Origin of the sequence: Paenibacillus sp. P32E (assembly GCF_001909085.1) — a bacterium.
In the GTDB taxonomy this organism is placed as follows: domain Bacteria; phylum Bacillota; class Bacilli; order Paenibacillales; family Paenibacillaceae; genus Paenibacillus_AQ; species Paenibacillus_AQ helianthi.
Genome location: NZ_LVYY01000017.1, coordinates 1 through 57671, shown reverse-complemented (window position 1 = coordinate 57671; position 57671 = coordinate 1). Strand labels below are relative to the sequence as shown.

52 protein-coding genes (1 of these 52 running past the window's edge) are annotated in these 57671 nt (G+C 50.7%); 13 read left to right on the top strand and 39 right to left on the bottom strand.

Annotation, left to right across the window (positions count from 1 at the left end):
* From A3848_RS17450 to A3848_RS17375, 16 genes are all read right to left on the bottom strand, one after another.
* Positions 1–127 carry the beginning of a 2-oxoacid:acceptor oxidoreductase family protein gene (locus A3848_RS17450; protein WP_371916096.1) on the bottom strand. Its footprint begins 884 nt before the window's first position, so only the first 127 of its 1011 coding nucleotides appear in the window; it begins with the start codon at positions 125–127; the stop codon falls past the left edge of the window.
* Between the two features lie 568 nt (positions 128–695).
* On the bottom strand, positions 696–2147 hold the full coding sequence (locus tag A3848_RS17445) for an oligosaccharide flippase family protein (RefSeq protein WP_256701817.1): 1452 nt from the start codon (positions 2145–2147) through the stop codon (positions 696–698).
* A 112-nt stretch (positions 2148–2259) separates the two neighbouring features.
* On the bottom strand, positions 2260–3384 hold the full coding sequence (locus tag A3848_RS17440; protein WP_074086191.1) for an amidase domain-containing protein: 1125 nt from the start codon (positions 3382–3384) through the stop codon (positions 2260–2262).
* Positions 3381–4070 carry a class F sortase gene (locus A3848_RS17435; protein WP_143192421.1) on the bottom strand — a complete coding sequence of 230 codons (690 nt, stop codon included), beginning with the start codon at positions 4068–4070 and terminating at the stop codon, positions 3381–3383. The genes A3848_RS17440 and A3848_RS17435 overlap by 4 nt, the downstream gene beginning before the upstream one ends.
* Positions 4054–4383 (bottom strand): hypothetical protein, encoded by a 330-nt coding sequence (locus A3848_RS17430; protein WP_074086189.1) that lies wholly within the window; start codon positions 4381–4383, stop codon positions 4054–4056. Before A3848_RS17430 ends, A3848_RS17435 begins: the two co-directional genes overlap by 17 nt.
* Positions 4384–4550: 167 nt before the next feature.
* Positions 4551–5780 carry a family 8 glycosyl hydrolase gene (locus tag A3848_RS17425; protein WP_074086188.1) on the bottom strand — a complete coding sequence of 410 codons (1230 nt, stop codon included), beginning with the start codon at positions 5778–5780 and terminating at the stop codon, positions 4551–4553.
* A gap of 424 nt (positions 5781–6204) precedes the next feature.
* The gene (locus A3848_RS17420; protein WP_074086187.1) at positions 6205–7677 is read right to left on the bottom strand and encodes a nicotinate phosphoribosyltransferase; all 1473 of its coding nucleotides are present in this window, start codon (positions 7675–7677) and stop codon (positions 6205–6207) included.
* A 45-nt stretch (positions 7678–7722) separates the two neighbouring features.
* The gene (locus A3848_RS17415; RefSeq protein WP_074086186.1) at positions 7723–8265 is read right to left on the bottom strand and encodes a cysteine hydrolase family protein; all 543 of its coding nucleotides are present in this window, start codon (positions 8263–8265) and stop codon (positions 7723–7725) included.
* 13 nt (positions 8266–8278) lie between these two features.
* Positions 8279–9049 carry an NUDIX domain-containing protein gene (locus tag A3848_RS17410; protein WP_371916018.1) on the bottom strand — a complete coding sequence of 257 codons (771 nt, stop codon included), beginning with the start codon at positions 9047–9049 and terminating at the stop codon, positions 8279–8281.
* 50 nt (positions 9050–9099) lie between these two features.
* On the bottom strand, positions 9100–9552 hold the full coding sequence (locus A3848_RS17405) for a YlbF/YmcA family competence regulator (protein WP_074086184.1): 453 nt from the start codon (positions 9550–9552) through the stop codon (positions 9100–9102).
* Positions 9553–9576: 24 nt separating this feature from the next.
* Positions 9577–11184 carry a tRNA (N6-isopentenyl adenosine(37)-C2)-methylthiotransferase MiaB gene (miaB, locus tag A3848_RS17400; RefSeq protein WP_074086238.1) on the bottom strand — a complete coding sequence of 536 codons (1608 nt, stop codon included), beginning with the start codon at positions 11182–11184 and terminating at the stop codon, positions 9577–9579.
* 264 nt (positions 11185–11448) lie between these two features.
* On the bottom strand, positions 11449–12543 hold the full coding sequence (locus tag A3848_RS17395) for an NADH:flavin oxidoreductase (protein WP_074086183.1): 1095 nt from the start codon (positions 12541–12543) through the stop codon (positions 11449–11451).
* 275 nt (positions 12544–12818) lie between these two features.
* The gene (rhaD, locus tag A3848_RS17390) at positions 12819–13664 is read right to left on the bottom strand and encodes a rhamnulose-1-phosphate aldolase (protein WP_074086182.1); all 846 of its coding nucleotides are present in this window, start codon (positions 13662–13664) and stop codon (positions 12819–12821) included.
* Between the two features lie 56 nt (positions 13665–13720).
* Positions 13721–14977, bottom strand: coding sequence for an L-rhamnose isomerase (gene rhaA, locus A3848_RS17385; RefSeq protein WP_074086181.1), 1257 nt, complete (start codon positions 14975–14977; stop codon positions 13721–13723).
* A gap of 102 nt (positions 14978–15079) precedes the next feature.
* Positions 15080–16543, bottom strand: coding sequence for a rhamnulokinase (gene rhaB / locus A3848_RS17380; protein WP_074086180.1), 1464 nt, complete (start codon positions 16541–16543; stop codon positions 15080–15082).
* A 26-nt stretch (positions 16544–16569) separates the two neighbouring features.
* The gene (locus A3848_RS17375) at positions 16570–17721 is read right to left on the bottom strand and encodes an iron-containing alcohol dehydrogenase (protein WP_074086179.1); all 1152 of its coding nucleotides are present in this window, start codon (positions 17719–17721) and stop codon (positions 16570–16572) included.
* Between the two features lie 362 nt (positions 17722–18083).
* On the opposite strand from A3848_RS17375, the gene A3848_RS17370 reads away from it, so the two are divergent.
* Positions 18084–18839 (top strand): DeoR/GlpR family DNA-binding transcription regulator, encoded by a 756-nt coding sequence (locus A3848_RS17370; RefSeq protein ID WP_074086178.1) that lies wholly within the window; start codon positions 18084–18086, stop codon positions 18837–18839.
* Between the two features lie 110 nt (positions 18840–18949).
* On the opposite strand, the gene A3848_RS17365 is transcribed toward A3848_RS17370, so the two are convergent.
* Complete coding sequence (locus A3848_RS17365) at positions 18950–20239, bottom strand: L-cysteine desulfidase family protein (protein WP_074086177.1); 1290 nt, start codon at positions 20237–20239, stop codon at positions 18950–18952.
* 319 nt (positions 20240–20558) lie between these two features.
* Between A3848_RS17365 and fdhD the strand changes: the two genes are divergently transcribed.
* The 3 genes from fdhD (at position 20559) to hydG (ending at position 24011) form a co-directional block, all read left to right on the top strand.
* On the top strand, positions 20559–21377 hold the full coding sequence (fdhD, locus tag A3848_RS17360) for a formate dehydrogenase accessory sulfurtransferase FdhD (RefSeq protein WP_074086176.1): 819 nt from the start codon (positions 20559–20561) through the stop codon (positions 21375–21377).
* A gap of 126 nt (positions 21378–21503) precedes the next feature.
* Positions 21504–22553, top strand: a complete 1050-nt coding sequence (hydE, locus tag A3848_RS17355; protein WP_074086175.1) for a [FeFe] hydrogenase H-cluster radical SAM maturase HydE — start codon at positions 21504–21506, stop codon at positions 22551–22553.
* A gap of 42 nt (positions 22554–22595) precedes the next feature.
* On the top strand, positions 22596–24011 hold the full coding sequence (hydG, locus tag A3848_RS17350; protein WP_074086174.1) for a [FeFe] hydrogenase H-cluster radical SAM maturase HydG: 1416 nt from the start codon (positions 22596–22598) through the stop codon (positions 24009–24011).
* Between the two features lie 139 nt (positions 24012–24150).
* Here hydG and hydF read toward each other — a convergent pair whose 3' ends face one another.
* The 12 genes from hydF to A3848_RS17290 all read right to left on the bottom strand — a co-directional run bounded on the left by hydF (position 24151) and on the right by A3848_RS17290 (position 37879).
* Positions 24151–25455 (bottom strand): [FeFe] hydrogenase H-cluster maturation GTPase HydF, encoded by a 1305-nt coding sequence (gene hydF, locus A3848_RS17345; protein ID WP_074086173.1) that lies wholly within the window; start codon positions 25453–25455, stop codon positions 24151–24153.
* Positions 25442–26905: an aspartate ammonia-lyase gene (locus tag A3848_RS17340; protein WP_074086237.1), complete on the bottom strand. Its 1464-nt coding sequence runs from the start codon at positions 26903–26905 to the stop codon at positions 25442–25444. Before A3848_RS17340 ends, hydF begins: the two co-directional genes overlap by 14 nt.
* 7 nt (positions 26906–26912) lie before the next feature.
* The gene (gene moaA / locus A3848_RS17335; RefSeq protein ID WP_074086172.1) at positions 26913–27980 is read right to left on the bottom strand and encodes a GTP 3',8-cyclase MoaA; all 1068 of its coding nucleotides are present in this window, start codon (positions 27978–27980) and stop codon (positions 26913–26915) included.
* Positions 27981–28000: 20 nt separating this feature from the next.
* On the bottom strand, positions 28001–28585 hold the full coding sequence (locus A3848_RS17330) for a 4Fe-4S dicluster domain-containing protein (RefSeq protein ID WP_074086171.1): 585 nt from the start codon (positions 28583–28585) through the stop codon (positions 28001–28003).
* A gap of 1 nt (position 28586) precedes the next feature.
* Entirely contained in the window at positions 28587–30005 is a 1419-nt protein-coding gene (locus A3848_RS17325; RefSeq protein WP_074086170.1) for a [FeFe] hydrogenase, group A, read from the bottom strand.
* The gene (locus A3848_RS17320) at positions 29992–30648 is read right to left on the bottom strand and encodes a 4Fe-4S dicluster domain-containing protein (RefSeq protein WP_074086169.1); all 657 of its coding nucleotides are present in this window, start codon (positions 30646–30648) and stop codon (positions 29992–29994) included. Before A3848_RS17320 ends, A3848_RS17325 begins: the two co-directional genes overlap by 14 nt.
* On the bottom strand, positions 30645–32789 hold the full coding sequence (gene fdhF, locus A3848_RS17315; protein WP_074086168.1) for a formate dehydrogenase subunit alpha: 2145 nt from the start codon (positions 32787–32789) through the stop codon (positions 30645–30647). Before fdhF ends, A3848_RS17320 begins: the two co-directional genes overlap by 4 nt.
* A gap of 133 nt (positions 32790–32922) precedes the next feature.
* On the bottom strand, positions 32923–33273 hold the full coding sequence (locus A3848_RS17310; protein WP_074086167.1) for a Na-translocating system protein MpsC family protein: 351 nt from the start codon (positions 33271–33273) through the stop codon (positions 32923–32925).
* Between the two features lie 423 nt (positions 33274–33696).
* Positions 33697–34062: a DUF4180 domain-containing protein gene (locus A3848_RS17305; RefSeq protein ID WP_074086166.1), complete on the bottom strand. Its 366-nt coding sequence runs from the start codon at positions 34060–34062 to the stop codon at positions 33697–33699.
* A 77-nt stretch (positions 34063–34139) separates the two neighbouring features.
* Positions 34140–34676 (bottom strand): PadR family transcriptional regulator, encoded by a 537-nt coding sequence (locus A3848_RS17300; protein ID WP_074086165.1) that lies wholly within the window; start codon positions 34674–34676, stop codon positions 34140–34142.
* Positions 34677–34997: 321 nt separating this feature from the next.
* Positions 34998–36758 carry a glycoside hydrolase family 2 protein gene (locus A3848_RS17295; RefSeq protein ID WP_074086164.1) on the bottom strand — a complete coding sequence of 587 codons (1761 nt, stop codon included), beginning with the start codon at positions 36756–36758 and terminating at the stop codon, positions 34998–35000.
* A 173-nt stretch (positions 36759–36931) separates the two neighbouring features.
* The gene (locus A3848_RS17290; RefSeq protein WP_074086163.1) at positions 36932–37879 is read right to left on the bottom strand and encodes an ArsR/SmtB family transcription factor; all 948 of its coding nucleotides are present in this window, start codon (positions 37877–37879) and stop codon (positions 36932–36934) included.
* A gap of 171 nt (positions 37880–38050) precedes the next feature.
* Between A3848_RS17290 and A3848_RS17285 the strand changes: the two genes are divergently transcribed.
* A complete protein-coding gene (locus tag A3848_RS17285; protein ID WP_074086162.1) occupies positions 38051–38797 on the top strand; it encodes a YdcF family protein in 747 nt (248 codons plus the stop codon).
* Positions 38798–38889: 92 nt separating this feature from the next.
* Here A3848_RS17285 and ybaK read toward each other — a convergent pair whose 3' ends face one another.
* The 3 genes from ybaK to A3848_RS17270 form a co-directional block, all read right to left on the bottom strand.
* Positions 38890–39363: a Cys-tRNA(Pro) deacylase gene (ybaK, locus tag A3848_RS17280; protein WP_074086236.1), complete on the bottom strand. Its 474-nt coding sequence runs from the start codon at positions 39361–39363 to the stop codon at positions 38890–38892.
* A gap of 40 nt (positions 39364–39403) precedes the next feature.
* The gene (locus A3848_RS17275) at positions 39404–39655 is read right to left on the bottom strand and encodes a YolD-like family protein (protein WP_074086161.1); all 252 of its coding nucleotides are present in this window, start codon (positions 39653–39655) and stop codon (positions 39404–39406) included.
* 91 nt (positions 39656–39746) lie between these two features.
* Positions 39747–40244 (bottom strand): SRPBCC family protein, encoded by a 498-nt coding sequence (locus A3848_RS17270; protein ID WP_074086160.1) that lies wholly within the window; start codon positions 40242–40244, stop codon positions 39747–39749.
* Positions 40245–40276: 32 nt separating this feature from the next.
* Here A3848_RS17270 and A3848_RS17265 point away from each other — a divergent pair, with 32 nt between their 5' ends.
* Positions 40277–40492 (top strand): hypothetical protein, encoded by a 216-nt coding sequence (locus A3848_RS17265; protein WP_074086159.1) that lies wholly within the window; start codon positions 40277–40279, stop codon positions 40490–40492.
* Positions 40493–40583: 91 nt separating this feature from the next.
* Here A3848_RS17265 and A3848_RS17260 read toward each other — a convergent pair whose 3' ends face one another.
* Positions 40584–42260, bottom strand: a complete 1677-nt coding sequence (locus A3848_RS17260; RefSeq protein WP_074086158.1) for a hypothetical protein — start codon at positions 42258–42260, stop codon at positions 40584–40586.
* A 379-nt stretch (positions 42261–42639) separates the two neighbouring features.
* Here A3848_RS17260 and kduI point away from each other — a divergent pair, with 379 nt between their 5' ends.
* The 3 genes from kduI (at position 42640) to kduD (ending at position 45085) form a co-directional block, all read left to right on the top strand.
* Positions 42640–43473, top strand: coding sequence for a 5-dehydro-4-deoxy-D-glucuronate isomerase (kduI, locus tag A3848_RS17255; RefSeq protein ID WP_074086157.1), 834 nt, complete (start codon positions 42640–42642; stop codon positions 43471–43473).
* Between the two features lie 34 nt (positions 43474–43507).
* The gene (locus A3848_RS17250) at positions 43508–44263 is read left to right on the top strand and encodes a DeoR/GlpR family DNA-binding transcription regulator (RefSeq protein WP_074086156.1); all 756 of its coding nucleotides are present in this window, start codon (positions 43508–43510) and stop codon (positions 44261–44263) included.
* Between the two features lie 66 nt (positions 44264–44329).
* A complete protein-coding gene (kduD, locus tag A3848_RS17245; protein ID WP_074086155.1) occupies positions 44330–45085 on the top strand; it encodes a 2-dehydro-3-deoxy-D-gluconate 5-dehydrogenase KduD in 756 nt (251 codons plus the stop codon).
* 128 nt (positions 45086–45213) lie between these two features.
* Here the strand turns inward: kduD and A3848_RS17240 are convergent, their stop codons facing one another.
* The 3 genes from A3848_RS17240 to A3848_RS17230 form a co-directional block, all read right to left on the bottom strand.
* The gene (locus tag A3848_RS17240; protein WP_074086154.1) at positions 45214–45771 is read right to left on the bottom strand and encodes an NAD(P)H-dependent oxidoreductase; all 558 of its coding nucleotides are present in this window, start codon (positions 45769–45771) and stop codon (positions 45214–45216) included.
* A 142-nt stretch (positions 45772–45913) separates the two neighbouring features.
* The gene (locus tag A3848_RS17235; protein WP_074086235.1) at positions 45914–46216 is read right to left on the bottom strand and encodes an ArsR/SmtB family transcription factor; all 303 of its coding nucleotides are present in this window, start codon (positions 46214–46216) and stop codon (positions 45914–45916) included.
* Between the two features lie 82 nt (positions 46217–46298).
* On the bottom strand, positions 46299–46817 hold the full coding sequence (locus A3848_RS17230) for a hypothetical protein (protein ID WP_074086153.1): 519 nt from the start codon (positions 46815–46817) through the stop codon (positions 46299–46301).
* Between the two features lie 109 nt (positions 46818–46926).
* On the opposite strand from A3848_RS17230, the gene A3848_RS17225 reads away from it, so the two are divergent.
* A complete protein-coding gene (locus A3848_RS17225; RefSeq protein ID WP_074086152.1) occupies positions 46927–47550 on the top strand; it encodes an NUDIX hydrolase in 624 nt (207 codons plus the stop codon).
* A 93-nt stretch (positions 47551–47643) separates the two neighbouring features.
* On the opposite strand, the gene A3848_RS17220 is transcribed toward A3848_RS17225, so the two are convergent.
* Positions 47644–49713, bottom strand: a complete 2070-nt coding sequence (locus tag A3848_RS17220) for a beta-galactosidase (protein WP_074086151.1) — start codon at positions 49711–49713, stop codon at positions 47644–47646.
* A 187-nt stretch (positions 49714–49900) separates the two neighbouring features.
* On the opposite strand from A3848_RS17220, the gene A3848_RS17215 reads away from it, so the two are divergent.
* Entirely contained in the window at positions 49901–50761 is an 861-nt protein-coding gene (locus tag A3848_RS17215) for an AraC family transcriptional regulator (RefSeq protein WP_074086150.1), read from the top strand.
* A gap of 74 nt (positions 50762–50835) precedes the next feature.
* Positions 50836–52824, top strand: a complete 1989-nt coding sequence (locus A3848_RS17210; protein ID WP_074086149.1) for a Na+/H+ antiporter — start codon at positions 50836–50838, stop codon at positions 52822–52824.
* 8 nt (positions 52825–52832) lie between these two features.
* Here the strand turns inward: A3848_RS17210 and A3848_RS17205 are convergent, their stop codons facing one another.
* Both A3848_RS17205 and A3848_RS17200 read right to left on the bottom strand, forming a co-directional pair.
* Positions 52833–54572 (bottom strand): ABC transporter ATP-binding protein, encoded by a 1740-nt coding sequence (locus A3848_RS17205; protein WP_074086148.1) that lies wholly within the window; start codon positions 54570–54572, stop codon positions 52833–52835.
* Entirely contained in the window at positions 54569–56308 is a 1740-nt protein-coding gene (locus A3848_RS17200; protein WP_074086147.1) for an ABC transporter ATP-binding protein, read from the bottom strand. Before A3848_RS17200 ends, A3848_RS17205 begins: the two co-directional genes overlap by 4 nt.
* Before the next feature lie 158 nt (positions 56309–56466).
* On the opposite strand from A3848_RS17200, the gene A3848_RS17195 reads away from it, so the two are divergent.
* On the top strand, positions 56467–57333 hold the full coding sequence (locus A3848_RS17195) for a LysR family transcriptional regulator (protein WP_074086146.1): 867 nt from the start codon (positions 56467–56469) through the stop codon (positions 57331–57333).
* Positions 57334–57671 lie beyond the last annotated feature (338 nt).

Below are 57671 nucleotides of genomic sequence, written 5' to 3'. Positions count from 1 at the left end.
TAAGGCCCGCTCCGACCACCCCTGCTTCTGCGAGCATTTTGCCCGCCAGGTTCGCACCTAAGCCTCCAATGGACTCCAGACGAATCTCAAAAAATCCGAGATCGTTAACGATAGGTAATTGTACCACCGACATAACCCCTTTCTTAGTGTCAAGTAGAATAACATCCTTTTGACTTTTTCAACGATTGTAACTTGATTTTGCAAGTCGCGAAGTGACATATCTTGCATTTTCCACGCCTCAGGAATCACAATAATTTATGGATTTCAATCGATTTCTTTATACGCGACAGTGCTGTGTTACTTTAATAGAAGATAATCTGCCATAAAAACGACAAAATGTGAATATTGTGTGTTAATCCTGACTTCCCAAGTCGAATGTGGAACCTATGTCACCCTTAATTTAGCAATAAAATTAAAAATTAAGATGTTAAAAATGTCACATAAAACATGATCGGATCATAGTATGAGCAACATCGTCAATGATCTTTATTCCTTTTACAGGCGGTTTTTTTTGCGTTCGAATATTGTCACTAATTTTCTTAAAAAACCCGTTATCACGGATGTGTTTCGATTCCTTTTTCCGCCTTTTTAACGCATTCCGTTAGTGTCTCATAACCAAACTATAATGCACAAAAAAGCCCGCCAGCATAAAATCACTGACGGGACAATGTTTGTGTATTCACTTGATTTTAATATCACAGAAATTTCCGTATACAGCGCAAATAAATATACCCCCCTGTAACCGCAAAAAATAAAGCGCCGATACATAAAAATCGCCACAGACTGATAATGTTTTCTGAGGGGGGAGTCGAAAGGGCCATTCCTAGAAGTATGCAAATCCCGAACGTTAAATCACATAGCAAAGGTTTTACTACCCTCTTTAAGTTCACTTTTGAGAAGAATAACACTTTAATATTCCAAATAGAAGCCATTGTTTCAAGCAACAGAATTGCAAGAGCAGCCCCCTTATATTCATAACCAGGGATTGCCACCAAAAAATATTGGACCATGATTGAACATACAATTCCAGTAAGTATCCCCATGAAAGGATTCTTCCGGTTATCCTGCGCCCACAAAATACTGGTGGAAATCTCCCGAAAACCAACGATAAGCGGAATTGGGGATAGATATCTAATCATATTACTTGCGCTATCACTATGAAAGATGTAATAAGATAACTCGTCCGAGTAGAAAAACAAAAACAAACTCGTTAGTCCTCCCCATAACCAACATGTGCATATGGCTGTATTACAGAGACTATTGAATTTTCTCTGGTTACCCTGCTGCCATTCGGCAACAATTTGACTGGTTAAGATATGACTCAATGCTCCAATAAACAACGTAGGCGCATAAACCACAATAACAGCCATTCCATAAATAACTCCGTATATAGCGGTACCTTCAGAAGCAGTGTTTCCCGCTGCAACCAGACGATCGGGAATAATAAGAGCGTCAAGGAATTCTGAAAATGGAATTAACAGGCGGGTAGCTGAGATCGCTAACGAAGTGTTCACAAACCAGGACGTTGTTAATAATTGATCTGGAGCCCTGCTAAGGGGGAACTCTGCTTTTTTAAGAGAAATGCATACAGTCAATATAATGAAGGAGAGGAACGCCCCTAAAAAAGTACCGTATAGTCCATATCCAACTGCCCGTTCTACACCGAGCGACAGTAGCTGTCCAACAATCAACAGCATGAATACAGTTCTGAATGCCTGCTCAGCGATCTCAGACAGGGCGATGATCCCGACTTGTTTCAACCCTTGCAAGTATCCTCTTATTAATCCGAGAAGGGGAACTATCCACAAGGATGGAGCAAGGCTTCGAATTGCATATGCTAATCCAGGGTTTCCAAGCAACTGACCAATAGTGGCTGAATTCTTAAAAATGCTCAGACCAAGAACGCAACCGGAAAGAACGAGACAGAGGAACACTACCTTAAAAATCCTCCAACCCTGCTTAGGTGCTTTAGCTGTTGCAATTGCAAGCGTCGTTGGTAGACCGCTGGTAAGCATCAAAATGAAGCCGTAAAAGGAATAGGCAATTTGGTACAGTCCTATTCCCTCAGCACCAACGATTCTTGTAAGGATCACACGGCCAGCCAGTCCAATCAATTTCACTATGAACATGGCACCGGCTCTGATCATGAATTGATTGAGAAGCCGCGGTATCCCCATGATTCCCTCCAGCATAAATATAGATTCTTATCTCTATATTTATGACTGTGAACCCGCGATATGCTGACAAGCATTAACTTACTCAATCTTTGATATGAAATAACTGATATTTGGTATCCCGATCCCACCCTAAATCAAAAGGGACACGATACCGGTCTGCGGTGTGCGAATTGACCAAAGGGTAGCCATAATCATCAAACCCGACTACAACAGAAAAGTGGTCCGTATCGTTATGCCGCAATATATAGCCTATAAGATCACCAGCCTGCAGCTGAGAAATGGCTCCCCCGGGGTATTTTTGCGAAGGAGTGACGATATGATGGTAATCGCCTTTGGCAATCAGAGTTCCATAACCGGATCTAGTTAAGTAATTACTAAAGGCATCCGTCTGTACCCAGGTTTGCGTTCCTCCTGAATTCTGAAAATAACGCCAACCTCCCGCCATGTTCAACCCCCCTCCTTCCTCTGGGTCACCTATTACTTGTGAAGCAAAATTGGTACAGTCTCCGCCCTTACCCGTGTAATCCAGGTATTTTTTATTATAATGATGCTTATTCCCTGCTCCCCACGCAGCACCAGCGTATTTATTGGCATAATGTACAGCCCGTTTCCGCTTATACTTTTGTCCGTCTGTAGGTTCGGACTTTGCCCGAACTGCTGGGGCTATGCCCTCAGGTCCATCAGCAATTTTGGCAGGGTTCTCATCCAGCGGATCGAGGTACCATTCCCGGGCGATCTTCCAACGGCCTTCACTTTTCTTTAATGTGAGAAAGTGCCTCGTTCCAACACCGAAGACTTGCTCCTGCATGACTTTATTGATATATACATATCCTACTTTATGAGATTGCACCAAGGAGATTCGGGCCTTATCCTCAACAATGCTCTGACGGATAATACGAATACTGGACTCTGAGCTCGTCAACTTCAACGCCCTTTTCTCCGCCCACTTGTTTACATACTCTTCCCGCAAATGCTCATGCTGCAGTGCCATTTGGCTAGCTTTTTCCGGAAGGTAATATTTATTGATGGACTCCGGGCGCGGATGAATTAATGCCTCCGCCCGGGCCTTGAACATTTCGTTCAGCTCCGCTTCAATTTCATGCTTGTCCGATTCAGCCTTTGCACCGGGTAACGGAAAAAACAATGTGGCCGCAAAAATAATGCCTGCGGCAGCACAGATATACATCTTTCTTATGAACTGTTTCATAGTTTCTCACCTATCTTCGCAAAAATGACTAATCTTTGTTCATGTTCCTTTTTCTTTCTGCTATATCTTCCTGTACAGGTGATCAGATTCATGCGGTATTCATCGGTTTTCCCAAATATCCGCTCCACTGGTGCTTCTGCCGGGGTAAAAACCTCTGCTGATTCGACAGTGTAAGTTAACCTGTGTTTCAGCTGGTCAGAGACAATAATCAGATCCCCCTGCTTCAGTTTTTTCAGCTTGTAAAAAACCGCCGGCCCAGTATAGCTATCCACATGTCCATCGATAATAACATTTCCCTTTTCCCCGGGTAAAATTCCGGGATATAGTATTCCCGTCACACCCGTGTTCTTAGGCACGTCCATTTGCCCATTAGCAAGGATGGTAACAGGCTTGATTACTGCCTTAACTGAAATGGAGGGAATTTCTATGATATCCGGCAAAAATTTCTCCGGAGGAACTCCAGACTTCTTGACCTCCAAAATCTTCGGCTTTTCTGAAGGAGCCGGGGAAGCTTCGGGGATTAAGGTTTCCGCTTTCTCATGGTTGCCGGAGTGGTTGTCCAAGCAACCGGCAAGACTAATGCAAATGAATATCACAAAAAATAAAGCAGCCCATTTTCTCATGTTTAGAAAAGAAAGAGGGGGAAGTGATCCGCCCTCTTTCGTCCTCCTATTCCATTTGCTCACTGGCACCGCCAAAACCGGATTTTGGCAGCTTGGTTGCTTTTATTTTTATTCCTTTGGCTTCCATGCTTTTTGCCTTCATGCTTTTCTCCTTCATGCTTTTCTCCTTCATGCTTTTCTCTTTCATGCTTTTCTCTTTCATGCTTTTCTCTTTCATGCTTTTCTCTTTCATGCTTTTTGCTTTGATTCCTTTAGTCTCATGTTGTTGCATATGCATTTTCTTTTCGTGTTGAGTCTCACTAGGTGATGCTTGTACCGCAGAAGCAGTAGATAGCATAAGACATACTGACATAATCGCTATTGAGATCTTTTTCATTTATAACCCTCCTTAAAAATTGTTCCCCGCATATTAATATCTCCATAACGATTTATTTTAGTGGAGTAAATTCATCCCATTCCTTCGGGACCCATCATTTTTCATATATACAAAAAAAGCCCATCCGTTGACGGATAGGCCTATGCTTCATTTGTGACACGTATAGTTTAGTAGGTCCACCAGTTACCGGACATCACAATCATGGAGAACAGCTTGATGCTGTCTTCGTAATAATCTTCCGCTGCGCTGCCAGAGGTATGACTCCAGAGAGAATTGAGCCAGGACTGATTGGCTGAGGAGGTCATTGCGCTTACGCCAAAAGGAGCATAAAAAGCGCCGCTGTTATAGCTTCCGAATGTTGACCCGTTCAGCTTGTAACCGTCCTTGATATTGCCCGGAGTGCTGCTGACCTTCGTTTTGATCCAGCTGTTGAGCTGGTTCAATGGATTCAGGGCGCGGGTATCTCCGGTGAGCAGATAATCCGTTGTAATCCGCCATGGTGTGCGGCAGGAGTTATAATTATAATTCCCGTCATTCGCATCTTCCAGGAAGCCCCCTGCCGCCGGTTTGTAGACGCCCCCGGAATACACGACGAAGTCAGGCAAAAGACCGGTGCTCGGACTGTATCCAGTGTAAAGGCTATTAATAATGGTATAGGTTTTGTCTGTTACGTTCTGCCAACGCGAATCTCCCGTCGCGGCCTGGAAGGCTTTTAAATGATTCAGCATGAAGTCCGAAGGACGTGTGGCCGTATTATACGTACCGCTATTGGCCCAATCCCCAAGCCGGATCGTCCACTGGGTCTGATTAATTTCGTTATCCATAATGGCGCCAATAATCTGATTAGCCGCCTGTAGATAGTTGACCGTGCCACTGCTTCCCCACTGCTTATGGGCGAGCAGAAGTGAAAATGCAATGTCCATGTCACCATCTGTTGCGGAGTCCTCGCCTTCAATATTCTGGAAGCTGCTGTTTTGTTTCCAGGACATTAAATACGGGTTGATGGCACTCGGATGCGCAGTGTAATAGTTATAGAGCCCGTTATAGTATGTCTGGGCGTTGCTGTCGTAGCCAGCCATCAGTACCGTGAACAGCATGCCATAACCATGCGCCTCTGATACTGTTTCCCCGTCCGAGTTATATTTGACATAATATTTACCCGTACCGGCCGGCTTGAGATATGCTGCTTTCCATGCGTCCCATTTGGTCTTCACGGCATTGTCCATCACGGTTTGAGTTACATTATTCGGTTTGATCGTCCCGCTAGTATACGTAGTATGCTGTGGAAACGGTTTGTTGACCGCTGCAAAAGCAGAGCCTGCAGGCAGAATAAATATGGCCAGACATAACAATACAAGCGATTTCCAGTGCAACCTGCGCTTCCCTTGATTTTCCATCAACAATCACTCCTCAAAGTTTGGTAGACATCGGCTTCATCAATAAGCTTTGTGTAAAACACGCCTTGGAAGCATACCCGTGAGTAAGAAACTTTTCGGACCAAATACCATACAGACTGGACCATCACCTCCCTGGCAGCCTAGAAAACATCAGCTTCCGGGACGCAAAAGTTAAAGCGCTTTAACTTTTGCGGCAAAAAATAAAACTCCAACCATCTGATAATTTGAAAATAAGAACATAATTAATATATTATTCCAATCCTCTGATGTAAATAGGCAGATTGTCCTATGGAATAAATTTACCAGGTAAAGTGTGGATAGCTGAACTGTAGGGAAACTGCTTTTCTACATATACAAAAAGGCCGTTCCACAGCAGAAGCTCCACTGCAGGAACGGCCTCGCCGTCATCTCTCACTTTTGGATATTAGCTCAATTCATCATTCGGGTCCGGCATCAAATGCTCCGCAATCAGCTGCTGCTTGCGGGTCCATACCTGCTCACTGAGATTCACGCGGTATACTTCGGGATTCAGCTTGCGGAGATACTCCGGCCAGAATAAATCAATCTGTTCCTGATGATAGCGCCGGATTTCATCCAGATCCGGCAAGGTGTAGGCCTGGAACCCGTTCACAAAGATCGGCTCAAGCATCGGCATGGCCTTATATTTCTCCACATACTTCTGCAGATAGGGATGCAGCGGGTTGAACAGCTTCAGGCGGGCACCGCTCTGCGGCTCTTTCTCCCCGGGGAAGCTGATATAGTCAGCAAGAGCTTTGCCTTTGGGCCCAATGATCCGGAAAACTTCTTTTTTGCCTGGTGTGGATACTTTCTCCGGGTTGGATGAAATCTTGATCGTCGGGACCATTTCACCGGAAGGCGATTCAATTTCGACAAGTTTGTATACACCGCCCAAGGATGGCTGATCCGAAGCCGTGATGAGTTGTGTGCCGACACCCCAAGTATCAATGGCCGCTCCCTGAGATTTCAGGTTCATAATCGTATTTTCATCCAGATCATTGGAGGCTACGATCTTCACGTAGTCCAGTCCGGCTTCATCCAGCATTTTGCGCGCCTGGATGGACAAATAAGCCAAGTCACCGCTGTCCAGCCGGATGCCATTCATCCGCTTGCCTGCCGCTTCCAGCTTCTTAGCCGTATTGATCGCATGCGGCACACCGCTGCGCAGCGTATCGAACGTATCCACCAGCAAAGTAACGCCATCTGGCATCACCTTGGCATAAGCATCGAAGGCTTCCTGCTCGCTGGCAAAGCTCTGTACCCAGGAATGGGCATGGGTTCCCTTTGTGGGAATACCGAACTTCTTGCCGGCCAGCATATTCGAGGTTGCATGGAAGCCCCCGATATAAGCTGCCCGTGCGCCCCATACAGCTGCATCTGCTTCCTGCGCACGCCGTGTGCCGAACTCCAGCAGGGTATCCTTCGGAGCCACCTGCTTAATCCGCGAGGCCTTTGTGGCAATCAGAGTCTGGTAGTTCATAAAGTTCAGAATAGCTGTTTCTACCAGTTGCGCCTCCATGATCGTCCCCTCGACGCGGACAAGAGGCTCATCCGGGAAAACCAGGGCACCCTCCTTCATGGAATGTATGCTGCCCTGGAAATGGAACTGCAGCAGCTCTTCGAGAAAAGCAGGTGCATAATTCTCTTCCTGCTCCGACAGGTAGCGGATATCATCCTCCGTAAAACGCAACTCGGCGATATACTGGGTTATACGCTCCAGCCCGGCGAATACGGCAAAGCCGTTACCGAAAGGAAGCTTGCGGAAATAGGCTTCAAACACCGCCCGGCGCTTATGGCTTCCGTTCACCCAATGGGCGTACATCATATTGATTTGATATTTGTCTGTATGTAGAGCAAGTTCTCTCCTCAAAATCCTCATCTCCTAGCTTTTCGCTGGTGCTTTCTATAGATGGTGAATAAGCGGTTATTCTGCTGCCACTACGTTCGCTCCGAGGCTTCCGCTGAAATGTCCAAGCGCCCAGGCATGCCCTTCCGGATTGAAGCTGGCCACCGCATCCTTGTGAACGACAATACTGAAGCCCTTGTTATAGGCATCCACTGCCGTATGCAGGACACAGATATCTGTACATACTCCGGTCAGGTGCAGTTCGGTAATCCCCCGTTCACGCAGCTTCTGTTCGAGATCCGTACCGCAAAAGGCGCTGTAACGCGTTTTGTCCATCCAGTATATTAATTCCTGATTCTGATCGTATACGTCTTTCAGACTGCCGTATAGCTCACGCCCCCCGGTACCCCGCAGATTATGCGGCGGAAACAGCTTGCTCTCCGGATGATAGGGATCATTCTCCTCATGCAGATCGACAGCCATCACCACGTAATCCCCATTATCCACAAACATCTGTGTAAGCTCACTGATCCGTGGTGCGATATCCATACCGGGCTGCCCCACGGGCAGACTGCCGTCCACAAAATCATTGGTGAAGTCAATTACGATCAAGGCTCTCATTTCCCTATCCCTCCTAGGTATAGATTGATAACAAAGGCTCATGATCCGTGAACATGTAGAGCTGAGCCGGACGCTGCGAATACTGGTTGGAGCTGACCGGATTGCCGGCTTCATCCCGTACTTCTTTTAATATGCCCTGACGGCTGCGGGTTGAAGTGATTTTGCGGATAAAATTGGGCTCTTTGAATTCAGGAACGACAGTCTGGATCACCTGATACAGTTCACTTAGTGTGAAGTGACGCGGCAGAAACTGCCTGGCAATCGTCGTCTGCAGCATTTGCTGCTGAATCCGCAAATAGGCATCCGAAATAATGTCATGATGGTCAAAAGCAAGCTCAAGCTCCTCAAGCGCTTCCTGCAGCGTGAACAGCCCAACCTCATCCGCATCATCGGAAGCTTGTCTATGCTCCAGCATCCATTCTTCCACCAGCGCAAAGAAAGCATGGCTGATGATCCATCCGCGCGGATCGCGTCCGGGCTTGCTGTAGACACCCAGATATTCCAAATGTCCGCCGTCTACACCGGTTTCTTCCTTCAGCTCACGGGTCGCGGCATCATAGATAGACTCATCTTCCTGGCAAAAGCCGCCCGGCAGCGCCCACATCCCGGCACACGGCCATTTTTTGCGTTTCACGAGCATGACCTTTAGTTCACGTAGCGGAAGCGTCTTGGTCACGGTCTTCCGCTCGCGTTTGGTCAGGGTAAACATGACAATATCGGCCGGAACGCCGTCCGGTGTGCGGTATTTTTTGACGTTATAGGTTTGTTCCCCGTTCTCACTCACAATGAATCATCCTTTGCCGCAGCTTATTTAATAAGTGGTCTATTCTTGATTTAGTCACCACAGGTCGAAGGAGGTGCTTCGGTACCCGCTTCTACATTGATTTTCTCTGAAACGGTGTCCCGGATCACAGAAATGACGAGCTGCAGCAGATAGTTAATGTCGCTCTGGCTTTGCTGGAACTCATTCACGACCGGAATTCCGTCGATCTCATCCTGCAGGACTTCAATTTCGCGTTCGATTTTGGCAACCATTTCCTTGTTCTTGAAGCTTTCAAAAGCCACAATCTCTTTCTGCTTCTTCTTGATTGTAGCGATGAGGCTTTGCACCCGTTCATGATTCTGTATCTTCTGCTCAGCCTGCTGGAAATGCTTTACTTCTTCACTGGTGGAAATGAGCGAGGCAAGCTCCTTGGCTTTGCCCATAATATCCTCTCGCACAATCAGGTCACGGGTATTGTAGGTGTTCATTCCGTATTGGTTCACACGCGGTTCTTCCTGGCTCATTACTATCGCCCCATTCCTCTATAATTATAGAATTGCCGCAGCTTCAGCTACACAATCCCCTTTGATGTACCATGTCTTCGTATCGGTAATTCTAACGTGAACAAAGGTTCCGATCCATTCCTTCGGCCCTTCAAAATGCACCAGTTTGTTGGCGCGGCTGCGTCCGGACAGCACATTCGAATTGTTCTTGCTCTCGCCTTCCACCAGCACCTCGACGATCTCGCCAAGCATCCGGTCATTGCTGTCCCGGCTCTGCTCCTTGATCAGATCATTCAACCGCTGCAGGCGTTCACTCTTCACCTCAGGCGTTACATTGTCCTCCATGGAAGCTGCCGGTGTTCCTTCCCGCGGAGAATAAATGAAAGTATATGCCATATCATAGCCCACTTCGCGCACCAGGGACAGTGTATCCCCGAACTGCTCTTCGGTCTCACCAGGGAAGCCGACAATAATATCCGTAGTCAGCACGGCATTCGGCACGCTGGCCTTGATTTTCCGGACAAGCTCCAGATACGTTTCGCGGCTGTATTTCCGGCTCATTTTTTTCAGCACCTCGGTACTTCCCGACTGTACCGGCAGATGGATATGCTCTGTCAGATTCCCGCCTTTGCCGAGCACTTCAATTAATTTATCGTCAAAATCGCGGGGGTGCGATGTCATGAAGCGGATGCGAGGAATATCGATCTTCCGCATATCATCCATCAGGTCCCCGAATGTATAGTCTATATCGGTAAAATCCTTGCCGTAGGCATTAACATTCTGGCCCAGCAATGTTACTTCCTTAAAACCTTGCCGTGCCAGCTCCCGCATCTCACCGATTACATCTTCAGGACGGCGGCTGCGCTCCTTGCCCCGCGTAAACGGTACAATGCAATAGGTACAGAACTTGTCGCAGCCATACATGATGTTCACCCAAGCACGCATGCCCTCCCGCTTCTTGGGAAGGTTCTCAATAATGTCGCCTTCCTTGGACCAGACCTCTACGACAAGTTCTTTACTAAAGTACGCTTCCTTAACAAGCTGCGGCAGGCGGTGGATGTTATGGGTACCGAAAATCATATCCACAAATCCATGCTTGGACATTATCCGGTTGACCACACCTTCCTCCTGCGACATGCAGCCGCAGACACCAAGCAAGAGACCCGGTTTCTCCAGCTTCAGATTCTTCAGGTGTCCAAGCTCGCCGAATACCTTATCTTCCGCATTCTCCCGGATGGCGCAGGTGTTCAGCAGAATGATATCCGCCAGATTACGGTCCTCGGTGCCGAGGTAACCCATCTGCTCCAGGAGCCCCTTCATCGTTTCAGTGTCATGCTCATTCATCTGGCAGCCGTAGGTGGCTATGGAGTAATAATGCTGCTTGTGCCGGTTGATCTCTCTGAATTCTTCCATAATCTGGTTCGTTTCCGTGTTCTCGAAGTCAATGACTTCAATTTCCTGCTTGCCCCGGCGTTTGCCTTCCTTGTAATCCGGGTTGGAATTGATCTGAACAGTACGGCCCTTGATCCGGTAAGTTGTTTTGCCTTCTTCTTCACTGATGACTTTGGCATCAGAAAAATCAAAATATTTCGAGTAATCCTTCGAACCACCCTTGCCGGATTTTAAGTCCGGTGAGTTATTCCCTATTGTCATGGTTTCACGTCCTTTATTCATGAAGCCCTACACCATCTGCAAGGCTGATATGGTAATGCTCAAGTAAAAATTATAGCATAAATCATCCATTCCGGTAATCAGCGGGCCAAGTGGAAACGGCTTCGCCGTCCTTTTTTAAGGACGGCACCGTTTCAGCGAGAAAGAGAAGGATAATTTATAGCGTGAAACATATAAATTCTTATCTTTTAACAGAAAAAACCGCCCTGACCAGGGCGGCTACATATTCAGTATATCCTAATCACTTTAATATAGAGTCTTCGTCGCTTCGGAAGTAAAAGCAATAATCTCGTCTGTTCTGCCGCTCTGTACCTTTGCAGGCCAGGCAGGATCACTGATAAGAGCTCTGCCGACGGCCACTAGATCGAACTCAGCATTTTCCAATTTCTCCAGCAGACGTTCGATATTATCTTCATCATTTTTTTCGGTAACTGCGGTTACAAACTCACTGTTCAAACCTACAGAACCAACAGTAATTGTTGGTTTCCCGGTGATTTTCTTCGTCCAGCCCGCCAGATTCAGCTCGGAGCCCTCAAATTCCGGCAGCCAGAAGCGGCGCGTCGAGCAGTGGAAAATATCCACACCGGCATTGCTGAGCGGAGTGAGAAAACGGGCAAGCTCATCCGGTGTCTGCGCCAGCTTGGCGGAGTAGTCCCCGCTCTTCCACTGCGAAAAACGGAGAATGATTGGGAAATCCGGACCGACCGCACGACGGCAGGCATCGATGATTTCAACGGCAAATGTCGTCCGTGCTTCCAGATCGCCGCCGTACTCATCCGTCCGTTTGTTGGTTTTTTCCCAGAAAAATTGGTCTATCAGGTAGCCGTGTGCACCATGCAGCTCAATTCCGTCAAAGCCTGCTGCTTGGGCATCAGCAGCAGCCCGGGCGAAGGCAGCCACAATCCCGTCAATTTCCTGCTTAGTCATAGGTTCCGTAATCTGCTCACCGGCCAAGTCCAGTCCGGAAGGGCCAACCGGCAGTGCATCTACATTTGGTAATTGGCCAACGGAGCGGGCCATGCCGACATGCCAGAGTTGGGGAACGATCTTGCCGCCAGCGGCATGAACCTCTTCCACCACTTTTGCCCAGCCTTTAAGAGAGGCTTCACCATGAAAGTTCGGGATATTCTGGTGGCTGACCGCTGACGGATGGTTGATCGCCGTCCCTTCGGTAATGATCAGGCCCACTCCGCCTTCAGCACGGCGGCGGTAATAGGCAGCAACATCTTCGCCAGGAACGCCATTAGGCGAATACACGCGGGTCATAGGTGCCATTACGATACGATTGGTGAGGGACAAGCCTCCTGCTTGAAAAGGAGCAAACAATTTATCAGTGTTCATATTCAGCCTCCGTTAATTAATATAATTGCTCATGCGGTAACCCGCCGTCTTGTTAAGGACGAAGAGTTACCGCGAGAAATAGAAGGATGATTATAGCGTGGAACGTATTGATCCTTATATTTTAAGTAAGCATATTATGCCTCTTGTCATGCTTAAAAGCAAACGGAGTGCCTGCAGGATTCCCTGCACACAAAAAAAGCCGGCCACAGGAGTTCACTGCTTGTGACCGGTTCAAGTTTCAGTTAAAATGAAAAGCTCCCTGATTCATAAGAATTCTATAATTCTAATATTCCTGCTTTTGGCGTTACGCGGAAGGCTGCAGCCAAATCAGCCAGCTGCCGGTCCGTAATCTTCTGTTTGATTTCTCTGCCGCCAATCAGGTTATAGACGATTGCCGCTTTTTCGATCGTTTCCACGAGCCCGAAGGTAGCGTCCATAGTGGCACCGGTGACAAAAATGCCGTGCTGTGGCCAGATCACCACGCGATATTCTTTCATTTTGTCGGCGGTAGCCCGGCCGATTTCACTGCTGCCCGGAACGATCCAAGGAATGACACTGACACCATCCGGGAAGACAACCAGACATTCAGTGCACATTTCCCAGAGGGTTTTGGTGAATTTCAGCTCATCCAGATCATGGGTGAAGGTCATGGCGATGACGTTCGTAGCATGAGTATGCAGCACAATGCGGTGCGTAGGATCGACCTTCAGACGTTCAATATGGCTCATGAAATGCGAAGCCAGCTCACTGGTCGGTACTGCGCCGTCACGAAGGCCCCACAGGACTTCAACACTCTCTCCGCTATCACTGACACGAAGGACGCCGAGATTCGCTTCCGGATCCTTGATCACATTGCGGAAGTATTTGCCCGAACCGGTAACGATAAAATATTTTCCAGCCAGCTCCTGTACCGGAAAAGTCAGCTTAATCGTCCGCAAAGACTCACGGATGTTGATATATTTCGCTACCTCTTCCTCATCCAGCAGGTAACTCACGTTACCGCCGTTCAGCTCATCCCAGCCGAGCGACCACATGTGATGGGTAATTTCCGACATCTCCCGGATAAACGGTGCTTCTATACCGGCAATATAGCCTTTGGACTCAATTACGGATGTATTCATATGTTTTCTCTCCTTTGTATGCATTGCTAGCGTAGCCCATAACTTCGGATCAGCCGTTATCTAGCAGACAACACTTCCTGCTCATAGCTCTTCACTTCAGCCAGCCATTGTTCGCGTACAGGTGTATTCTGCGAAGCGCAGTAATAATCCCAGACAGCACCGAATGGATAAGACTTGAATTCTTCGACCAGGGCCAGACGGGAAGTATAGTCTCCTGCCAGCTCGATAGCCTTTAGCTCTGCCACCGGCTCCAGCATGGCGCGCAAGAGCGCCTTGATGGTATTGCGTGTGCCAATAACCCATGCAGCGATATGATTGATGCTGCCGTCAAAGAAATCCAGGCCGATATTCGTGCGGCCCAGCAAATCCCCGCGAACGAGCTCGCGTGCGATTTCAAGCAGCTCATCATCCATAGTGACTACATGGTCGCTGTCCCAGCGGACCGGGCGGCTGACATGCAGCAGAAGTTGTTCGCTGAACATCAGAATGGAGGACAATTTATTGGAGATCACTTCTGTCGGATGGAAATGTCCGGCATCCAGGCAGATCGCCTTGCCGCGGGTCAATCCATAGCCCATATAGAATTCATGAGATCCAACCACATAACTCTCCGAACCAATTCCGAACAGCTTGCTCTCTACCGCATCGATGTTGTACTTAGGATCAATCTCTTCACTGAATACCTCATCGAGGGATTCCTTCAGCCGAATGCGCGGGGACAGACGGTCTACCGGAGTATCCTTGTAACCGTCCGGTACCCAGAAGTTCGTCACACAGGTCTGTCCTAGCTCGCGGCCAAAATATTCGGAAATCTTGCGCGAAGCCTTGCAGTGCTTGATCCAGAAGCTGCGGATTTCCTCATCCGCGTGGCTTAAGGTGAAGCCGTCTGCCGCTTTGGGATGGGAGAAGCAGGTTGGATTGAAATCCAGACCCAGCCCCTGTTCCTTTGCCCAGTCGACCCAAGGTGCAAAATGGCGCGGTTCCAGCTCATCCAGATCCACCTGTTCATCCGTATCAGCGTAGATGGCATGCAGATTCACCTTGTGTTTGCCCGGAATCAGCGACAAGGCCTTTTCCAAATCCTTACGCAGCTCATCCGGTGTACCGGCACGGCCAGGGTAACTGCCGGTTACAGCAATCCCCCCGCTCAGCTCCTTGTCTTTGAATAGAAATCCTTTGACGTCGTCCCCTTGCCAGCAGTGGAGTGAAATTTTGATCTGTGCAAGCTTCTCCAAAACCTCATCCACGTTGATTCCATGGGCTGCATATAATTTTTGGGCTTCGTGATAACTGTTGATGATGCTCTGATCCATGCTGTAACCTCCTAAAAGTTTTGTGAGCATCCGCTCCCTGATTTCACTTCATATAAAATGGCTTCGAAAACAAAAACCGGTCATGTGGTGATCATGCACTGCCTAAAGGACATCGGGTGCACGAAGGGCCTCCCAGCGCTCCAGCAGATGTTGCAGCTCAGGGACCGGTTGAGGGGTATAAGATACAATCGGAAAAGAGTTCCCGATGATCTCTCTGGCTTCAGCTATATGGGCCACACTGCCCTCATGAATCAGCTGAACCGCGAGATTCCCCAGTGCTGTCGACTCTGTCGGACCCGCCAGCACTTCCCTGCCGATAACGTTGGCGGTCAGCTGGCACAGCAGTCCGTTATTCGCACCGCCGCCTACGATTTGCAGCACCTCAACCGCCGTTCCCGTCAGAGCTTCAAGCTCCTGCAGATAACTCCCGTAAGACAAGGCCAGGCTGTCAAATATACAGCGGGCAAGCTGTCCCGGTGTCTGCGGCTCAGGCTGGCCGCTCTCCACACAAGCGGCACGGATTTCCTCAATCATATGATCCGGATTCAGGAACCGCGGATCGTTGCAGGGAATCAGACTGCGGAAGCCTTCGGCTTCCCCGGCAAGCCGGGCCAGCTCGGCGAAGCTGTAGCGTTCGCCGTCCAATCTGCGCACCTCCTGGATCAGCCACAGTCCCATGATGTTTTTAAGGAAACGGTAGGTGCCGAAGGCTCCCCATTCATTGGTGTAATTGGCTGCCATCGCTAGCGGATTGTTAATCGGCTGGTCAAGCTCCACGCCCAGCAGCGACCAGGTACCGCTGCTAATGTAAGCTGATGATCGGCCCTTTTGCACGGGTACACCAAGCACTGCAGATGCAGTATCATGGGTAGCTGCACAAATCAGTTGGCACCGGGGCAGATTATACCGGCTTACAAGCTGCTCCCGGATATAACCAAGGCTCTCACCCGGAGCTGTCAGTACAGCAAACTGCTCTCTACGCAAATGTAAAAGGGACAGCAGTTCCGAGTCAAAATCACCAGTCTGCAAATTTAGCAATTGAGTGGTCGAGGCATTGGTCACCTCATTGATCTTCCGTCCGCCTAATCTATAGTAGAGATAATCCGGCACCAGCAGAATTTGTTCTGCTGCGGCCCGTTCATTTCGGTCATGGGCATACAGTTGGTATAGCGTATTAAAGGTTAATTGCTGAATCCCTGTTTTGGCATAAACCGTCTCCGGCGGAATGAGCGCAGCCACTTCCTCCATCATTCCTTCCGTCCGGCAATCCCGGTACGCATACACCTCCTGGATGCGGCTGCCTTCCGCGTCCAGGAGCACATAATCCACCGCCCAGGTATCGATGCCTAACGTGCACTCTGTAATGCCGTGTGCCGTGGCTTTCTGTAGACCCGTAATAATCTGGTCGAATAAATAATCAATGTCCCAGAAGCAGGAGCCTTCGTGCTCGGTGAATCCATTACTGAACCGGTGGAGTTCTTCCAGAGTCAGGATACCATCCCTGAGGGTCCCAAGCACAAGCCGGCCGCTGGAGGCGCCAATATCGACGGCGATATGTTTGTTCATAGAAGCTCTCCTTACTAAATGTTGTACTAGAGAATTTTGCGGAACAGGGCAATTACTTCTTCTTTGGTAGGTATAAAAGGATTACCAGGTGCGCAGGCATCCTTCATCGAGTTCTCAGCGAGCAGATCCAGATCAACTTCATCTACGCCAAGCTCAGACAATTTGGACGGGATGCCCACTTCCCTGGACAGCGCCTTGATGGATTCAATAACGAATGCCGCACATTCCTGATCGGTTTTGCCTTCAACCTGCAGTCCAATAGCTTTGGCAATACTTCTGAATTTCTCTGGTACATGTTTTGCATTTTCTTCTTCCACATATGGCAGCAGCATTGCATTGCATACACCGTGGGGAAGATCATATACGCCGCCCAGCTGATGCGCCATCGCATGCACGTAGCCGAGACCCGCATTATTGAAGGCCAGACCGCCCAGGAAAATGGCATAGACCATTTGCTCCCTCGCTTCAATATCATGTCCGTTCTTCACGGTCCGCGCCAGATTGGCGAAGATCAGCTCCACCGCAGCCAGTGCGGTAGCATCAGTTACCGGATAGGCTCCAGGCGTAACCAGCGCTTCGATGGCATGGGTGAGCGCATCCATTCCTGTCGCGGCGGTAAGCGCGGCCGGTTTGTCGATCATCAGCTCGGGATCATTCACTGAAATGGTAGCGATGCTGTTTTTGTCGACCATAACCATCTTCACTTTGCGTTCTTCATCGGTAATTACGTAATTAATAGTGACTTCGGCAGAAGTACCGGCGGTTGTATTGACAGCTACGATTGGCAGAGATTTATGTTTGGATATATGCACACCTTCGTATTCCTTGATATGCCCGCCATTGGTGGCAATAATTCCAATCGCTTTGGCAGTATCCTGCGGTGAGCCGCCGCCGATGGAGATCAGATAATCACAGCCCTGAACGTTCAGAAAATCCACACCGTCATGGACATTTTTACACGTTGGATTAGGTTTGACTTCATCATAGAGGGCATATTGAATCCCCGCTTCATCCAGTACAGCCAGCAATTTGCCGGCAATGCCGCTCTTGACCAGAAATTTGTCGGTAACCACAAGCGCCTTCTTCAAATTCAATTCCTGAATGTAAGGACCAATATCCTTCAGACAGCCTTTACCCATAATGTTGGTGGACGGAACATAATAGACATGAGTACTCATTGATTGACCAGCCTCCCAGGCAATTTGTTATAACGGTGTTATTCGGATTAATGTTCTTCTTCGCAAGCCTCAAGCTATATGCCGTCTTTGGCAACTCAAGCTGGTCTCTGAGCATATCAGCCGACCGGTACTGGCGCCACTCCAAAAGGTATCGCTTACAGTCAGAGCATTAACATCCTCATCGTATCTTCACAAATCTTTGTTGTCAACAAATAAAATATATATAATGTTGTTTTTATTTGTTTAATGTCTGTTTTGCGAAGAAACATATATAAAATACCTGTGGTTTTCGTTTATTTTCTTGCAAAACACAGATATTTAAGTCTATAGTTAGACCATATCGTTCCGGAAAGGGGATACATATGCTGGCTGCCGAAAGACGCAAGAAAATCATAGATCTTGTACATCAGGATAAACGGGTCCTCGTCTCCGATCTCAGCCGGATGTTCGAGGTAACCGAGGAAACGATCCGCAGGGACCTGGAAAAGCTGGAGAAAGACGGCATTCTAAGCCGGACTTATGGCGGTGCAATGCTGAACAGGCATACGAATGAGGACCTGCCTTTTGTGACGCGCAATGCGCTCAACACCGATATCAAACGAAATATTGCGCTTAAAGCGCTGGATCTGATTAATGATGGGGATACACTGATGGTAGACCCCAGCTCTACCTCTTTTGAATTTCTGAAGCTGCTGGGCAACAAAAACAATCTGACGATCATCACCAATTCTATTAATATTCTGCATGAGTTCGCAAACTCCGGCCTGAATATCATTTCCTCCGGCGGTTCACTGCGCCATCGTTCGCTGTCGCTGGTCGGGCCGGTCGCTCATGACACCATTCAGCGCTATAATGTGGATACTGCGGTTATTAGCTGCAAAGGCATTGATATGGAGCGGGGAATTACCGATTCCAATGAACCCGAGTGTGAGTTGAAGAAGCACATGCTCCGTCAGGCAGAAAGGGTTGTGCTGCTTGCCGACCATACCAAGTTTGACAAAACCGCCTTTACAAGGCTGGTTGCACTTGGCAGTATAGATGTGCTGATTACGGACCGCAGACCTGCAGATCCTTGGCTGAAGCGGCTTGCCGAAGAGAATATCGAGGTATTGTATTAAAAAGACCGCCCGGTCCCCTGTGTTTACTGCGCAGGGAACCGGGCGGTTTTGTATTTAAGTATGAAAACGTATGTTTTATTCGGGGATGGTATGGATTGTAAATTATACAGCTACAGCACTCCGCCTTTGGAGAGCATGATGTTCAAGATTGTAGCATCGGTATCCGCAAGGCCTTCCTGAACCAGACGCTCCATGTTGCGGATCGTGTCTTCCACCTCTTCAAAGATAACCCCCTCCTTCGTCGTTGGCCCAATGTTGTTCATTGCCAGCGTAGCTGCCTGAATAGCCGCATTGGTAGAGGTGGAGATTTTGAGCGCACAGGTTGATTTGGCCCCATCGCAGATCATGCCTGAAAGGGACGCGATGGTATTCTGTATCCCAAACTTAATCTGGGCAAGGCTTCCGCCCATAAGATAGAGAATTCCGCTGTTCGCTCCTACTCCGCCGGCAATCCCTGAACCGCATAGCGGCGATAGCCGCCCGATGTAATGCTTAATATGGACAGTAACCAGATTGCTCAGCGCAAGCGCCCGGGCCAGCATTTCCTCATCCTTGCCCAGCAGCTCTGCCAAAGCAATCACAGGAAGCGTGCAGGCGATGCCCTGGTTGCCGCTGCCTGCCGTAGTCATTACCGGCATTGCGCTGCCGTCCATTCTCGCATCGGAGGCGGCAGCCGTCGCGGCGATGATTTTGCTTGCCACATCATTGCCGAACAAGTTCACCGCCGATTGCTGGCTCATTTTCTTACCCACCTGCAAGCCGTAATCCCCGCGCAATCCTTCATCGGATATAGCTTTGTTCATTCTGGCTCCTTCCAGAAGAAAATGGATATCCTGGAAAGGAACGTTGCGGACAAACTCAAAGATGCCTTCAACAGAACCCGCATACGTCTCGGAATCCGACCGTCCGGGTTTGCCGCAATCTGCCTTGGACTTGGCCGGTGTGATTTTCTCCCCATCCAGTGCCAGAAAATCTATATGAGTATGTTCTCCGGCAATAATGGCAGTCGCCATATGGTTCCGCGAATATACCTGGGCTTCAATATACAACTTCTCAGGTGTAACCTTCAGCTCTACTTCAAGGAGTCCCCGTTCTAGCAGATCATTAGCCAGCTTCAATTCGGCCGGATTCAGGCCTGACAAGATCTCGAGCTTTTTGTGGGAACGGCCCACTACCGCTCCGAGTGCTGCTGCGATCGGGAGTCCGGTCTGACCTGTACCGGGAATGCCCACGCCCATCGCGTTCTTAATGATATTCCCGCTGAGCTGCAGCCGGATTGCCGTGATATCTTCCTCAAGAAGCTCTGCCGCCAAGGAGACAGCATATGCAACCGCAATCGGCTCGGTACAGCCTTCGGCCGGTACGACTTCTTTGCGCAAAATCTCCAATAAGCTGGCCATTTATGCTTTCACCCTTCTCTCTAGTTGTACAAGTTATTTCTTAATAGTATATCAGAGGGCAGCGCCAGGGAACCCCCTTTTCTTGTCCTTCAGTATACAAAGCAAGAGGAAGGCTGGCCCACAAGCTGTCGGGAAAACGGCGAACCCCCGGAAATCCTGCTTGCAGCAAGTGAACAATTAACATAAATCCATTGAATGTGAAATCTGAAATTGACAGGATTTTGGAAAAGTGTTGTAGTAGGATAGAGCGATATAGTAATTTTTAACATTTTAAGTTATTTTTTATATTATTAAAATTAAATATATATGGAGGATGACAATGGAACAGCCATCGGAGCAGCATGGAAGCATCATCCGCTACCGCAGCGGCAGGCTCACCCGGGAAGAAGATACTATTGTGACAGAGCATCCGGTAACGGTCAAAATCAACGGTGAGGAATTTGTTACCCTGGTCTGCACACCGGAATATATCGAGGATATGGTTGTCGGTTATTTGGCTTCGGAAGGTATTATCCGGGGAATTCAGGATATTCAGCAGCTGTGGACGCAGGAAGAGGAAGGCTATGTGCATGTGACTACGGACCGCTGGAATCCGCTCCACCGACAGTTGTTCGCCAAACGTTATGTCACCTCCTGCTGCGGGTCCAGCCGGCATGGCTTTGTCTATGTGAATGATGCCCGTACGGCTAAAAGCAAACCCGGCGTTCATATTACACTGACTTTCAGAGATTGTTTTCGCCTGATGGATGAAGTACTCACCAGTGCAGATTTGTTCCACCGGACAGGAGGCGTGCACTGTGCCGCACTCTGTGATGCTGAAGGAATCCTGCTGGCCCGCAGTGATATCGGCCGCCATAATGCACTGGATAAAATTTACGGGCACTGTCTCAAAACAGGAATTGACCCCGGAAATAAAATCATCGTCTTCAGCGGCCGTATTTCCTCGGAGATCCTGCTCAAGGCAGCCAAAATCGGCTGCGAAATCATTCTGTCCAAGTCCGCTCCCACGGGACTGGCTGTGGAGCTGGCGGAGCAGCTTGGAATCACAGCGGTAGGCTTTATCCGGCAAAATTCCTGCAATGTGTATACGCATCCCGAGCGGATCAGCGACTTAAGCAAACTGGAAATGAACTTATAAATCATGCAATTTCAAGCATAAAACTCACTGTACTGTAAATTTACTTTTGTTACAATATTTTCAAGTCATGTGCGGCGCATGGTGATCACGAATGGACCGGGGGAGGGATGCTCAACGTACCCGTTATTGGAACAATTAGCGTCTGGTGGATCGTTGGATAAGCAGGAACTGGTAGACCTGCTCAGCCATCTTGGCGGAGATCTCCGAAGGCAACTGTATGATCTGGCCCATGCGGCTAGAATAAGAACCTACGGAAGAGCTGTTTACTTGCGCGGTCTAATCGAATTCTCGAATATATGCAAACAAAACTGTCTTTACTGCGGCCTGCGCTCGGGTAACAAGTCCTTAAGCCGCTACCGTCTGCTGCCGGAAGAGATTCTGAATTGCTGCCGTGAGGGCTATGCCTTGGGCTACCGAACCTTCGTGCTGCAGAGCGGTGAAGATGACTGGTATACCACAGAAAAGCTAGTGCTTCTGATCGCGGCGGTCAAACAGCTGTTCCCGGATGCTGCTCTGACGCTTTCGATTGGCGAGCGGGATGATGAGTGTTACTCAAGGCTGTACGCAGCAGGTGCAGACCGTTTTTTGCTGCGTCATGAAACAGCGTCTGCCAACCTGTACCGCTCCTTCCATCCTACAATGGAGTATGAGAACCGCCAGGACCGCTTGAACGCGTTGCAGAGAATCGGCTATCAGGTTGGAGCGGGATTCATGGTCGGACTGCCTGATCAGACGGCTGCCGATTTAGCGGAGGACCTCTTATATTTGCAGCAGCTGCAGCCGGACATGATCGGTATCGGCCCTTTTTTACCACATCGGGACACGCCATTGAAGGACGAGCTGCCGGGAACCGTAGAGGACACTCTGGATATGATTGCTCTTGCCCGGCTGATGGTGCCGGATGCCCTGATTCCAGCGACTACCGCGATGGGCACCGCCCATCCTAACGGACGCGAGCGGGCGCTGCAGGCAGGGGCAAATGTTTTGATGCCCAATCTCTCACCTATGGCCGTCCGTGCCAAATATATGCTCTACAACAACAAAATCTGTACGGGTGACGAATCCGCCCAATGCAGATTCTGCCTGGAGCAGCGGGTGAAGTCTGCCGGATTCCATGTCGATATGGGACGCGGCGACAGCTTGAAGCATCTCTCCCGCTCTCTACAGGAACACTAGACGCCCTGATCATTAAAACAATCCGGAAAGAAGTGGATATGAGTGAGCAAGCTAAATGAACGCCAGCCGGCCGATTTTATTCAAGATGATGAGATTCTGAAAGCTTTACAGTATGGGTCGGAAGCAGCTGCCGATTCGCAGATTATTGCCGCAATACTGGAAAAAGCAAAAGCCTGCAAAGGGCTAAGCTCCCGTGAAGCTGCAGTACTTCTCAATGTGGAGGGCAAGGAAACGCTGGAGCAGCTGTATCAGGTATCACGGGGCATCAAGGAGCAGATCTACGGCAACCGGATCGTCCTTTTTGCGCCGCTGTATGTCAGCAACTATTGTGTGAATAATTGTGTATACTGCGGGTACAAGCATTCCAACTCGGAGTTTGAACGGAGCCGTCTGAATGCAGCCGAAATTGTTGAAGAGGTCAAGGTGCTGCAATCGCTCGGACATAAAAGGCTGGTACTTGAGGCCGGTGAGGATTCTCGCAACTGCTCCATCGACTATATTATTGATTGCATACGAACCATCTACGACACTAAGCTCGACAACGGCAGCATTCGGCGGATTAACGTCAATATTGCCGCCACTACCGAGGAGGATTACCGTAGACTGGCAGAAGCCGCAATCGGCACCTATATCCTGTTTCAGGAGACGTATCATCGCCCCAGCTACCGGTATTATCATCCTGAAGGCCCTAAAAATGATTATGACTGGCACACAACGGCCATGGACCGGGCTATGCGCGCAGGTATTGATGATGTTGGCATTGGTGTGCTGTATGGCCTTTACGACCACAAGTATGAGACCATTGCCATGCTGAAGCATGCAGAGCATCTGGAGCAGGCCTTCGGCTGCGGACCGCACACAATCTCTGTCCCCCGCCTCCGTGCAGCCGAGAATGTGAACCTGGACAATTACCCCTATCTGGTCAGCGATAGTGATTTCGCCCGAATTGTTGCCGTGCTGAGAATGGCCGTTCCCTATACAGGAATGATTCTCTCTACGCGTGAGGATTCGGAGTTCCGAGATCAGATCATCAAGCTCGGTATTTCGCAGATCAGCGCGGGTTCTGCCACCGGGGTGGGAGCCTATAGCGTCAACAAGAACAAGGAGGATACACCACAGTTCACTGTCGGCGATCACCGTTCACCGATGGAAATTATCAAAAACCTGTGCAAGGACGGTTATGTTCCCAGCTACTGCACTGCCTGCTACAGGGAAGGACGCACAGGCGACCGCTTCATGCAGCTGGCCAAATCGGGCCAGATTCACAATGTCTGTCAGCCGAATTCACTGATGACCTTTCAGGAATACCTGCTCGACTATGCCGATGACGAAATGCGCGCGATTGGCGAGCAGACGATCCGCGAGAATCTGGAGCGGATTCCGCGGGAGGGGGTCAGAAAGGCCACCCGGGAGCATCTGGAGCGAATTCATACTGGCGAACGGGATCTGCGCTTCTAACACAGATGTTGGACAGCGACATAGCGCAAGTCTGCAGCTGCAAATCTCAGCACCCTCAAAAGATCCCGTCGAGGAAAATTCCACGAACGGGACCTTTTGGGGGTGCTGGGTTATTTATATGAGTTACTGGGTTACTGGGTTACTGGGTTACTGAGTACTGAGCCGGGACTACTGGGGCAGGGCTTCCGGTACCATTCTCCCAGGCCAGCATAGCTGACGGGAACATTTCGATTGCCCTGGGAAATACACCCTGAACATAGGCAATAAACATGCCATAATTGACAATCGGTACACCGGCTAATTCTGCTTCATCCAGTCTCCTCAGCATCGCTCTTCGGTTAAGCATGCAGGCACCGCAGTGGATAATCAGCGAGTATTGCTCCAAATTCGTGAGGAATTCACTCCCTGCAGCATTATCGATGATCAGCTGCCTGCCGGTAATCTCCCGCAGCCAACGGGGAATCTTGACTGAGCCGATATCATCGGACTGGCGGTGGTGCGTGCAGGCTTCAGCAATCAGCACCCGATCCCCGTCTTTCAGTCTCGTGATGGAGCGCAATCCGCTGACCAGCCGGGGAAGATCCCCTTTATACCGGGCGAACAGAATGGAGAATGACGTAAGCGGCACATCCCGCGGTGTATCTGCCTCCACCTTCAGAAACACCTGTGAATCTGTAATGACGATGCGCGGCTTGCGGTTCAGCTGGGCCAGCGTGTGCGCCAGCTCCTGTTCCTTGGTCACCACAGCCACCCCATCACATTCCATAATATCCCGGATCGTCTGCTGCTGAGGCAGAATCAGACGGCCCTTCGGGGCAGACTTGTCAATGGGAACCACTAATACCGCCACATCGCCCGGCTTAAGCAAATCCCCTACCAGCCGGAAGCGTTCTTCCTCCTTGGCCAGCACCGCAGCTGCCGTCTTCTTCAGAGCATCAATTCCACTGCCGCTTAGGGTGCTGACCGGCATCAGAGGGATAGAAGCACCAGTTCCGAGACGCGCAGCTATTTGGCTGCACTGCTCTTCAAGCGTCTGCGGATCTGCTGTAATCAAGTCAATTTTATTCAGAACAACCATTACATTCGTTCCTGCTGCTCCGAGAGTCCTCAGCAGCTCACGCTCGAAGTCTCCAGCTCCGGCTGCTGCGTCTACCACCAGGAACGCCAAATCCGTTTTCTTCAAAATATCGAGCGTTTTGCGGATTCGCTGCTCTCCAAGCTCACCGGTGTCGTCGAGTCCTGCAGTGTCAATCAGTACAACCGGACCCGCCGGCAGCAGCTCCATGGGCTGGTACACCGGGTCGGTCGTAGTCCCGCTTACCGGGGATACGATGGACACTGCCTGTCCGCAAATTGCATTAATCAGACTTGATTTTCCGGCATTGCGGCTGCCGAATACGGCGATATGCGGTCTTTCTCCTCGCGGAGTATCATTCAAGCTCATCCTGGCTTAAGCCTCCTTCCATATTCCGAACTGTCCACTGTGACCGGCCGGGTATCCCTGGCTTGGTCACTTCCAGCGGATGCAGCACCTTATGAATCTGCTTCCCGGTCATCCATCCGCCCTCCAGCAGAAGCTGTTCCAGGGGACGCCCGGAAGCAGCCGCTGCCTTGGCAAGCTCGGAAGCGGTGTCATAGCCAAGATAAGCTATTGTAGCTGCAGCCATCACCCCTGAACGCTCCACATGCTCCCGGCAGCGGGCTTCATCCAGCGTGAGGCTGCTGAGACAGCGTTCCCGGAACAGTGGAACGGCGCGAAGCAGGAGCTCCAGGGATTCCAGCAGGGCCTCAGCCAGCACAGGGGTAAACGCGTTCAGCTCCAGCTGACCGCTTGCGGCTGCCAAGGTCACAGCCGTATCATTAGCGATCACCCGCATTGCCACGGAGCCTAGCATTTCGGCAATCACTGGATTCACCTTCCCGGGCATGATGGAAGACCCCGCCTGCACCGCCGGCAGAATATATTCCCCTATTCCTCCGGCTGGACCGGAGGACAGCAGCCGAAAATCATTGGAGATCTTCAGCAGATTCACCGCTGCGGCCTTAAGCAGGCCCGACACTTCCACGAACACATCCATATTCTGCGTCGTATCCATCGGGAAATCACTGCGGTAAAGACCCAGTCCCGTGAGCTCACGCAGTACATCAGCCATGGCATAAATGTAATCAAGCGGCGCATTCATTCCTGTACCCACAGCTGTTCCCCCGATGTTAATCTCCCTCAGCCGCTCCTCTGACTTGTACAGCCGCCAGCGGTCGCGCGCAGTTGCCTTGGCGCAGGCGCCGAAGGATTGCCCGGCCAGGATGGGCAGTGCATCCATCAGTTGAGTCCGCCCAAGTCTCAGCAGGTCCGCATACTCACGTTCCTTCGCCTGGAATGCTTCCTGGAGTGCAGCCAGCTCTTCCGACAGCTGCCGCAGAAGCGGAATGACAGCAATGCGCAGCGCTGTTGGATAGACGTCATTCGTCGATTGATGGAGGTTCACATCATCAATGGGATGGATGATGCTATAATCGCCCTTCACCCCGCCCAGCAGCTCAATCGAACGGTTAGCAATAACCTCGTTCACATTCATATTGCTGCTGGTCCCTGCTCCCCCTTGATAGGCATCGACGATCAAATGTGCATCCAGCCGGCCCTCCAGAATCTCCCTGCAGGCCTCAAGAATGGCCTGTGCCTTCTTCTGCGGCAAGGCATGGATTCGCCCGTTCACCTCCGCTGCCGCCTGTTTGACCCGAACGATCGCCCGCAGCAGCAAGAGGTTCGCCGGACGGCCTCCGGCCCTGAAATTATCCTTCGCCCGCGCGGTATGAATCCCATAATAGGCATCCTGCGGAACGGACAAGCTGCCAAGTGAATCACTCTCAATACGGTAAGCCGTATGATCCGTCATCCCTGCTTCACCCGCCAATCTGTGACATCTGGCGGATCGTACTCTCCTGCAGCGGATGGTATGAACCGTCCGCCTTAAGCCCCCCGAGCATTTCATGCCGCACCGGCTTGTTCTCAAGCGACCGCAGGAACAATTGCTTCAAGAGCTCATCCTTCCCGATGTATGGTCTTACATTCCATTCGTCATTCCAGAAGAGGCACGGTTTGACATGGCCGCTGGCGGTGATGCGCAGCCGGTTGCAGGTCATGCAGAAATGCTTGCTGACCGGGTCAATCAATCCGAATTTCCCTGCTGCTCCAGCAATCCGGTAATAACGGGCCGGCCCCGAATCTGTTGCGCTTGTAGATAAACCATGTTCAAGGGAAGACCCGTTCGCGGCTTCAGGCGGCACCGGATCATAAGCCCAGCCCGCTCTGGAACAGCGATCCAGAATCCCGCTGAGCGGCATATATCCCGCTTTCCAGCCTTCATTCTTCCGGCCGATCGGCATATATTCAATGAACCGGATGTCCAGCGGATATTTGTTGGTCATCTGCAGAAAGGATTCGATTTCATCGTCATTTACCCCGTGCATTAAGACCACATTAACCTTCACGCGTTCAATACCAGCTTCCAGGCTGGTGCTAATGGCATGGAGCACCCGGCCGACATCCCCTCCCCCGGTAATCCTTGCAAAGCGTTCCGGCTGAAGGGAATCCAGACTGATATTGACGTCGGTCAAGCCGGCTCCGCGCAGCGCTCTTGCCTTGGAAGCCAGCAGCATTCCGTTGGTTGTGAGCCCTATGCGTTCAATGCCGCCTATATCATGAAGACGGGCCACCAGCTCCTCGATCCGTGGCCGCAGCAGCGGTTCGCCACCGGTAAGCCGTACCTTAGTGACGCCCATATCCGCAAGCACAGCTACCACTGAACTGATTTCGTCAAAAGTGAGCGGCTGCGGTGAAGAAGCTGCGGCTGCCTGGTCCGGTTTACAGTACTCACAGGATAGATTGCAGCGGTCCGTTACTGAGATGCGCACATAATTGTGTATTCGGCCAAAGGAATCGGCCAAGGCATTAGACAAGATATTCACCATGCTTTCTAGGGTAAATGATTTCAGAACCGGATGAGTCCGCCGAACTGCTGCAGTGTCTGCGCACTGGCTGTTCTTTTGGCAGCGATGCTCTCCGTCACATTCCCGGGGACCACCAGCTGAAGCGCATGTGTGGGACAAATCCGCACGCATTCCGGACCGTTGCCACTCTCATCGCACAGATCACATTTACTGGCAACCAGCCGCTCCTTCCGCGCCCAGACTCCGCTCGCGTTCGAGCGCAGTCCGGCCTGGATCTGCCGCTGTCCGTCCCGGGACGCCGGAACCATGGCAATGGCCCCGTAAGGACAGACCAGCATGCAAGTCTTGCAGCCGATACAGGTATCCTGGTTGATCGAGATACTACTACTATTATTCGTTATTGAACCATTGGGACACACATTGGCGCATGGAGCATCCTCGCAATGGCGGCACTGCACCGGGGCGGTGACCTGATCGGTTTCCGTTACCCTCAGACGGGGATAAAAGTCCGGATTCTCTTCCTGCTGCAGGAACATATTATTTGCGGAATGGGCAGCCACACAGGCCACTTCACAAGTATGGCAGCCAATGCAGAGTCCGGGATCGGCAATGACAAAACTGTTCATATTAGTCCTCCTTCACACCTAGAGCTTGGTTTGGTGACATTTTCTCCCTGGAATGAAACGTCGTATGCAACAGGTGATGAGATACATGGCCCAGCGGCTCACCCAGGAAATCCTTGTACAGCTTAATAATGGCCGGATTCTCATGTGATTTTCGCACCTGCTGATGGGAATCATGGCGGTAGACCGAGCTTTTTCTGGCCTGATAGGCTTTCTTGCGCAATGTTTCCAGCAGCAGCTTGGGTTGTCCGCCGCCGCTGACACAGCCTTCTGGGCAGCCCATCACTTCAATAAAATGATAAGGGGAGGTGCCTTCCTTCACCTGTTTCAGAATTTCAGACACATATTTCAAACCGGCGACCACGGCAACCCTCAGCTCCAGATCGCCAAGCTGAGCCGTTGCCGTACGAAGCCCTTCTTCACCCCTGACAAAATCCAGCTGCAGATTCGGGATCGTCTCGTGCGTCACCAGCTCATAGCTGGTACGGATGGCCGCTTCCATCACCCCGCCGGTAACGCCGAATATCGAGCCTGCCCCGGAATATATGCCCAGCGGCGAATCGAACGGCTCATCCGGCAGATTCACAAAATCAATTCCCGCATCCTTAATCAGCTGTGCCAGTTCCCGGGTGGTAATCACCACATCAACCTCCCGGAGCCCGTCAACCTCCATTTCTTCGCGGCTGCACTCAAATTCCTTGCAGGTGCAGGGCATGACCGCTACACTATAAATCTTTGCAGGATCTACCCCGTTCTGCTTCGCTCCGTAGGTTTTGACCAGCGCACCAACCATTTGCATTGGTGACTTACAGCTCGACAAGTGGTCAAGCAGCTCCGGCGCTGCCGTCTCCGCATGCTTGACCCAGGCGGGGCAGCAGGAGGTGAACATGGGCAGCCGCTCTCCAGACATGACCCTTCCGATCAGCTCCGTGCCCTCCTCCATAATGGTTACGTCCGCACCAAAATTCGTATCATAAATCCGGTCAAACTTCAGATGCCGCAGCGCCGCAGCCATCTTGCCCGGTGTCAGTGTACCCATGGGCAGGCCGAATTCCTCAGCCAGCGAGACGCGGATAGCCGGTGCGCATTGCACCACCTTATAAAGTGCAGAATCGGCCAGCGCACGCTTGACCTCCGGCACTTGACCCGCGGAATAGGCCGCGAACAAAGGCTCTCGTACACTTGGGAGCTGTCCTCTTTGAAGCCGTTTATTCTTAAGGTTATCCCCGGACTCCAGGCTGTCTGCAGCATAGACGGTGCAGATCTGCACGCACTGACCGCACACCACACAGCGGTGGGCATCCACTTCCTGGGGCTTGCCCGGTTCGCCGATGATGGCATCCACCGGACAGACTGCCGCACAGCGGCGGCAGCCGGTGCACAGCTCAGGATCAATCTTAATGATGGGTTCACTGAATAACATCGCAGGTCATCCCTTCTCTGTGCTGACTAAGTGGATTGCCCGAACCCACCTTGACCAGCCTCAACGCATCTTCCGGACAGACGGCAACACAAGCGGGGAAGGGTTCGCGGCCTTGAACGGCTGTGACTGAAGAATCTCTGCCGCTTGCCCCCAGCTCCCCGTCCGCAGCCCCGGGCATTTCGATATTCCTGCAGAGATCACATTTGTAGGCAATGATTCGGGTTTTGCGCTGCAGCTTGCTGTCACGGCGTTCCTGCAGCAGCGGTTGCGGCAGCTCCGCACCTCCACTGTAGGCTTTGTATAGACTGATCGCTCCGAACGGGCAGGCCAAGGCACAGGCCTTGCAGCCAATGCAGGCATCCGCGTCGATAACAATGACCCCATCCTTCTGACGGATAGCCTGGACCGGACAGGCTCCCGCACAAGGGGCGTTCTCGCACTGCCGGCATTGAACCGGCATCGTGAAGCTGTCTGTTCGGATCACATACAAGCGGGGTACAACCGGCATGGTGACTGTACCCACAGTGGAGCCTACACCGTTGTCACGGTTATGCACCGCGAAGCAGGCCAGCTCACAGGCCTTGCAGCCGATGCATTTGGCCGCTTCGGCAATGACCAGCGAATTGGAGTGTACGTGGTTCATTCCTGCATCGCCCCTACCATCATCTGCTTTCTCAGCTCCGCGTATTGCTTCCGGATGAGCGCCTCGGCCTTGGCCTGGTCGGCGATCGCTTCGACCCGGACCGCACAGTATTTGTATTCCGGTGTTTTGGAGACAGGGTCCAGATAGTCAGCCGTCAGCTCGTTGCAGGCTCCGATCCAGAAATGATAGGTCATGTAAGTAGCACCTTGCTTGGTCCGGCCACTGACCTGCGCCCTGGCCATGATTTTCCCCCGACGGGAAATGACGCGTACCAAGTGGCCGTTCTCAATGCCATATTCCGCCGCGTCCTCCAGACTGATCTGGATATTGCCGGGCTCATCAGACAGCTGGCTGAGCGCACGGCAATTGCCGGTCATCGTCCGTACCGAGTAATGCCCAACTTCGCGGACGGTGGAGAGTGTCAAGGGATACTCGACATCCGGCTGCTCCAGCGGCGCTCTCCATTCACATGCAAATAGCTGCCCTTTGCCGTTCGGCGTGGTAAATCGGTTCCCCTTGTATAAATAAGGCGTACCCGGGTGATCCTCGGAAGGACAGGGCCATTGAACATCACCCTGTGTTTCCATCTTCCTGTAGCTGGCTCCGGCAAAACTCGGACACAACTTCCTCATCTCATCCCAGATTTCCTCGGAATTCTTATAAGCCATTGGATAGCCCATGGCCGTAGATACTTCGCTGATGATCTGCCAGTCCGGCTTCACCCCGCCAGGGGGCTCAATTGCTTTTCGGATGCGCTGGAATCCCCGGTCTGCTGAGGAATAAACACCGTCATGCTCCCCCCAGGAGGTGGCGGGCAGAATCACATCGGCATGTAACGCTGTTTTGTTCATGAAGATATCCTGGACAATCACCAGCTCCAGCTGATCCAGCGCCTCCCGCAGCTCGGCGGCATTCGGGTCGCTCTGCACCGGATCTTCTCCGAAAATGTAATAGGCCTTAATCTTGTGTTCTTTCAGGATGAGGTGCGGTACCTCTGTCAGGCGATAGCCTGTTTTATCCGGCAGAGATGTGCCCCAGGCCTTCTCGAATTTCTTGCGTAGCTTTGCGTCCTCTACAGACTGATAGCCGGGATAGACGTTAGGCAGTGCGCCCATATCACAGGAGCCCTGCACGTTGTTTTGACCGCGCACCGGACCAATCCCGACACTCGCTCTCCCGAAATGACCGGTCAGAAGCGCCAGTGAAGCCAGCCCCTTAACCACATCCACCGCCTGGGCAAACTGGCACACCCCCATGCCGTAGAGGATCATCGCCTTATCGGACTTGGCATATTGACGCATGGACTTGCGGATATCAGCCGCCCGCACACCGGTAATGCTCTCCGCATATTCGGGCGTATACTTCTGCACATTCGCCTTGTATTCTTCAAACCCCTCTACGAAATCAGACACATAATCCTTGTCATATAGCTCCTCCTCCACAAGCACATGGCCAAAAGCGTTCACAAGCGCCATATTCGATCCACCCTTCAGCGGCAGCCAGGTGTCCGCAATCCGTGCCGATTCGGTCATCCGGGGGTCAGCGACGATCAGCGTTGCCCCCTTCTGCTTGGCTTTTACAATTCTTCTCGCCACAATCGGATGGGTAACGGCAGCATTATATCCAAAAATCAGCAGCAGATCGGTGTCTTCAATTTCCGGGATAGAATTCGACATGGCCCCGTCTCCCAGCGAATAGGTCAGTCCCGCAACGGATGGTCCATGGCAGACTCGGGCACAGTGGTCAATATTATTCGTCCCTATCGCCGCTCTCATGAACTTTTGCATCACATAGTTTGCTTCATTTCCCGGTCCTCTGGCCGAGCCTGTACCCATAATCGCATCCGGCCCGTATTTCTCCTTGATCGCTGTCAGCTTCTCTGCGGTGAACTGAATAGCCTCTTCCCAGGTAACCTCTTGAAGAACTCCCTCCTTGCGGATCATTGGCTTGCGGAGGCGGGAGGTCAGCAGCTGCGGATCATTCAGGAAATCCCAGCCGTAGTGACCTTTCAGACAGAGGTTTCCCTCATTCGTCCGCCCATCCGCAGGCTCTGCGCCCACGACCTGTCCATTCTCGACCAGCAAATACAGCTGGCAGCCGCTGCCGCAATATGGGCAGACAGTCAATACTTTATTTCCCATCCGATTTCACCTCTCCTTGTGAATTGTTGCACAATAATTGCAATAAAAAATAAGCCAATACAAAACATACTTATTTCATATGCTGTGTACGGGCTTATTAAAAAGCGAAGAGACCAGGGTCCTTTCTCTTTAATCAAACCGATTTATTAAGTTGTATAATGACCGTCCTGTCTTCATGATACAAATTGCAAAGTCGCCAAGAATAGGAAAACCCGGAGCCTATCGTCTCTATCATTTCCTCCATAAAACCGCGTTCTAAATAAGGCTTCAGCACCTTCCAGTACTCCGTTACGAGATCAGCCGCACCTTCCTTGAACAGAATTTCCGACAGACTGGAGAGAATCCCCCTGATTTCAATTGTGATCTGTGACTCGCTATCCAGCTTCACCTTCACGTTCTCCGGGCCCTTCCCCCGGTAATGCTTCACAATCTTCACAGCAAGTCTTCTAATCTTCTCCTGGTATTCAAAATCAGCCTCAGACATCCATATTCCCTCACCTGATCATGCCTTTTTTTGGAATTTCCTATGAGCAATTTATATGTTAAACCCATCCATAAATGTTGTCAATTGCTTAAATTGCATAGCTGACAACGAATGGTTCCTGCAAGATTTCTTTGATTGGACTGCCAGCCTCCCCGCCATTCCCCTGTCCGTACCCTTAAATGGTGTTCTATTTGCTTGGCTTCTCCACCTCTTTCGCAAAAAAAAGAACGCCCTATTCTGCCAGAAATGGCAATGGGGACATTCTTCGTCTGACCCTATTATTCGTCTGCTCAGCCACCTTCTGGTTGTCCGTGTAATACGGCGCCTGATCGGGCTTGAAGCTCCCGTTCCCGTATCCCCGTAATCTGCCTTTCGTTATGGGCTATAGTATTCCTTTTGCCGTACCATGAATCACATCGCGTGTCATCTCTCATCAAGCAGCCAGGCTTCTGCCTCGGCCTCACTCCCAAACACCCGGAAGGCATTGCTTTTGTTCATTTCAGTTACAAGCTCTTTGAATCTGCCTTGAGCTGTCTCTTCGGTACGTATTACGGCAGCAGCCCTGATATGATAATTGATAAATTTCTGCAAAGCTGTACCTGCCAAGCCAGTTCTGAGATTATAAAATTGTTCAGTGAGCGCTCCTTCGTGAAGCAGCAGCTTATAGTTGTTATGTTCAAAGCATGCGGAGACAAGGTCGAGCACATCCTGTTCTGTTCGCAGCGGCTGAACACCGGGGCTGCAAAGAATATACCCCTGCCCTTCTTTTTCAATCATTTGAATGTTCAAACAATCTACCTCCTAAAAGTATTATGAAGCATTTCCCTGTACAATCTACACAATTAAACTCGCTTCGGGAGCATACGCTAAGTTAGTCCAAGCTCTTGCCGCAATTGCCCAAGCCACACCAATTCATGGGTATAGGTTGAAACCAGATTGCTGTGAATCAGCTTCCATAGCGTGATCCCCCTGCGGTTACACTCCTGTCCAAAAGAAATTCTGGCCGCCTGGCCCTCCAGCAGTAATAACTGTGTGTGCACTTCCTGCTCATAGCCCGCCAGCAAAAAGTTTAATTCATCTGTATTCAGAAGATCCGCCCAGGCGAGCTGAATAAGAAAAGTCTTCTTGAACTCAGGCGGCTCCGGGGGTGAGAGGACCCATTGCCGAAGCTCAGCGAGACCGGCTGGAGTAACAGTGTAGATTTTCTTTGAAGGCAAGCTGCCCTGATGATGGACCTTATTTGTAACGAAACCCTCGTTCAGCAGCTCTACCAGCGCTTTATAAATTTGATTGTTGTTGCCGGACCAATAGAGGAATGAGGATTCCTGTATAAGCTTCTTAAGGTCATATCCGGTCATGGGCTTGCCGCTCAGCAGTCCAAGAATTGCGTGATTGATTGACATTTCGCAAGCACCTCCGCTTCAGAATATATGTTAATAGTATCATATGTTACTTATATAATCGATGAGTTTCGGGTTGTGCTGACCAGATCATGTTCCTATGGTTATCAATTTAGAACCATGCTGGAGCACAAAGCGAAATGGAATAGATGCAAGAACCTTGCAAGTTTTTCCAGCAGCGCTTTATCTTCCAGCCGACCGCCCTAGTAGAGCTTTCAAGTTTTTTTAGAATCCTGTACATACCGGAAAAGATGAAAAGACGGCTCCAATTCAGCGAACGAATTGAAAACCGTCTTCCGTGGACAATATTCACTATAGACGAACTTAACTCAGATTGATCTTACGGATCTTATCGAGCGGAACCTTGGGCTTGCGGTCCTCCGTCAATAGGCCATTCACTTCCTGCTGTACATCGCTGACCTGGGTGTAGCAGTAGCCGCTGATGTATGGCGTTGCTTTGATCGCCGCAGTAATTGTCTGGAAGCGCTCCAGGAACTCCTGCTCTGTCTTCACCTGATTTCCATAGCCCCAGCCGCTCTCCGTCTGAAAGGCAATGCCGCCGAACTCACTGACAATAACCGGCTGGCCTGTATAGGCGTAACCTTCGGCCCAGGCGAATTTGAAGTTATTGAAGGAGATGCCATTATCCACGATGGAAGTCTTGTCGGTGTAAGCAGCCAGGAATTGTTCTCCAGCTTCCACATAATCATGCAGCGTCAGAATATCCGAAACCGTGTGCTCCCAGCCGTCATTGGTTATAACGGGACGGTAAGGATCAATGGCTTTGGTCAAGTGGTAGATGCCTTCCGTGAATTTCTGCTGTCTGACATCGTTGGCAATGGCGGGAACTCCCCATGATTCGTTGAACGGAACCCAGGTGATGATGCAAGGATGATTGTACTGCTGTGGCACAATTTCCAGCCATTCCCGGGTGAAGCGTTCAACGGCGAGGTCATTAAATTCATAGGTAGCCGCCATCTCTGACCATACCAGCATCCCTTTCACATCACACCAATACAAAAACCGCGCATCCTCAATTTTCATATGTTTGCGGAGACCATTGTAGCCCATTTCCGCGATCCGCTCGATATCGTTGATTAGTGCCTGTTCATTAGGCGGTGTCAAATGACTCTCACTCCAGTACCCCTGATCCAGAATCAGGCGCTGGTAGAGTGGTCTATTGTTGAGGAGAATCTGTCCGTTTTCAATAGAAATTTTGCGCATCCCGAAATATGAGTACACATGGTCTACGGTCTCTGATCCCTGAAGCAGCTTAAACTCAACGTCATACAAATTCGGGGCCTCCGGTGACCACAGAGATTGCATCCATGGACCTCCCGCTTCATGCCATACGTCTACTTCAATGCTCACCAGATCGCGGTCAGCACTCAGGCTGAACCGTTTCACCTGCCGTCCTTTCAGGGTAATCAGCGAATCGAGTGTCAGGTCCATTCCTTTCTTAAGACCTGTAAACCGAAATTCGAAACGGATCATGTGCCGGTCGATATCAGGCGTCATTTTCACGGAATCAATCCGGGCTTCACTAACACATTCCAGCCAGACCGGTTTCCAAATTCCAGTCGTCTGCACGTAGAAGCATTCAAAATTGTCGGCTACCCAGCGCTGCTTGCCTCTGGGCTGAGTGCAGTCCATACTGTCCTCCGCTTTGAGCACAATCCGGTTGGCAGCACCATATGTCACAAATGGAGTAATGTCAAAGGAAAATGCGGCGTATCCGCCTTCATGCTGGCCGACATAGGAACCATTCACCCAGCATTTCGCCCGGTAATCAACGCCCTGAAAATGCAGAATCGCCCTTTGGCCGGTATTTTCTGCCGGAAGCTCCAGTGTTCTCTCATACCAGACATTGGGGTGGAATTCCTGAATACCGATGCCGCTGGCGATAGTCTCATAAGTAAAAGGAACCGTAATCAGCCGGGCGTCCGGAAACGTTGCATACCATTCCTCTGCCTCACCGCTATTGGCATCATCGAAACTGAAACTCCATTCTCCGTTTAGATCAAGCCATGCCTTGCGTACAAATTGTGGTCTTGGATAATTGGGGATATATGCTTTAGTAGTCATGTGAAACACCTGTCCTCTCAAATACCTCTATTAAAAACGGTTTTTTTGTTTTATTTCTGTTTTCTTGTATTTAATACCGATTATAAGAAGATAAATACGTTACGTCAACGCTTTCATATTGTTTTTTGATCTTGTTAACCGTAAAAAAACCATTAGTTACAGATTATCTGTATCTAATGGTCCGGTTCTTCTTCGTCCCGTGTAAAGCTCAGCTTCATCATGATTTCCTGCGCATAGTCGCCAAAACCCCGCCCGAACAGATTGACCCCGCCTTGATGGACCGAATCCGGGCTGACACCGATCCTCAGCCGGATTTTCGGGCTTTGTGCCAGATTAAGCTGGCTTAGGCTCACATCCGATACTTTTTCCATATCCAGCATGGTCTTGTCCATGTCGATCCGCCACGTCTTAAGCAGGCCATATTGTGTGGAGGAATCGCTCCACCAGACCGGATTCAGCTTGCCCCGCCGGCCGCCGAAGTCGCCGGGACTTGTCCACATGCCAATCTTCACCCCGTTGATCCAGACCGATATATCTGATGGCCAGTTGTTGTCGTAATTGGGGGCTTCCGAGCATATTTCCATCGATAGCTCCAGCGTTTCGACTCTTGCCCCCTTCGGCACCTCCAACGGAAGCAAATATTCGAGATAGCCCTTACGGAACCAGATAATCTGAGCGCCTATATGCCTGGGATGGTAAAAGCCGGAGGGCTCATCCTCACGGATCAGCATCTCTTCGGCATCGGCCATGCCGCAGGTAGGTGATACGTCGCAATCGCTGTAATGTCCAATGGGTACCTCAATTTCGTATACACGTACAGCCCCTTTAGGGGCAGCTTTCTCCTCATTCAAAGCAATATGTATATCGTCGTAATTGCGGCTGCAGACCTTCATCGCCCCGCGGGAAGCTGGCAGCAGCTCGGTATTAATCAGCCGCGCCGCTTCAAGCACCTTCACATTGTTGGCCACTGTGGACACCGGCAGCTTCAGCGCTTCAGCAATTTCAATCACATTCAAATTCCGGGAATTTAATAAATGGAGAATATCAACCCGGGAGCGGGTCGACAACGCATGTGCCACTGCCACCAGCTTCTCCGGATCATCAAAACCAAGCTCCAGCACAGACTACACTCCTTCGAACCCTAAGTAATACCATAATAGTACGTGCTTAGTGGCACAAAATCAACCGATGTTCACGGGAAAGCAGACTCCTATGCATCCGAAGGCGCTAGGCCTGCTTCCACTGAACATGGTACAATATGTGCAGCAATTATACATAATGAGGTGAATTCGTTGATTTATTTCATAAAGTCCGTCTACAGCTTCGTGCTTCCGCCAGGTCTCTTCGTCGTACTGCTCCTGGGTGTGACAATCTGGCTGTGGCGGCAGAGCCGCCGTCCGTCACTGGTCCTGTTCGGCATTACTATCCTGCTCTACCTCTCCATGACTCCCTTGATCGGTGATCTGCTGATGGGCAGCCTGGAACGGCAGTATGACAAACCCGAGCTGATTCAAGGCGATGTAATCGTCGTCCTGGGCGGGGGAGCCACCTCGGGAACTCCTGATATCGACGGGGAAGGCAATTTGTACGGTTCGGCGGCGAACCGGCTGCTGACCGCAGTGCGGTTGTACCGCGAGACGGGACTGCCGATCCTGTTCTCCGGCGGCCAAGTATTTGCAGACAGCGGCAACGAAGCAAATATCGCCAAGCGGCAGCTAATGGGCCTCGGTGTCCCGGAGACCGATATTCTGACCGAGAACCGGTCACTGAATACGGAGCAGAACGCCGCCTATACAGCGCTCCTCATGAAAAGCAAGGGACTCAGCCACCCGATTCTGGTTACCTCGGCATTTCATATGCCCCGTGCCATGATCCATTTTAAGAATAACGGGCTTTTGCCGCTGGCGTATCCGACGGATTATACCGTTAGCCTTGATCGGCGACTCTATTTAGCCAGATTCACTCCATCCCCCGGTGCAATAAATAATACCGGGACGGCACTAAAGGAATATTTGGGCTACCTCGCCGCCCGTTTCTAATTGGGAGTAACCCTTTGAACAGCAAAAAGCAGTGGACCGGATGAATCCTTTCATCGGCCACTGCTTTTTGGTTGGAGACTTTATCTGGAACCTCACTTAATCAGCTCGCTGAATTTAGCGCCTATAGCTCCGGCGAGCTGCTCGGGTGCCAGCTCCATCTGCATCCCGATCTTCCCGCCGCTCACCGCCATGGTTGCCAGCGTCTCGGCACTGCTATCGATAAAGGTCGGATAGAGCTTTTTCATCCCTACCGGAGAACAGCCACCGCGCACGTAGCCGGTCCATTTCAGCAGATCCTTCACCGGGAGCATCTCAATCTTTTTTTCACCAGCCGCCTTGGCGGCTTTTTTCAAATCAAGCTCTTCAGCCACCGGAATGACAAACACATACAGGTTCGGTCCGTTATGCGCGACAAGCGTTTTAAAGACCGTTTCAGGCGGCAGACCCACTTTTTCAGCTACCGCAGTTCCATGAATCTGGCCGTCCTCGTTGTCGTACTGATGAACCTGATAGGCTATTTTTCGGGTATCAAGAATCCGCATGGCGTTCGTTTTGGTGATTTGCATCATTCATCGACCTTTCGGCTGCACTCTATCTGCTTACCTGCTAATCTCTCGGGTAATCCAAGGCCATTATGTCCATAAATGGAACCTTGAACAGTTCCTCATTAAAACTCACATGCACCTTGCCGGTACGCGAGTCCATGCCAACGATCGTTCCACGGACCTGCTCCTCTTTGCCCCAGACGGTCAATAAAATCTCAGAGACCTCCTGCATGGCTTCTGTCAGTTGATTGCCAATTTCCTCCAGCACAAATTCATCTCTTGTCGGCCGTTTGGCCACCTTCGCTTTTGCCACGCTACTCCTCCAATAAGTCATTACAGGGATAAATTCAGTCTCGTATGAATGCTCCTGAATATTATAACATGGACGCGCATTTCATTGAACCTTATCCCCTGTTTGTGCGGGTGAACCTGAATTCCTCCACCAGCCGGGTATACTCTACGAACCATTGCTCCCATACCTTCTTGCGGTTCCGCAGTTCCTCCCCGTCCAGAAGTACGCCTATTACATCGAGACAGACATGCCAGCCGGAGAGGTCTTTGGCCGTATGACTGGTAATTTCACTGATGCTCTCGATCAGCAGCAGCCTGGTGCCATCTCCATCGGGATTTAATTCAAAACGCACGCTGTCATTTCCCCAGACATACTCCAGAATGGAGTTTACCTTGATATCCTTAATTTCCATGACTATTGAGCTGCCGTCCGCCATGTCAAATATCATGCTTCCTCCTGCCGATAAGTCCAGGGCTCTTAACTCGGGAAACCACTTAGCCAGCAGCTCATTATCCGTCAGCATCGCCCATAGCTTGTCCACCGAATGCTTGTAATGTCGTTCAAACGTTGCAGTTATCCCTCGTGGGGCTGCTTGCAGTGTAGCAATCAATTGATAAACCTCCCCGTAATGAATGATGGTTCATGCCGGCATCACCTGTCCTGGTGATCCGCAACCTTGTGCAGAAAGACATCGTTATTTCAACTGTAAAGGATAACCAGTTTTTAGGCAAATGGAGGCAGGATTATGAATCGGACGGCTTGCAGTATGACGGTAACAAGATCTCATATCGTGTAGACAATTCCAATGACGTTTACGGTGGAAAGGATACAGGATTACGGACATGTACAGACAAATAAGAGCCCCTGCAACTTGAGGGGATAATCTAAAAAGAACCCGCATAGGCTCACATCCTGCCCGCGGGTTCTTTGGCAATTCCAGAATTTCTGATTAGCTTCCGCTAACGGTATAGTGCTCCAAGGAGATCGGGCTGCCGTTCAGCAGCGCTTGCGTTGTCATTTGATCCCCTGTGCTTAATTGCAGCTGATCTCCTTCGATATTGTCATATTGTACGGCCAAGATAGCTCCTGTCTCAAAAGAGGGTGCATGTGCTGCCCGTTCTGCTGCAAACAACATTAAATCGCTGATTCCCCGTTCCATAGCCTCCTTGACACTGATAGCCTCGACAACTACTCCGCCCGGCATCCCTTGGGCTGACACTTCGAGATAAGCTTCCCGGTCAATAAGCTGGTAACCGCGGGAAAGGTACACGGCAAAATAGACATCACCCGCCTTGCCGAACAGCGCAGAGGACTCCTTCACCCACTCGCCTTTGGGCAGTACGCCAATTATCGTGTCTGCTTCACCCTCCGGTACAGGGAACAAAGAGAGGATGGTGCTCCGGTGATACAGCACCTCCATATATCGGCTCTGATGGCGGGGATCACCTTCGTGATGGCCTTGGCCGGGATGGAAGAAGTAGAGCCGGTTCACGGCATACTCAGGAGACACTGGCAATGAAAAGGCCCAGCGGAGCTGCTCATTGTCGAACTCCTCTACCCGCTCCCATAGACCACCAGCAGCGAAGCTCCCGGTAATATACGCATAGGAGTGAATCAGCGGCTGCGGGTTCGGATCTACTGGCATGACTTTTTGCGTCACCTTGGTGACTTCCACCGGAGTCTGGCGGTTCACTGCGGCAGCCCGCACCTGAGCCGGAGCTTCATAGAACAGGAACCCGGCATATTCCGTACGCGGCATACTCTGCGGCAGCTGGAAATCCCCAAATTGCACATAGTCATGGAGTACGTTGACATCCGCCGGAACGTCATGCGGCCAGCCCCGGGAATGCGCACCAGCCCAGGCTCCCTGCAGATAGAATTGTCCCCGTTCATTCCACAGGTAATCCAGCATTTCTCCAAGCGTGTTTTTAATCTCGTTGTCTTCCTCCAGCGACCAGGCACAGGTGAATGCCTGCACCCAGTGCCAGAACCAGGGCAGGCTGCCGTACTCCGGCATTCCCTTCTCCCGGATATACGCCAGTGTATTCTCCAGGCTCTGGCGCCCGTCTGCCAGCAGTTCCTCATCATCGAACAGCCTGCCGAAGATTAGCTTTGCTGCCGTATATTTGGCCTCATGATGTCCAAAGTGAACCACCGGCTTACGATAGAAGCCGCTGCGGTAGATATGTCCGATTGCCGTGTGAAACGCAATCCGCAGTCCGGCATTCAGTCTGCTCCCGTATTGCTTGAAGAACCAGACCAACAGGCTGCCCATGATCTCCACCGGCAGCTCATGCGGCGCTGCTTCACGCGGCAGAGGATGCAGTCCCAGCGGCCAATGGCCGTATAATAGAGTTCCGGGCTGCCGGTTCTGCAGCAGCACGGTTTCGAGCATCACGGCCTCTGCTTTGCGTTTGGCCTCCTCCCGCTCAAAAGGCAGCTCCAAACCAGGATCCACCGCCGCAGCAAATAGGTAAGATGCATAATAAAAGTTATTCCGGACATCATCATGGAACCACAGCCCGCTGTCCATCAATGGACGCTGTTTAGCCCGGTTAGCGATATTATAGATAATTTCCTTTTGGCGGGCCTGATATGGGCCCGGTGCAGCCTTAAGTTCTCCCACTTTCGTTCTCCCTCCAGATTTCTTGAATTTTAATATGTTATGGCACGCGTCTGGAAAGTCCATACCTACTGAGCTCGTATCTTATTACATTATGGTGCTGAATCCATTCCCGGAACTGCGTTTACCACCTGTAATATACCTCATGGGTACGTTCCTCCCTGTTCTCATCAGCTCCGCTGCGGCAGAATCCTCATACTGGAAATCCATTCTCTTTCCAATTCTATTGTGCACGCTTTCAGTTCATATGGCAACGCCAAAACGCAATAAATGAACTAAAATAAACACACTAAAAAAGATTATCACTTGCTAAATGAACTTATATGGATTAAATTGTACCTATACGAACGAAAATATGTTTGCGAAGGAGATTGAATATTCAATGGAAAGACGTTTCGCATCCCATCCTAATGAAGTTAAGCAATTTGACACAGAACGCTTGCGCAAGGAGTTCCACATTCCTGTCATTTTTGCGCCGGATGAACTGAAGCTTGTCCTGACCCACGAAGACCGAATGATCGTCGGCGGTGCTAATCCCGTAAATAAAGATGTCGTGCTCACTACTGACCTGAAAGAGCTTGGAGTTACTTACTTCCTCGAACGCCGCGAACTGGGTGTTATCAATGTCGGAGGCAAGGGATCAGTTGTAGTAGACGGAACAGAATATGAAATAGATTTCAAGGAATGTCTGTACGTTGGACAAGGCGCCAAAGATGTTATTTTCAAAAGCGCTGACAGCGTAAAGCCTGCAAAGTTCTACCTGAACTCAGCGCCTGCACATCAATCTTACCCTACTACCAAAACTACGCTGGCTGAATCCGAATCCGGCGCAATGGGCGGCCTGGAAAACTCCAATGAACGTACCATTCACCGCTTCATTCACACCAATGGTGTGCAAAGTGCTCAGCTCGTTATGGGTATGACCCAGCTGAAACCGGGCAGCATGTGGAATACAATGCCATCCCACACTCACCCGCGCCGGATGGAAGCTTACTTCTATTTCGACCTTCCGGATGATTCCATTGTGTTCCACCTCATGGGCGAGCCTACAGAGACCCGTCACATCGTAATGCACAATGAACAGGCGGTAATTTCTCCAAGCTGGTCGATCCACAGCGGTGTAGGTACACACAACTACACCTTCATCTGGAGCATGGCCGGAGACAATAAGCGTTATGATGATATGGACCCCGTAGGCATGAAGGAATTACAATAGAACAAAAACAACTACGGAAAGACGAGGCAGGCGGATGAACCCGATACGGCGACACGAGATGATTATGGAAGTAATGCTGAACCAGAAGGATGTAACAGTGAACGAGCTGAGTGATAAGCTCCAGGTCACGGGTAAAACAATCCGCGAGGATTTAAGCAAGCTGGAGGAACAAGGACTGATTATGCGTGTCCACGGCGGAGCCGTGCTGGCTCAAAGCGATCAGTTCGGCATTCTGCCCTTGAGGAATCCGCTGGATAAATACTCCGATGAAAAAACGGAGATTGCTCAGCTGGCGCTGGCCCATATCGCAGAGGATGATATTATTGCACTGGATGGCGGCAGTACCACGCTTGAGATTGCCCGGAGGCTGGAGAATATTCCGCTGACGGTCATCACCAATGATGTGTACATCATCAGCGAGCTGGTTCAGAAAGATAACATCCGTCTCGTCGTTCCGGGAGGTTACCGGGTCCGCAATATGCTGGCCGGTCCCGAAGCGGTCTCTTATGTCCAAAAGCTGAATATAGAAAAAGCCTTTCTGTCGGCTACAGCCGTTCATATTGAACACGGACTGTCCATTTACACCGGTGATTTCATCGATTTCAAACAAGCCTTAGTATCCACGGCCCGCACGGTATTCGCCGTCTGCGATCATCACAAATTCGGACATACTGCACTGCGCACATTCGCTTCACTGCAGGAAGTGGATGTGCTGCTGACAGACAGCGGACTTGCGGCCGAAGCCGTAAGCCAGTTCCGAAACGCAGGCATCAACATCGAATGCGGGTAGATTAAATACACATTTAAGCCATTTCAAGATACTCATCAACGTTTTTTAAAAGGAGAGAATAATCAAATGTCATCTTTATTCAGTTTGGCAGGTAAAACAGCTATCGTAACAGGTGCGGCCCAAGGTCTTGGGCAAGGGATTGCCCTTGCATTTGCCGAAGCAGGCGCAGACGTTATCTCCGCTTCCCTCAATACCAGTGATGAAACCGTAGCAGCCGCTGAAGCCTTTGGCGTAAAAGCACTCAGCATCGCTTGCGACTTGAGCGACCACTCCAAGCTTCAAGGCATGTTCGACGAAGCCGTTGCCTTCACAGGCCACGTTGACATTCTTGTCAACTGTGCAGGTATGATCCGCCGTACACCTGCCAAGGATCACAGCGAAAAAGACTGGTTCGATGTCATTAACCTCAACCAGAACACAGTCTTCCTGCTGTCGCAGATCGCCGGCCGCCACTTCCTGGAAAGAGGCAACGGTAAAATCATCAACATCTGCTCCATGCTCTCTTACCAGGGCGGCATCAATGTACCGGGCTACACGGCAAGCAAGCACGCCGTTGCTGGTCTGACAAAAGCTTTTGCCAATGAATGGGCTGGCTCCGGTCTGAACATCAACGCAATCGCTCCGGGATACATGGCTACGGAGAATACAGCTCCGATCCGTGCTGACCAGAACCGCTCCGATTCCATCCTTGACCGTATTCCTGCCGGACGCTGGGGAACCGCTGAAGATGTTAAAGGACCTGCTGTGTTCCTGGCATCCGCTGCTTCCGACTACCTGAACGGCCACATTCTGAACGTGGATGGCGGATGGTTGGCTAGATAATACCTGGCTATTCTCTTCCTAAATTTAAATAGACATACACATACAAAAAAAGCTGGATCATCCCAACAAAGGACGGTCCAGTTTTTTTGCATGTTCCGGTGAATAGCTCCGGGAACCCATTTCATGAATCAAGCTGTCACACCTGACACATAGACACCATAATCTGCGGCATAGTTCTCCAGTTGTTCATCATTCACTTCACGGATTCCGCTCACTACAAAAGGTTGCCGATAGATCATCCCGGTCAGATTAGCGGATTGCTGAAACGGCCGCAACAGCTCGCTGTAAGAGTAATTATGAAGCCCCCCTGCCTGGTACATATTTTGAGCGCCTCCGGAAGAGATCGCTATCAGAAGCTCCTTGCCATTCAGTTTGTCTCCGCCTTTGCCGTGAGCCCAGCCATGCTCGAATACTTCATCCATCCATTTCTTCAGCAAGGCAGGCGAGCTATACCAAAAGAATGGAAATTGAAGCACGATACGCTCATGAGCTGTTAACAGTGCCTGCTCATGAGCTATGTCGATTTTTTCGTCCGGATAACTCTCGTACAACCGGTGAACGGTAACATTACCTATTCCGTCAATCTCGGCCGCCAACCGCTTGTTAATCCGGGATGTCTCCAAATGTGGATGGGCAACGATAACGAGGGTTGCCTGGCTGGCATAAGGTTTAGATGGGGTGGTCACATGGAACAGCTCCTTTTGTAATCACACAATTCGTGATATATCGATGTATAGAGCAAAAATTAATTAATTTACATATCACGAATTATCGATTTGTTTTATATTTAAAAACTGAATTCACATGTTTGAATTCAGTCTTTATTCTCTAGAGATCCTTCTGAATGTAAGCGGCTATTTGGGATAATGCTGTTTCATCTCTTTTGTAATATGTCCATTTTCCCAGCCGGGTTGCATGCACAAGCCCTGCCCGCTGCAGAACAGACAAGTATTGAGAGGTGGTAGATTGGGTCATATTCAGCTTAGCTGTAATCTGGCTTACGCATACCCCGATTTCGATAAGATCAACCCCTCCCTGGGGTCCAAAATGAGCTGCAGGATCTTTTAACCACTCCAAAATTTGAAGTCGTGCTTCATTGGAAAGTGCCTTAAATACATCAATCGGGCTAATTGGTTTCATGCCATCATTATATCGACATTTCCCGATATGTCAACTCATTAAATCTTGCCGCTTCTTTGCAAAACCCCACCAATTAACCGATGAAATCCACAAACTCGTCCGGGTGGGCACGGATATATTCAGCGATAACGTTATGGGTATTCGGGATTAGCCGCTTAAAGCGCTCATACAGGCCATTGACTATCTTCAGCAGTTCAGGATCGGTTTCGATATCGTTCAGCCGAGCATCGCCCCATCCCAAACCCAATCTGCGGTTTCTGGCTTCCAGCCTCTTCCGTGTCTCTTCAAGCAGCTCCAACATGGCATCATCTGCAAAAAAACGCACACCCTCCAGCACTCCGTTCCAAGTTCCCGGCTGGTCCAGCAGGTAAGAGCTCCATGCATAAAACTCTGCTGATGATTTATTGCTATGGTCATACATGATGCGGAACATGCAAAGTGCTGTCTGCCCCTTGCCCAACTGCTTGATTGCCGCAGCCTTCACTTCCGGTGATTTTCCGCGGATCAGCTTGAAGGTCGGCTCCATGCAAACCCAGCCGAGTCTTTCATCCGTTAATGAATTGAATTCTTGCCCTTCTATTGCCACGCGCATGTTCTTCCCCTCCTAATCCATATTATACCTTTCTGAACAATGACTGCCGAGCATTCTCCTATTTTTTGTGATAGTGTTATTAGCAACTGGGCCAATAAGGAGAATCCACATGTCAGACGAAATTCTTACTACATATGATGCACAGGGCCAGGTGACGGGCACCGCCCCGCGCGATGAAGTGCACCGGTACGGACTTTGGCATGAGACCTTTCACTGCTGGTTCGTAGAACAGCGTCTAGATTCGCTCTTTATCTATCTTCAGTTGCGGAGCAAGGACAAGCGGGACTATGCCGGCTTGCTTGATATTACTGCTGCCGGACATTTACTGGCGGGCGAGACGGCCATGGACGGTATCCGTGAGGTGGAGGAAGAGCTGGGGCTGCAGCTTGCTTTTGACGAGCTCATCCCGCTAGGAATCATCCCCTATTCCATGGTCAAGGAAGGGATGATCGATAGGGAGAGAGCGAATGTCTTCCTGTATGACAATCCTTTCCCCTTGGACCAATTTCATCTGCAGCCGGAAGAAGTTGCCGGGATCGTCACCGCAGAGTTTGCCTCCTTCCGCAAATTCTGGCAGGGAGATCTGCAGCAGCTTGATGTCTCAGGTTTTCGTATCACGGATCGTGGTGAGCGGATTGACGTCCAAGAGAGGGTAGACATCAGTCATTTTGTACCGCATGACACGGACTATTATCTGCAGATTATCGCAGGGATCGAAGCGGCTTTCCACTAAGTGGCTGACAGTGACGATTTATGATCTCATCCAAAAAAGGCAGGACCCAGCACTACCGGGCCCTGCCTTTTAAATGTCTGCTTGGCTGATGAACTAGTGTGCCCGCTTCAGAATAGCCAGGCCATGAACCGGAAGCGTAAGTACCGCTGGAACTGGCTCACCGGATTCTAATACCGTATACGTTCTGGCATCCATCGCTATGGACTGCTCCACGCCGCTGAAATTCTGCACAAATACATAATCAATGTCTCCGTCGGTCCGCAGTTGAGCAGTGACGCCTGCGGGCAGCTCGGTATCCAGTGTACGGATTATTCCCGCTTTCTTGGTAATTGCTGCATACAGCTCTACATAGAAACCAGCATCCTTCACACGTGTAGCCAGGTGGTACGCCCGGCCTTCACCCAGACGGTTCAGCGTAAGAGCAGGCTGCCCGGCATAGAAGTCCGAACGATACGTACCCAGCGCCTCTGCTCCTTCGAGGTGGATCAGCTCGGCAATTTCATGCGCATCATAGTCTCCATCAAGACACAGCGCATTGCCGGAATTCATCACCAGACCGTTCAAATCCCGGCTATGCAGGCCTTCTGTCTCTTCCGCCCAGATCCCCAGCGTCCGGCGGAGCGGACCCGGGAATCCGCCCAAATGGCAGAGATCCGTCTCTCCGACTATACCTGACCAGTAAGTCCCCAGGAAGTTTCCCCCCTGTTCGACATACTTCTCAATCCGTTTGCCGTTATCTTCGCTGACCAGGTACAGCATAGGTGCAATCACCAGTTTGTAGGCGGAGAAGTCCTCTTCCGAACCGATAATATCAACCGGAATCCCCAGCTCCCATAGTGCCTGGTAGTGCTGAAGCACAGTTTCTTCATATTTCAGGCCGGAGTTGCGGATACCCTGCGCATCCTTAATCGCCCAGCGGTTGTCCCAATCATAAATAATTGCTGTCTGCACAGGCGTGGTAGTACCTACTACCGCTTGCAGCTCTGAGAGCGTCCGGCCCACTTCGGCAACATCGCGGAAGACGCGGGTTTCGGCGTGCCCGCTATGGTCAATAACAGCGCCGTGGAATTTCTCGCTCGAGCCGCGGCTTTTGCGCCACTGGAAATATTGCACGGAGTCCGAACCGTGGGCAACCGCCTGCAGCGAGGACAGCTTGTGCATGCCCGGCCGCTTCAGCTTGCTGACACTCTGCCAGTTCAGCAGCGAAGGTGTGCTCTCCATCAGCAAGAACGGCTTATGCTTGAAGGTACGGTACATATCGTGGTGCATTGCGGCCCAAGCGGCCAGACGAGCGTCGTCGTCATCATCCGAGTAACCCCAGGACGGATAGGAATCCCAGGAAACTACGTCGAGAATCTTGGCCAGCTTGCGGTAATCCACGCCGTCAATATTGTGCATATTGGTCGTTACCGGCAGCTCAGGGTTATAATCACGCACAGAATCAATTTCGTGCTGACAGAAATCAATAGTAGATTCGCTTACGAAGCGGCGCCAGTCCAGGTTCAGGCCGTGAACCTGCGTCTCCCCATGCGGGGCCGGGGATTCCACTTGATCCCATGAGGTGTAGGTGTGGCTCCAGAACGTAGCCCACCAAGCATGGTTCAATTCATCCAGGCTGTTGTTGTATTTCACCTTCAGCCATTCCCTGAAGCTCGCCTGACACAGGTCACAGTGGCATTCGCCGCCGTATTCATTCGAGATATGCCATCCGATAACTGCCGGATGATGAGCATAGCGCTCTGCCAGCTTGCCGTTCAGTAGTGCCGTCTTCTGACGGTACACAGGTGAAGTATAGCAATGATTGTGGCGGACACCATGCAAATTACGCACGCGGTTTCCTTCTACCCGCAGCACTTCAGGATATTTCTCCGACATCCAGGCCGGGCGTGCCCCGCTTGGTGTAGCCAGGAAAGCATAAATCCCGTTCTCGGCAAAGGTATCCAGGATGCTGTCCAGCCAACCGAAGGTGAATACGCCTTCTTCCGGCTCCAGGGATACCCAGGAAAAGATTCCAACAGACATTACATTGCAATTGGCAAGCTTCATCATACGGATATCTTCTTGCAGCACCTCAGGGTACTTCAACCATTGTTCGGGATTATAGTCGGCTCCATGCAGCATGACTGGAATCTTGCTGCTGACTGGGGGTAATTTCATATTCATGGGTGGGTTCATCCTTTCGGTATGTGGTCCATGTCCGGATGGGATTATTCTCTGATACATTCTGAGATTAAGTCCTGTCCATTTCATGAATCATTCTTTATACTGTATATCATATAGGATAAATCCATTCAGGCAGTAGGAATATACACTCGCTTTACTAGTACAAAATGAATACGAGGTGACCATCATGCTACCTTTCTCCCTAATTGAAATGCCGCGCGACCTGAACCGTTTCCCCTTGTATCCCTATTCGGTCGGCCGCCATATCCAGTATCATCATGTTCGTCCAGGCGGCTTCCCGGTATACCAAATTTTTCTGATCCGCAGTGGAAAAGGCCTGTTCCGGGACCTGGAGAACGGAAATGAAACAATCTTGGAACCCGGTATGGCCTTCGCCTATCCGCCCGACAGGGGCCATGAGTATTACCCGCTGTCGCTTACCCCTTGGCATGTAGGCTTCATCGGTTTTCATGGCGAGTTGTCACCGGGCCTGCTTGAAGGAATTGGTATTCTGCCAGGTGCCCCGCCGCTTCGTCCCGAGCATTTTGAGGAATGCTGGGAACAGGTCGGCAGCATCTGGCATGCGGTGAATCAGCAAGCAAGCCGCCAGGACGAGCATGTGATGCAAGAGCTCTCTGTGGCGCTCTACCGGCTCCTTCTGTTACTCCGCCGCAATGCCTCTGATTCAGGACCCGCAGGCCGTCTTGAGCTGGAGAGCGTTCGCAACGAGGCTTTACAGAAGGCGGTCAGCCTGATTAATGAGCATTTTACCGAACCGCTGCTGGTCTCAAATCTCGCTGCTGCGGTAGGCTACTCTGTGCAGCATTTCCAACGGCTGTTCCTGCAGGAGTATGGGATCACACCGCATAAATATTTGCAGAACCTCCGCCTCGAACGTGCACTGCAGCTCATCCGGGAGAATGCCGATACACCGGTGCAGGATATCGCCCTGCAACTGGGCATGGAGACCAATTATTTCATCCGTGTCTTCCGGAATACTTACGGCTGTACACCGGGGATGATGCGCAAGCGGCTGCATGAATCCTAAGAACCAACATCAGCGCCCTTCCTCAGAGGAAAGCAACATTGCAATCCAATTTACACATAAGGTGGTTAATGCTTTTGGAAATCTTTGAGTTCATTTTACTGATGCTGGCGGCAATCGCATTATCCAATCTGGTCAACCGGTTCATTCCTTCTGTATCTGTCCCCATTATTCAAATTATACTCGGAGTCGTAATTACCTACCTGCCTCTCCATTTCGAGTTAAAACTCAATCCCGAGTTGTTTTTACTATTATTCATTGCCCCCCTGCTGTTTAATGATGGGCGGCAATCGGACAAGGAGGCACTTTGGCGATTAAAGAAACCGATACTTTTATTGGCACTTGGGTTGGTATTCATGACTGTAGTCATCCTGGGCTTCTTTCTGAATTGGCTGCTTCCCGTCATTCCGCTCGCTGCAGCTTTTGCTCTTGCCGCAGCACTGGCTCCTACAGATGCTATAGCGGTCGGAGCGCTGGAGGAAAAGATCAAAATCCCCCACCACACGATGAAAATCCTAGAGGGAGAATCACTCATTAATGATGCTTCCGGGCTGGTATCCTTTCAATTCGCCGCAGCAGCAATGGTAACTGGCGCGTTCTCCTTACGTTCGGCCAGCCTCAGCTTTGCTGCGATCTCCCTCGGCGGTATTATGCTAGGACTTCTAATGACTCTGGTGAAATATGTATTTGTAAAGTGGCTGCGGAAACTGGGGATGGAAAATGTTACGCTGCACATGCTGATCGAGGTGTTAACTCCCTTTGCTGTTTTTCTGATGGCCGAGGAACTTGGGGTCAACGGAATTCTGGCGGCAGTCAGCGCGGGTATCGCCCACTCTTTTGGATATAAAAAATTAAATCCCGAGATCGCCCGACTGAATATCGTTTCCAAAAGCACCTGGTCTGTAATTATTTATGTATTGAATGGATTGGTTTTCCTGATTCTCGGCACCCAGCTCCCGGAGATTATCCGGACCATCTGGAACAGCTCCAGTCTTGGTCATGCTCAGGTGATTCTCTATACACTGGTCTTGACACTTGCTCTACTGGCCCTGCGCTTTGTCTGGGTTCTTGTAATGACGCTGCCCGGTACCGGATATCAGAAGCCAGCCCCGGGACATACCATCAAAAACGCGCTCATTCTCACCCTGTCCGGGGTACGGGGAACGATCACGCTGGCAAGTACCTTGTCGCTGCCCTTTTTCCTGGATAACGGAAATCCGTTCCCGGAGCGGGATCTGATCATCTTTTTGGCGGCAGGTGTTATTCTGTGGACCTTACTGACCTCCAACTACCTATTGCCTCTTCTAATTGGAGATGATGCGGAAGCCGCCCAGGTCAACGATGAGACTCCAATTGAAATGGAAATTCTGCGCAATGTGGTGATTGCCTTAAGTGAACAGACTAATGACGACAATAGAGCTGCTATCGGCAGAATTATTAATACGTACCATTCTAGAATCCGTAAGCTGAAAAAAGACGAAGCTGCCGAAAGACTGCAGCGGCCATTGCTTATCGACACGCTCAAATGGCAAAGGGAAAGCACTCTGCTGGCGATCAAGAACAAAGAAGTGAATCTTTTTATCGCTTACCGCACTCTGCATAGGCTCAACCGGACACTGTTCCGGTTCACCAAGGATGACCAATACAAAACTAACCTGCAGGCACTCCGGCAATGGATGGAGGTGTCCGGCATGCTTAACCAGGCGACTCTAAGCTTCCAGGAAAGACGGGAGGCCCTGGATGCCTTCAGAGTGCGCAATATCAAGTATGTTATTGAAAAATTAAATGCCGTACTGCCTACGGCTGGCACAGAGATTGAGGACGTCAGCTCTTCGATTCTGCGTTACGAGCGAATGCTCAGCAGATATAGCAGAAGTGAAGCCTCTTCCTCTTCCAGGCAGGACTTCGACACCACTCTGGATGAATTGGCACGGGTAGGCATCCAGCTGGAACGAGATCAGGTTCAGCTCAAGTTTGAATCGGGCCAGCTTTCAAGGGCCGGAATGAAGGAAATGAAAAGTAATCTGTTGCTGATGGAGCATGATCTCAGGGAATTGACCATTTGATCCGCTGGCTACACCGCCGCAAACTGGCTATTGTACAGTCTGGCGTAATGGCCAGCATGCTTAAGTAATTCTTCATGCGTACCGCTCTCGACGATATCGCCGTCTTTCATGTAGAGAATGACATCCGCCTCACGGATGGTGGACAGCCGGTGGGCAATCACGAAGCTGGTACGGCCGGAGATCATCGTGAGAAAAGCCTTCTGAATACGGGCCTCCGTCAGTGTATCGATACTACTGGTGGCTTCGTCCAGAATCAGCATCGGCGGATCGGCAAGCATAACGCGGGCGATGGTGAGCAGCTGCTTCTGTCCCTGGGACAGATTATCCCCTGATCCGGAAATCTTTGTCGCATAGCCCTCGGGCAGCCGTTTGATGAAGCTGTGGGCGTTCGCAGCCTTGGCAGCGGCAATCACTTCTTCATCAGCCGCCTCCGGCTTGCCGTAAGCAATATTATCGCGGATCGAACCGCCATACAGCCAGGTATCCTGCAGCACCATCCCGAAATTGCGGCGCAGGCTGTCGCGGGTAATCGCCCGGATATCTGTGCCGTCAATCCTGATGCTGCCGCTGTCCACGTCATAGAAGCGCATCAACAGATTGACCAGTGTTGTTTTGCCTGCTCCGGTCTGCCCGACAATGGCTACCCGCGTGCCCGGCTCCACTTCCAGACTGAAGCTCTTAATTAGCGGACGTTCCGGTGTATACGCGAAGCTTACCTTATCAAAAGCGATCGTACCTTGGCTTAACCCCATTACCTGTGCATCCTCTGCATCCTGGGTTTCCGGCGGCAGGTCAAGAATGGCAAAGATCCGCTGCGCCGAAGCCGTGGCTGATTGAAGCTGAGTGATCACACCGGTTATTTCATTGAACGGCTTGGCGAACAGATTCGAATAGATTAGAAAACTGGATAGATCCCCCACCGAGAAATGGCCGCCGATTACCAGTGCGCTGCCGATCATCGCAATCACAGAGAATGTAATGTTGTTCACCAGACGGGTGCTTGGATTGGACAGCGAGCCGTAGAACTGCGATTTGATGCCGGTATGGTACAGCTCGTTATTCCGTTCAGAGAACCGGGCGAAGCTGTGGTCTTCGTAACGGAATGCCTGCACCACCTTCTGGCCGCCTACGACTTCTTCCACATACCCGTTCAGTCCGCCGAGAATTTTGGCTTGCTCCCGGAATAGCTTCTGGGAACGGGTCGTAATGAAACGTGCGACATAAAAGGTAGCCGGTGCCGAGAGCAGCACAACAAGTGTCATCACCGGACTGATGTAGAGCATTAGTCCAATGGCCCCGGCAATAGTGACCACTCCGGTTAGCAGCGTAGAGAAGCCCTGCAGCAATCCATCCGAGACAGCATCCATGTCGTTGACGAACCGGCTGATGCTATCCCCCTGGGGATGATTATCATGGAACTTCAGCGGCAGCACGTTCAGCTTGTCGAACAGCTCACTCCGCAAATCATAGACCGTCCGGTAGGCGATCCGGTTGGTATAGTAAGTCAGCAGCCAGCCAAAAAAGCTGCCGACAATATAAACCACAGCCAAGACCAGCAGCAACCGGAGGATCTGGTCAAAGTCCACTTGTCCAGGGCCAACCATTAGGTCAACGGTCCGTCCGATCAGCAGCGGTCCGATCAGGCTGGCGATGACACTCAATATGGCGCAGCAAACAGCGGCGATGGCGATGCCTCTATGCTGTTTGGTATAGTTAAACATTCTTTTCCAGGTTGCTCCGGAACTCATCGCGTACCTACCTCCTCACTTGAAAGCTGGGATTGACAGATTTCCTGGTACACTCCACAGCTCTGCAATAATGCTTCATGTGTGCCAACACCCGCGATCCGTCCTTCATCAAAGACGATAATCTGATCCGCCTGGCGGACAGTGCTCACCCGCTGGGAGACCAGCAGCACAGTAGTTTCTCCGCTGCTCTCCTTCAGCGCACGTCGAAGGGCCGCATCCGTGGCAAAATCAAGTGCACTGGCCGAATCATCCAGAATCAGGATCTGCGGACGCATCACCACGGCACGGGCGATGGCCAGCCGCTGTTTTTGCCCGCCAGACAGGTTCAGACCTCCGCGGGCGACGGGAGTATCCAACCCTTCAGGCAGCTTTTGGATGAACTCCTCGGCCTGGGCTACAGAAGCAGCGGCTATTAATTCTGCGTGTGAGGCATCTTGCCTGCCCCAGCGGATATTGTCAGCTATGGTACCGCTGAACAGCGTTGCCTTCTGCGGCACGATGCCGATCTTGCTCCGCAGCTCCTCCAATCCATAATTTTTGACACTTACCCCATCGACCCGGATTTCCCCCTCAACAGCATCATAGAAACGCGGGATCAGGTTCACAAAAGTTGACTTGCCGGAGCCGGTACTGCCAATCAGTCCCACGGTTTCTCCACGTTGAATGGTCACTGAAATATCGTGCAATGCCAGCTCACCGGTGGTGTTGTATCCAAACGAGACATGCTCAAAGGCAATCGCAGGAGCCTGCTTCTCAGCTGGTGTAAGGCCTTGATTCCCTATATCCACAACAGAGGCCACAGTATCCAAAACTTCATTCACACGGTTCGCCGATGATGAGGCCTTGGTAAATATAATCACCAGATTTGACACTACGATCAGTGCCAGCAGGATCTGGGTCACATAGTTGATAAAAGCGATAATCTCGCCCTGGGATAGCCGTCCGGCATCAATGTGGATGCCGCCTGCCCACAATATAGCAATAATTGCTGCATTCACCACCAGCGTTGTCATGGGCCCCAGCCACGCAGAGATGCGGGCGACGCGGATTGCTGTCGTCGTCAGATCCTCCGAAGCAGCGTTGAAGCGCTGTTTTTCACTGCGGCTCCTGGCAAATGCACGGATCACTCGGATGCCGGACAGATTCTCACTGAGCACCAGGGCCAGATGATCCAGCTTCTGCTGGTATTTGCGGTAGAGCGGCGAGCTACGCGTGATGATGAAATACAGAATCACACCAAATACCGGAGTCGCCGCGAGCAGAATCAGCGAGAGCCGGAAGTCGAGAATCATAGACATGATAATAGCTCCGATGCAGATGAACGGAGCGCGAATGACTAGCCGGATCAGCATCGCTACGGCGAGCTGCAGCTGGTTCACGTCATTCGTGATCCGGTTGATTAGCGAAGGCGTACCGAAGGTATCCAGCTCGGCATAGGAGAGGGCTGAAATATGTTTGAACATCTTGTTGCGAAGGGAAGTACCAAAGCCTTGCGAAGCCCGGGCGGCATAATATTGACAAACCATGGAACAGCCAAATCCGAGCAAGGACATCAGCACCATTAGCCCTCCCATCCGGTACACATAGGCGCTGTCATGGCGGCCGATGCCGTTATTGACGATCAGTGCAACAATGGTGGGCAGTAAGAGTTCAAGAATGGCCTCCAGTAGCTTGAAGATCGGCCCCAGTGTCACTTCTTTCCTATAGGGCTTAAGAAATACAGCAATTTTGAACACAGTAATCCTCACCTAACCTATGTAGTATGTAACAGCTAGAAAAATGGAATAAGACCCGTTATGATTATGTCATACCTATTTACATATTAATAATATTGGTTTCGTATCCATGCGATACGATCCGCATATGGCAGCGAGCTCAATACGGAGGTTAACTTATGGATATCCGCCAACTGAAATATTTCATGGCTATTGCCGAAGAAGGACAAATTACCTCAGCGGCGAGAAAGCTGCAAATGGCCCAGCCGCCGCTCAGCCAACAGCTGAAACTGCTGGAGGAGGAGCTGGGGGTGAAGCTGGTAGAACGCGGGCCGCGCAGTATCCAGCTTACCGATGCCGGAATCATTCTGCGGGACCGGGCACAGCAAATTCTTGAATTGACCGATTCTACTACCCGGGAGCTAAAGGATTTTGTCAAAGGTATATCAGGCACCCTGTCCATCGGCACCGTCTCTTCTTCTGCGGCAACCCTGCTTCAGGAGCGGCTGCTGGAGTTCCATCAGGTCTACGCCGGGGTGAAATTCGAGATTCACGAAGGCAATACCTATCGCGTTCTCGATCTGCTGAACAAGGGTATCGTCGAAGTCGGCATTGTCCGCACTCCTTTCAACTCCGCAGGCCTTGAGTGTGTATACACCTCATCGGAACCTATGATTGCCGTGATGGCACCTGAATATGACTGGACAGGTGGAGAGCCCGAAATTGAGATTGGGGAGCTCCGTAAGCAACCGCTCATTATTTACCGCCGCTTCGAACAGCTGATCCGCGAGACCTGTCTGGAGCATGGCTTCGATCCCCAGGTCTTCTGTATGAACGATGACGCCCGCACGACCCTGCTCTGGGCCAATGCAGGGCTCGGCATCGGTATCATTCCAAGGTCCGCTTTTATCCTTGCCAACAACAGCAATGTTCTGTCCAAGGAAATTCGCAGCGATTCACTGAATACCCGGGTGGCCGCAGTCTGGATGAAGGACAAATACTTGTCGTCCCTGGCTGAGAAGTTTATTGAGAACTTTAAGAAGTAACAGCATTCATATAACTGGCAGAACATTTTATGTAGAGATCAGTAGGGTAAGACGAGGGATTACTCCCTCGGACTCCCCGTCAAACCGTGCATGCGGATTTCCCGCACACGGCTTTCCTTCGTCAGTTCCCCATCTTCAGGAGTGAGTTTCCTTCATCCGTCGCCGGATTGCTTATTTCACTCCTGAATTAGGAACGTGTGGTGAGTAAGCTTGTTAGAAATACCATTCCGGCTGATTCCAGTACTTTGTTTGGTATCAGCCGGTTTGACACCGTAGATCTCTTTTTGCGCATAAAGGCTCGCACCCTCATTCGCGTCCATTGATCCAGACGTTCAAAC

Coding starts and splice junctions, on each gene's coding strand:
- A3848_RS17195 (WP_074086146.1), top strand. CDS start 56,467: ATGGATATCCGCCAACTGAAATATTTCATGGCTATTGCCGAAGAAGGA.
- A3848_RS17395 (WP_074086183.1), bottom strand. CDS start 12,543: ATGAACACTGATAAATTGTTTGCTCCTTTTCAAGCAGGAGGCTTGTCC.
- A3848_RS17225 (WP_074086152.1), top strand. CDS start 46,927: ATGTCAGACGAAATTCTTACTACATATGATGCACAGGGCCAGGTGACG.
- A3848_RS17445 (WP_256701817.1), bottom strand. CDS start 2,147: ATGATCAGAGCCGGTGCCATGTTCATAGTGAAATTGATTGGACTGGCT.
- A3848_RS17430 (WP_074086189.1), bottom strand. CDS start 4,383: ATGAAAAAGATCTCAATAGCGATTATGTCAGTATGTCTTATGCTATCT.
- A3848_RS17340 (WP_074086237.1), bottom strand. CDS start 26,905: ATGACGGATCATACGGCTTACCGTATTGAGAGTGATTCACTTGGCAGC.
- A3848_RS17440 (WP_074086191.1), bottom strand. CDS start 3,384: ATGAAACAGTTCATAAGAAAGATGTATATCTGTGCTGCCGCAGGCATT.
- A3848_RS17215 (WP_074086150.1), top strand. CDS start 49,901: ATGCTACCTTTCTCCCTAATTGAAATGCCGCGCGACCTGAACCGTTTC.
- A3848_RS17205 (WP_074086148.1), bottom strand. CDS start 54,572: ATGAGTTCCGGAGCAACCTGGAAAAGAATGTTTAACTATACCAAACAG.
- A3848_RS17415 (WP_074086186.1), bottom strand. CDS start 8,265: ATGAGAGCCTTGATCGTAATTGACTTCACCAATGATTTTGTGGACGGC.
- rhaA (WP_074086181.1), bottom strand. CDS start 14,977: ATGGATCAGAGCATCATCAACAGTTATCACGAAGCCCAAAAATTATAT.
- A3848_RS17265 (WP_074086159.1), top strand. CDS start 40,277: ATGCCGGCATCACCTGTCCTGGTGATCCGCAACCTTGTGCAGAAAGAC.
- A3848_RS17325 (WP_074086170.1), bottom strand. CDS start 30,005: ATGTTATTCAGTGAACCCATCATTAAGATTGATCCTGAGCTGTGCACC.
- A3848_RS17320 (WP_074086169.1), bottom strand. CDS start 30,648: ATGAACCACGTACACTCCAATTCGCTGGTCATTGCCGAAGCGGCCAAA.
- A3848_RS17330 (WP_074086171.1), bottom strand. CDS start 28,585: ATGAACAGTTTTGTCATTGCCGATCCCGGACTCTGCATTGGCTGCCAT.
- kduD (WP_074086155.1), top strand. CDS start 44,330: ATGTCATCTTTATTCAGTTTGGCAGGTAAAACAGCTATCGTAACAGGT.
- fdhF (WP_074086168.1), bottom strand. CDS start 32,789: ATGGGAAATAAAGTATTGACTGTCTGCCCATATTGCGGCAGCGGCTGC.
- rhaD (WP_074086182.1), bottom strand. CDS start 13,664: ATGAATACATCCGTAATTGAGTCCAAAGGCTATATTGCCGGTATAGAA.
- A3848_RS17420 (WP_074086187.1), bottom strand. CDS start 7,677: ATGAGGATTTTGAGGAGAGAACTTGCTCTACATACAGACAAATATCAA.
- hydF (WP_074086173.1), bottom strand. CDS start 25,455: ATGAGCTTGAATGATACTCCGCGAGGAGAAAGACCGCATATCGCCGTA.
- A3848_RS17375 (WP_074086179.1), bottom strand. CDS start 17,721: ATGAGTACTCATGTCTATTATGTTCCGTCCACCAACATTATGGGTAAA.
- A3848_RS17230 (WP_074086153.1), bottom strand. CDS start 46,817: ATGCGCGTGGCAATAGAAGGGCAAGAATTCAATTCATTAACGGATGAA.
- ybaK (WP_074086236.1), bottom strand. CDS start 39,363: ATGCAAATCACCAAAACGAACGCCATGCGGATTCTTGATACCCGAAAA.
- A3848_RS17365 (WP_074086177.1), bottom strand. CDS start 20,239: ATGGCCAGCTTATTGGAGATTTTGCGCAAAGAAGTCGTACCGGCCGAA.
- A3848_RS17370 (WP_074086178.1), top strand. CDS start 18,084: ATGCTGGCTGCCGAAAGACGCAAGAAAATCATAGATCTTGTACATCAG.
- fdhD (WP_074086176.1), top strand. CDS start 20,559: ATGGAACAGCCATCGGAGCAGCATGGAAGCATCATCCGCTACCGCAGC.
- A3848_RS17425 (WP_074086188.1), bottom strand. CDS start 5,780: ATGGAAAATCAAGGGAAGCGCAGGTTGCACTGGAAATCGCTTGTATTG.
- A3848_RS17220 (WP_074086151.1), bottom strand. CDS start 49,713: ATGAATATGAAATTACCCCCAGTCAGCAGCAAGATTCCAGTCATGCTG.
- A3848_RS17300 (WP_074086165.1), bottom strand. CDS start 34,676: ATGTCAATCAATCACGCAATTCTTGGACTGCTGAGCGGCAAGCCCATG.
- miaB (WP_074086238.1), bottom strand. CDS start 11,184: ATGACAATAGGGAATAACTCACCGGACTTAAAATCCGGCAAGGGTGGT.
- rhaB (WP_074086180.1), bottom strand. CDS start 16,543: ATGAACAAACATATCGCCGTCGATATTGGCGCCTCCAGCGGCCGGCTT.
- A3848_RS17310 (WP_074086167.1), bottom strand. CDS start 33,273: ATGTCTGAGGCTGATTTTGAATACCAGGAGAAGATTAGAAGACTTGCT.
- A3848_RS17250 (WP_074086156.1), top strand. CDS start 43,508: ATGAACCCGATACGGCGACACGAGATGATTATGGAAGTAATGCTGAAC.
- A3848_RS17405 (WP_074086184.1), bottom strand. CDS start 9,552: ATGAGCCAGGAAGAACCGCGTGTGAACCAATACGGAATGAACACCTAC.
- kduI (WP_074086157.1), top strand. CDS start 42,640: ATGGAAAGACGTTTCGCATCCCATCCTAATGAAGTTAAGCAATTTGAC.
- moaA (WP_074086172.1), bottom strand. CDS start 27,980: ATGGTGAATATCTTGTCTAATGCCTTGGCCGATTCCTTTGGCCGAATA.
- A3848_RS17295 (WP_074086164.1), bottom strand. CDS start 36,758: ATGACTACTAAAGCATATATCCCCAATTATCCAAGACCACAATTTGTA.